Source organism: Lactobacillus sp. IBH004 (assembly GCF_026185255.2).
Taxonomy (GTDB): domain Bacteria; phylum Bacillota; class Bacilli; order Lactobacillales; family Lactobacillaceae; genus Lactobacillus; species Lactobacillus melliventris.
Genome location: NZ_CP110217.2, coordinates 1,150,241 through 1,207,911, shown reverse-complemented (window position 1 = coordinate 1,207,911; position 57,671 = coordinate 1,150,241). Strand labels below are relative to the sequence as shown.

At 36.8% G+C, this 57,671-nt stretch carries 55 protein-coding genes, 1 tRNA gene and 1 other annotated feature (2 of these 57 running past the window's edge); of the genes, 51 read left to right on the top strand and 5 right to left on the bottom strand.

Annotated features, from left to right (window positions below; genetic code table 11):
• Together LDX54_RS06040 and LDX54_RS06035 are read left to right on the top strand one after the other, a co-directional pair.
• Positions 1–633: the 3' portion of an MFS transporter gene (locus LDX54_RS06040; RefSeq protein ID WP_110446248.1), read on the top strand. Its footprint begins 558 nt before the window's first position; the window shows 633 of its 1,191 coding nt (coding positions 559–1,191); the start codon falls outside the window, past its left edge; the stop codon is at positions 631–633.
• 15 nt (positions 634–648) lie between these two features.
• Complete coding sequence (locus tag LDX54_RS06035) at positions 649–2,274, top strand: amidohydrolase (protein WP_046325079.1); 1,626 nt, start codon at positions 649–651, stop codon at positions 2,272–2,274.
• A 67-nt stretch (positions 2,275–2,341) separates the two neighbouring features.
• On the opposite strand, the gene LDX54_RS06030 is transcribed toward LDX54_RS06035, so the two are convergent.
• Positions 2,342–3,379 (bottom strand): PTS sugar transporter subunit IIC, encoded by a 1,038-nt coding sequence (locus LDX54_RS06030; protein WP_046325078.1) that lies wholly within the window; start codon positions 3,377–3,379, stop codon positions 2,342–2,344.
• A gap of 513 nt (positions 3,380–3,892) precedes the next feature.
• Between LDX54_RS06030 and LDX54_RS06025 the strand changes: the two genes are divergently transcribed.
• Positions 3,893–4,378, top strand: a complete 486-nt coding sequence (locus LDX54_RS06025; RefSeq protein ID WP_052724654.1) for a hypothetical protein — start codon at positions 3,893–3,895, stop codon at positions 4,376–4,378.
• Between the two features lie 80 nt (positions 4,379–4,458).
• On the opposite strand, the gene LDX54_RS06020 is transcribed toward LDX54_RS06025, so the two are convergent.
• Positions 4,459–4,532 (bottom strand) — tRNA-Arg (locus LDX54_RS06020).
• A 201-nt stretch (positions 4,533–4,733) separates the two neighbouring features.
• Between LDX54_RS06020 and LDX54_RS06015 the strand changes: the two genes are divergently transcribed.
• The 16 genes from LDX54_RS06015 (at position 4,734) to LDX54_RS05940 (ending at position 19,237) form a co-directional block, all read left to right on the top strand.
• The gene (locus tag LDX54_RS06015; RefSeq protein ID WP_046325077.1) at positions 4,734–6,497 is read left to right on the top strand and encodes a DUF2207 domain-containing protein; all 1,764 of its coding nucleotides are present in this window, start codon (positions 4,734–4,736) and stop codon (positions 6,495–6,497) included.
• An 86-nt stretch (positions 6,498–6,583) separates the two neighbouring features.
• Entirely contained in the window at positions 6,584–7,903 is a 1,320-nt protein-coding gene (locus LDX54_RS06010; protein ID WP_046325233.1) for a DUF2325 domain-containing protein, read from the top strand.
• 173 nt (positions 7,904–8,076) lie between these two features.
• Positions 8,077–8,916, top strand: a complete 840-nt coding sequence (locus LDX54_RS06005) for a YitT family protein (RefSeq protein ID WP_046325076.1) — start codon at positions 8,077–8,079, stop codon at positions 8,914–8,916.
• An 87-nt stretch (positions 8,917–9,003) separates the two neighbouring features.
• Positions 9,004–9,078 (top strand) — a sequence feature (ribosomal protein L21 leader region).
• A gap of 13 nt (positions 9,079–9,091) precedes the next feature.
• Entirely contained in the window at positions 9,092–9,406 is a 315-nt protein-coding gene (gene rplU / locus LDX54_RS06000; protein ID WP_046325075.1) for a 50S ribosomal protein L21, read from the top strand.
• Positions 9,407–9,419: 13 nt separating this feature from the next.
• Positions 9,420–9,713: a 50S ribosomal protein L27 gene (gene rpmA, locus LDX54_RS05995; protein WP_038523172.1), complete on the top strand. Its 294-nt coding sequence runs from the start codon at positions 9,420–9,422 to the stop codon at positions 9,711–9,713.
• 143 nt (positions 9,714–9,856) lie between these two features.
• Complete coding sequence (locus tag LDX54_RS05990) at positions 9,857–10,966, top strand: aminopeptidase P family protein (RefSeq protein ID WP_046325074.1); 1,110 nt, start codon at positions 9,857–9,859, stop codon at positions 10,964–10,966.
• A 72-nt stretch (positions 10,967–11,038) separates the two neighbouring features.
• Positions 11,039–11,608, top strand: a complete 570-nt coding sequence (gene efp / locus LDX54_RS05985) for an elongation factor P (RefSeq protein WP_046325073.1) — start codon at positions 11,039–11,041, stop codon at positions 11,606–11,608.
• Positions 11,609–11,625: 17 nt separating this feature from the next.
• The gene (locus LDX54_RS05980) at positions 11,626–12,084 is read left to right on the top strand and encodes an Asp23/Gls24 family envelope stress response protein (protein ID WP_046325072.1); all 459 of its coding nucleotides are present in this window, start codon (positions 11,626–11,628) and stop codon (positions 12,082–12,084) included.
• A complete protein-coding gene (gene nusB / locus LDX54_RS05975; protein WP_110446241.1) occupies positions 12,062–12,454 on the top strand; it encodes a transcription antitermination factor NusB in 393 nt (130 codons plus the stop codon). Before LDX54_RS05980 ends, nusB begins: the two co-directional genes overlap by 23 nt.
• 57 nt (positions 12,455–12,511) lie before the next feature.
• The gene (locus tag LDX54_RS05970) at positions 12,512–13,363 is read left to right on the top strand and encodes a tetrahydrofolate dehydrogenase/cyclohydrolase catalytic domain-containing protein (RefSeq protein WP_046325070.1); all 852 of its coding nucleotides are present in this window, start codon (positions 12,512–12,514) and stop codon (positions 13,361–13,363) included.
• A complete protein-coding gene (gene xseA, locus LDX54_RS05965) occupies positions 13,350–14,708 on the top strand; it encodes an exodeoxyribonuclease VII large subunit (RefSeq protein WP_046325069.1) in 1,359 nt (452 codons plus the stop codon). Before LDX54_RS05970 ends, xseA begins: the two co-directional genes overlap by 14 nt.
• Positions 14,698–14,940 (top strand): exodeoxyribonuclease VII small subunit, encoded by a 243-nt coding sequence (locus LDX54_RS05960; protein WP_046325068.1) that lies wholly within the window; start codon positions 14,698–14,700, stop codon positions 14,938–14,940. Before xseA ends, LDX54_RS05960 begins: the two co-directional genes overlap by 11 nt.
• 12 nt (positions 14,941–14,952) lie before the next feature.
• Complete coding sequence (locus tag LDX54_RS05955) at positions 14,953–15,819, top strand: polyprenyl synthetase family protein (protein ID WP_265666605.1); 867 nt, start codon at positions 14,953–14,955, stop codon at positions 15,817–15,819.
• Positions 15,819–16,631 (top strand): TlyA family RNA methyltransferase, encoded by an 813-nt coding sequence (locus tag LDX54_RS05950; protein WP_265666606.1) that lies wholly within the window; start codon positions 15,819–15,821, stop codon positions 16,629–16,631. Before LDX54_RS05955 ends, LDX54_RS05950 begins: the two co-directional genes overlap by 1 nt.
• Positions 16,632–16,640: 9 nt before the next feature.
• The gene (gene recN, locus LDX54_RS05945) at positions 16,641–18,329 is read left to right on the top strand and encodes a DNA repair protein RecN (protein ID WP_265666607.1); all 1,689 of its coding nucleotides are present in this window, start codon (positions 16,641–16,643) and stop codon (positions 18,327–18,329) included.
• Positions 18,330–18,349: 20 nt separating this feature from the next.
• Complete coding sequence (locus tag LDX54_RS05940) at positions 18,350–19,237, top strand: GNAT family N-acetyltransferase (protein ID WP_265666608.1); 888 nt, start codon at positions 18,350–18,352, stop codon at positions 19,235–19,237.
• A 32-nt stretch (positions 19,238–19,269) separates the two neighbouring features.
• Here LDX54_RS05940 and LDX54_RS05935 read toward each other — a convergent pair whose 3' ends face one another.
• Positions 19,270–19,545 (bottom strand): hypothetical protein, encoded by a 276-nt coding sequence (locus LDX54_RS05935; RefSeq protein ID WP_046325063.1) that lies wholly within the window; start codon positions 19,543–19,545, stop codon positions 19,270–19,272.
• A gap of 177 nt (positions 19,546–19,722) precedes the next feature.
• On the opposite strand from LDX54_RS05935, the gene gmk reads away from it, so the two are divergent.
• The 10 genes from gmk to LDX54_RS05885 all read left to right on the top strand — a co-directional run bounded on the left by gmk (position 19,723) and on the right by LDX54_RS05885 (position 30,246).
• Complete coding sequence (gene gmk / locus LDX54_RS05930; RefSeq protein ID WP_046325062.1) at positions 19,723–20,337, top strand: guanylate kinase; 615 nt, start codon at positions 19,723–19,725, stop codon at positions 20,335–20,337.
• A gap of 1 nt (position 20,338) precedes the next feature.
• Positions 20,339–20,557, top strand: coding sequence for a DNA-directed RNA polymerase subunit omega (gene rpoZ / locus LDX54_RS05925; protein WP_046325061.1), 219 nt, complete (start codon positions 20,339–20,341; stop codon positions 20,555–20,557).
• A 61-nt stretch (positions 20,558–20,618) separates the two neighbouring features.
• Entirely contained in the window at positions 20,619–23,018 is a 2,400-nt protein-coding gene (gene priA / locus LDX54_RS05920) for a primosomal protein N' (RefSeq protein WP_265666609.1), read from the top strand.
• Positions 23,019–23,031: 13 nt separating this feature from the next.
• Positions 23,032–23,976 (top strand): methionyl-tRNA formyltransferase, encoded by a 945-nt coding sequence (gene fmt, locus LDX54_RS05915; protein ID WP_265666610.1) that lies wholly within the window; start codon positions 23,032–23,034, stop codon positions 23,974–23,976.
• A complete protein-coding gene (gene rsmB / locus LDX54_RS05910) occupies positions 23,963–25,288 on the top strand; it encodes a 16S rRNA (cytosine(967)-C(5))-methyltransferase RsmB (protein ID WP_265666611.1) in 1,326 nt (441 codons plus the stop codon). The genes fmt and rsmB overlap by 14 nt, the downstream gene beginning before the upstream one ends.
• A 4-nt stretch (positions 25,289–25,292) precedes the next feature.
• Positions 25,293–26,042 (top strand): Stp1/IreP family PP2C-type Ser/Thr phosphatase, encoded by a 750-nt coding sequence (locus LDX54_RS05905; RefSeq protein WP_265666612.1) that lies wholly within the window; start codon positions 25,293–25,295, stop codon positions 26,040–26,042.
• Complete coding sequence (gene pknB / locus LDX54_RS05900; RefSeq protein WP_265666613.1) at positions 26,039–28,018, top strand: Stk1 family PASTA domain-containing Ser/Thr kinase; 1,980 nt, start codon at positions 26,039–26,041, stop codon at positions 28,016–28,018. Before LDX54_RS05905 ends, pknB begins: the two co-directional genes overlap by 4 nt.
• Positions 28,011–28,904: a ribosome small subunit-dependent GTPase A gene (gene rsgA, locus LDX54_RS05895; RefSeq protein ID WP_265666614.1), complete on the top strand. Its 894-nt coding sequence runs from the start codon at positions 28,011–28,013 to the stop codon at positions 28,902–28,904. The genes pknB and rsgA overlap by 8 nt, the downstream gene beginning before the upstream one ends.
• 8 nt (positions 28,905–28,912) lie before the next feature.
• Entirely contained in the window at positions 28,913–29,563 is a 651-nt protein-coding gene (gene rpe, locus LDX54_RS05890; RefSeq protein WP_265667651.1) for a ribulose-phosphate 3-epimerase, read from the top strand.
• Positions 29,560–30,246 carry a thiamine diphosphokinase gene (locus LDX54_RS05885; RefSeq protein WP_265666615.1) on the top strand — a complete coding sequence of 229 codons (687 nt, stop codon included), beginning with the start codon at positions 29,560–29,562 and terminating at the stop codon, positions 30,244–30,246. The genes rpe and LDX54_RS05885 overlap by 4 nt, the downstream gene beginning before the upstream one ends.
• 49 nt (positions 30,247–30,295) lie before the next feature.
• Here LDX54_RS05885 and rpmB read toward each other — a convergent pair whose 3' ends face one another.
• Positions 30,296–30,481 (bottom strand): 50S ribosomal protein L28, encoded by a 186-nt coding sequence (rpmB, locus tag LDX54_RS05880; RefSeq protein ID WP_046325054.1) that lies wholly within the window; start codon positions 30,479–30,481, stop codon positions 30,296–30,298.
• 164 nt (positions 30,482–30,645) lie between these two features.
• Between rpmB and LDX54_RS05875 the strand changes: the two genes are divergently transcribed.
• The 15 genes from LDX54_RS05875 to LDX54_RS05805 all read left to right on the top strand — a co-directional run bounded on the left by LDX54_RS05875 (position 30,646) and on the right by LDX54_RS05805 (position 51,304).
• Positions 30,646–31,008 carry an Asp23/Gls24 family envelope stress response protein gene (locus tag LDX54_RS05875; RefSeq protein ID WP_046325053.1) on the top strand — a complete coding sequence of 121 codons (363 nt, stop codon included), beginning with the start codon at positions 30,646–30,648 and terminating at the stop codon, positions 31,006–31,008.
• 21 nt (positions 31,009–31,029) lie between these two features.
• Positions 31,030–32,688 carry a DAK2 domain-containing protein gene (locus LDX54_RS05870; protein WP_046325052.1) on the top strand — a complete coding sequence of 553 codons (1,659 nt, stop codon included), beginning with the start codon at positions 31,030–31,032 and terminating at the stop codon, positions 32,686–32,688.
• Between the two features lie 2 nt (positions 32,689–32,690).
• Complete coding sequence (gene recG, locus LDX54_RS05865) at positions 32,691–34,727, top strand: ATP-dependent DNA helicase RecG (protein WP_265666616.1); 2,037 nt, start codon at positions 32,691–32,693, stop codon at positions 34,725–34,727.
• A gap of 17 nt (positions 34,728–34,744) precedes the next feature.
• Positions 34,745–35,746, top strand: a complete 1,002-nt coding sequence (gene plsX / locus LDX54_RS05860) for a phosphate acyltransferase PlsX (protein WP_265666617.1) — start codon at positions 34,745–34,747, stop codon at positions 35,744–35,746.
• 17 nt (positions 35,747–35,763) lie between these two features.
• Positions 35,764–36,006, top strand: a complete 243-nt coding sequence (gene acpP / locus LDX54_RS05855; protein ID WP_046325049.1) for an acyl carrier protein — start codon at positions 35,764–35,766, stop codon at positions 36,004–36,006.
• A gap of 118 nt (positions 36,007–36,124) precedes the next feature.
• A complete protein-coding gene (locus LDX54_RS05850) occupies positions 36,125–37,135 on the top strand; it encodes an ABC transporter ATP-binding protein (RefSeq protein ID WP_265666618.1) in 1,011 nt (336 codons plus the stop codon).
• A 3-nt stretch (positions 37,136–37,138) separates the two neighbouring features.
• Positions 37,139–38,116, top strand: a complete 978-nt coding sequence (locus LDX54_RS05845) for an ATP-binding cassette domain-containing protein (protein WP_187157488.1) — start codon at positions 37,139–37,141, stop codon at positions 38,114–38,116.
• Positions 38,117–38,118: 2 nt separating this feature from the next.
• Positions 38,119–39,078 (top strand): oligopeptide ABC transporter permease, encoded by a 960-nt coding sequence (gene opp4B, locus LDX54_RS05840; protein ID WP_046325046.1) that lies wholly within the window; start codon positions 38,119–38,121, stop codon positions 39,076–39,078.
• A gap of 14 nt (positions 39,079–39,092) precedes the next feature.
• Positions 39,093–40,013, top strand: a complete 921-nt coding sequence (locus LDX54_RS05835) for an ABC transporter permease (RefSeq protein WP_046325045.1) — start codon at positions 39,093–39,095, stop codon at positions 40,011–40,013.
• 343 nt (positions 40,014–40,356) lie between these two features.
• Entirely contained in the window at positions 40,357–42,132 is a 1,776-nt protein-coding gene (locus tag LDX54_RS05830; protein ID WP_265666619.1) for an oligopeptide ABC transporter substrate-binding protein, read from the top strand.
• 335 nt (positions 42,133–42,467) lie between these two features.
• The gene (locus LDX54_RS05825; RefSeq protein ID WP_187157513.1) at positions 42,468–44,240 is read left to right on the top strand and encodes an oligopeptide ABC transporter substrate-binding protein; all 1,773 of its coding nucleotides are present in this window, start codon (positions 42,468–42,470) and stop codon (positions 44,238–44,240) included.
• Positions 44,241–44,347: 107 nt separating this feature from the next.
• On the top strand, positions 44,348–45,034 hold the full coding sequence (rnc, locus tag LDX54_RS05820; protein ID WP_046325042.1) for a ribonuclease III: 687 nt from the start codon (positions 44,348–44,350) through the stop codon (positions 45,032–45,034).
• A 12-nt stretch (positions 45,035–45,046) separates the two neighbouring features.
• Positions 45,047–48,610 carry a chromosome segregation protein SMC gene (gene smc, locus LDX54_RS05815; RefSeq protein WP_265666620.1) on the top strand — a complete coding sequence of 1,188 codons (3,564 nt, stop codon included), beginning with the start codon at positions 45,047–45,049 and terminating at the stop codon, positions 48,608–48,610.
• Positions 48,611–48,612: 2 nt separating this feature from the next.
• Positions 48,613–49,848 (top strand): signal recognition particle-docking protein FtsY, encoded by a 1,236-nt coding sequence (gene ftsY, locus LDX54_RS05810; RefSeq protein ID WP_198202152.1) that lies wholly within the window; start codon positions 48,613–48,615, stop codon positions 49,846–49,848.
• A gap of 31 nt (positions 49,849–49,879) precedes the next feature.
• The gene (locus tag LDX54_RS05805; RefSeq protein ID WP_265666621.1) at positions 49,880–51,304 is read left to right on the top strand and encodes a C69 family dipeptidase; all 1,425 of its coding nucleotides are present in this window, start codon (positions 49,880–49,882) and stop codon (positions 51,302–51,304) included.
• Positions 51,305–51,382: 78 nt separating this feature from the next.
• Here LDX54_RS05805 and LDX54_RS05800 read toward each other — a convergent pair whose 3' ends face one another.
• Positions 51,383–52,816: an amino acid permease gene (locus LDX54_RS05800; protein WP_265666622.1), complete on the bottom strand. Its 1,434-nt coding sequence runs from the start codon at positions 52,814–52,816 to the stop codon at positions 51,383–51,385.
• A 364-nt stretch (positions 52,817–53,180) separates the two neighbouring features.
• Between LDX54_RS05800 and ylxM the strand changes: the two genes are divergently transcribed.
• From ylxM to LDX54_RS05765, 7 genes are all read left to right on the top strand, one after another.
• Positions 53,181–53,522 (top strand): YlxM family DNA-binding protein, encoded by a 342-nt coding sequence (gene ylxM, locus LDX54_RS05795; protein WP_122026180.1) that lies wholly within the window; start codon positions 53,181–53,183, stop codon positions 53,520–53,522.
• 4 nt (positions 53,523–53,526) lie between these two features.
• Positions 53,527–54,954 carry a signal recognition particle protein gene (gene ffh, locus LDX54_RS05790; RefSeq protein ID WP_265666623.1) on the top strand — a complete coding sequence of 476 codons (1,428 nt, stop codon included), beginning with the start codon at positions 53,527–53,529 and terminating at the stop codon, positions 54,952–54,954.
• 87 nt (positions 54,955–55,041) lie between these two features.
• On the top strand, positions 55,042–55,314 hold the full coding sequence (gene rpsP / locus LDX54_RS05785) for a 30S ribosomal protein S16 (protein ID WP_038523039.1): 273 nt from the start codon (positions 55,042–55,044) through the stop codon (positions 55,312–55,314).
• A 64-nt stretch (positions 55,315–55,378) separates the two neighbouring features.
• Positions 55,379–55,894: a ribosome maturation factor RimM gene (rimM, locus tag LDX54_RS05780; RefSeq protein ID WP_265666624.1), complete on the top strand. Its 516-nt coding sequence runs from the start codon at positions 55,379–55,381 to the stop codon at positions 55,892–55,894.
• The gene (gene trmD / locus LDX54_RS05775; protein WP_265666625.1) at positions 55,884–56,609 is read left to right on the top strand and encodes a tRNA (guanosine(37)-N1)-methyltransferase TrmD; all 726 of its coding nucleotides are present in this window, start codon (positions 55,884–55,886) and stop codon (positions 56,607–56,609) included. The genes rimM and trmD overlap by 11 nt, the downstream gene beginning before the upstream one ends.
• Positions 56,610–56,726: 117 nt before the next feature.
• Positions 56,727–57,074 (top strand): 50S ribosomal protein L19, encoded by a 348-nt coding sequence (rplS, locus tag LDX54_RS05770; protein ID WP_034981588.1) that lies wholly within the window; start codon positions 56,727–56,729, stop codon positions 57,072–57,074.
• A gap of 97 nt (positions 57,075–57,171) precedes the next feature.
• A protein-coding gene (locus LDX54_RS05765; RefSeq protein WP_265667652.1) for a nucleoside phosphorylase crosses the window boundary here: on the top strand, positions 57,172–57,671 show its 5' portion. 268 nt of this gene lie beyond the right edge of the window; the window shows 500 of its 768 coding nt (coding positions 1–500); its start codon is at positions 57,172–57,174; the stop codon falls past the right edge of the window.

The following is a 57,671-nucleotide window of genomic DNA, read 5'->3' as shown; positions in this document are numbered from 1 at the left end:
CCTAAAGGCGAATCATTGCCGCCAGCAGAACCGACAATGAAATATTTAAAAGTTGCTATTAAAAGTAAAAATACCTGGATTGTCTCAATTTGTGCTGGCTTAGGAATCGCCTCAACAACTGCTTATGCTGGTTTTTTACCGCAGGCGCTTAATTTAGGTCAACATATTAATAATGCGACAGCCGGAATTATGTCTTCTGTAGTTACTGTCGGTAGTTTCTTTGGCTCTTTAATTGGTCCAGCTTGGTGCAACAAGCTTGGTCGTTATAAGATGTTTTTGACCGTAACGACATTAATTGGTGCGATCGTAATGTACTTTACCTGGTATACACCAGCTGGTTTCTTTTTATGGGCCATGTTAGTAATTAATGGTTTCTTTACTGCAATTAGTGGACCAATAGTTCAAGCTATGCCAATACAATTTCCAGAAATAGGAGAGAAATATTCTGGTAGTGCTGGCGGAATAGTTGGTACAGTTTCAATGCTGATATCATATTTTATTCCAATCATTGTGTCCAAGATTGCTGGAAACGACTACGCTAAGAATCTAGGGATTGAGTCGTTAATTTTCGGATTATCGATACTATGTATATTGGCGTTGCCTGAAGTTGGTAGTAAAGCAAAAAATAAATAGGAAGGCAAGAAAAAAATGGAAAAAGCAGATTTCGTTTTAAAAGGATCAGCTATTTTTACTGGTGCTGGTGATAAGCCAATATCTGGTTGCGTTTTAATCAAGGGAAATCGCATCTTGAAGATCGTGCCGTTAGATAGAATGACTGGTTATATCGATGAAAAAACCACCGTGATTAATTGTGGTGATCATTTGATTATGCCCGGCTTTAACGATTCTCATATGCACATTTCGCTAGGTTCTGTTCAAAATGATCCGGACTTTTGCATTCAAATGATGAACTGTAAGAGTGAGGAAGAATGTGTACAAATGGTTAAATCATTTGCTGATTCGCATCCTGATAATCCTTGGATATATGGTACAGGTTGGTATGCAGAAGTTTGGGATAATCCTCATACTCCCTCAAAAGAATCACTAGATGCTTTAAATTTAGACCGCCCAGTATGTTTAAATTCATTTGACCTTCACTCCGTCTGGTGCAATTCTATAGCTCTAGAGAAGATTGGTATTAAAAAAGATACGCCCAATCCCCAAGGTGGAATATATGGTCATGACGAACAGGGCGAACTAAATGGTATTCTATACGAACCACCAGCAACAAAAGCCATGATGGACGAGGTTTTAAATGTGCCAACACTGAAACAATCTTTGCTGAAATGTCTAAAGCACTTTCGTGAATTAGGTATCACTTCAGTTGCTGATGTCTATCCGTCAGGTCTAACGAATGACAATATCCCGGAAATATTTGATGAATTAGAACAATCTGGAGAATTAACTACCAGAATTACATCATTTCCATCCTTGACAGATATTGCTGGTGCGAAAGAACTGAAGAGAAAGTACCATACTAATAAGCATAGGGTTGCAGGTTTGAAACAAGTTCTTGACGGCGTGGTTGAAGCTCATACTGCCTTTTTGAGTAAAGAGTATGATAATGATCCTGGAAAATTTGGTGATACTTCTTTAACTCAGGATGAGCTCAACAAATATGTTCTAGCGGCCCAAAAGGAAGGGTTCCCTGTCAAAATACATACTATTGGTGATCAGGCAAGTACGATGGCCCTAAATGCATATGAATATGCCAAAAGTAAAATTGGCAAGTTAACTTTGCACAATTCCTTAGAACATATTGATATGATTAGACAAGACGACATTGACAGACTGAAGAGTTTAAATGTAATGTGTGCAGTTCAACCGCAACATTGCATTGGAGACTATATGAGTGGAGGATATTTGCCTTGTATTGGTAAAGAGAGGTTGTCACACACTTGGCCATACCGTGAAATACTTGATGCGGGAAGCCATTTGGCTTTTGGTTCAGATTTTCCCGCTGTATACTCTGTAAATCCAATTTGGACAATTTATGCGGCTGTAACGCGTTGTGAACCAAATGAAGGTAAACCAGATGGAGGTTATTTCCGAGAACATGCAATTACTCTGACTGAAGCTTTGCAGGCTCATACCAAGTGGTCAGCCTATGCTGAATCCTTCGAAAATGAACTGGGAACTTTGGAACCTGGTAAATTGGCCGATGTCATCGTATTAGATAGAAATCTATTTGACATTGATCCGCAAAAAATTCGTTTTGCCAAAGTTAACTTAACCTTTTCTGATGGTAAGTTGGTTTATAAGCGCGGTAAGTAAATTAAAACTAAAAAACTGATAGTTAGCGATTATGATTGATAACTATCAGTTTTTGTTTGTTTTAAAATTAATTGAAATCTAGTTCAAAATCTTTACTTGTAAAAAGATGTACTTTGCTATTAAAGAGGTAGTTCATCAATATGCCCAACGCAATTGGCAAAAAGAAGAAAAGAATTGCGATTAAAAGAATATTGAACAAATTTGCGGGCCGATTAGCCATTGCCGCTATGGGTCCGATTAAGCCGGAAAAACCAAAGCCTGCACTCATTGGTGTTCCCTGAATTTGAAAGACTGCTCCCAAACCACCCATGATACCAGCATTGATTAAAAGCGGAATAAGTAGTTTTGGATTAGTCATTAAATTAGCCATTTGCATTTTGGGAGAGCCCAAGAAGTGAGCAATTGATGTCCCGAAACTATTGGATTTCCATCCAAAAACAGCTAACGCAAAGGAAACGGCTGTAATACCAAGATTTGCAGAACCAGAAGCAATACCAGAAATGCTGATTGCAGTGGCGATGCCCACTGAAGAAATCGGCGAAACAATGAGCAGGCCGAATACTATTCCCATTAGCATTCCCATGATAATGGGCTGCAAGTCTGTCAGTTTTTGGACTCCTAAACCGATCAAACTAGTGAGTTGACCAACAGGTATGCGCGTCAGACAGCCGATTCCACCTGCTATTAGTAAAACTAAAAGGGGAACCAGTAAAATCGTGTATGCCTTTAATTTTTTACCAAAAAACAATACTAGTCCGTAAGCAATCATAATCGTAATCGCGGTATTAATGACATCACCACTGCCTGTTACAGTGACTTTACCGTTATTCATCATGAAATTACCAGCGCCTGCTGTTGCCGCTAAGGCGATGGATGAAGTTTGAATAGGTGTCAATTTACCTGTCATGCCGACGCATACTGCACTAATTGCTGGTAACAACGCTGAAGCAAAGGTAGTTAAGGCTAAGATAAAACTTAGTTGTGGCATACTGGGTAAAAGAGCTTTTACCAGCTGGTTAATTAAGGCTCCGGGAATTAAAGCTACAACTATACCAGTTGACAAGCCGTTTAGGGTATCTAGCGTAATCTTTTTCAAAGTATTCATTTTTCTCTCCTAAATAAAAAACTCACACAGATGACGACAACTGTGTGAGTCTTCAGAGAAGAAAGTACTTAAGTCTTTGAACACACAATTGTCATGAAGATTGAACTGTGTGTCTAAGACAATGACAAACCAGGCACTCAGATCAAATTGCTGAAGTACCAGAAATAATATTTAACTTGCGGTTGATTAATTTTTTTAATTGCCGTCATAATCTTTACCTCTCATAAATATTTAAGCAATATCATAACTTAATAATAAATAAAAAGCAAGTCCTAATTTAATTTAATTTGAAAACAGCTGATACAGCAGTTAATTAAACAATTTGAAATCATCCTGCTTAAGTAATACAAGTAAGCAAAATATTAAAATGCTGAACTGACGTGATCTTATCTTTTTAATATTTTCCGCACTAAAAAGCCAAAAAATTAAAAATAAAAGTTTTGAATAACTCTTTAGTAACGACTAGAATATTCTCAAGTAAAATATAAATTTATTCTATTGTAAAAGAAAGAAGTGTTTATTATCACACTGTTTATTAACTGTATCAGTTTTTTGGGTGACTGGTTGCTATTCGCTTTTCCTCTATATCAGGGATTAATGGAGCTTTATGACTACGAATGGTTTTTAAAAGAATTTAATCAATCAAGCAAAGCACAGCCTAAGATTTCTCCTCTTTACTGGATTATACCTATTGTCAAAATATACCTAGAAAAGAGACGAGCAGTCAAAATTTTGGGCAGTATTATCAAAAATGAATCAGATTTACGTACAGCTATGAGTTTTATTGACAAAGCAACTGCCTGGTATTTTGTTTCTCTTGGTGGTTGGTTAAAGATGGTATCTTCTTTATATGAATTTATCGGAGAACTTCACGAAGACAGCATATTGCTGCTAGTTGGCGGAACTATAGTTTTAACATTTTTAGGTATTTTTTCAGGTTATTACCGCTTGAATCCGAAGAGACAAAGAGTGTTGATTTCAAAAATTAAGAAGAACTAGCAAACAAAAAGAACTATAACTGAATTGTTATAGTTCTTTTCTTTAAGAGTTCAAACAAGTGTTAACTATTTATAACAAAATGATCCGGGTGAGATTCGAACCCACGACCCACGGTTTAGAAGACCGTTGCTCTATCCAGCTGAGCTACCAGACCGTCAGTTTTGCGTATTCCTGCGCAAGAACAGTAACTATTATAGAAAAAAATTTAAGTAATTGCAACCAGAAATTGCGATTTTGTTTAAATAATTTTAAAGCAAAATTGATGTTGGCAAAGAAGAGATTATAAGATTAATATGTTAATTGTAGTTTGTAATCGGTATAATTAAAATAATTATTTTAAATGATTGGAAAAATTATGAAACATAAATTACTAAAATTTATCTGTCTCTTAGGCATGCTTCTAGTTAGCTTAAGCCCTGTACAAAAAGTAAAAGCCGATGTTGATTATGATATTGCTAAAAATATCACAAGTGCCAAAGTTAATCCTGATGGTTCTTTGTCAATGAAAAGGGCAATTACCTACCAATTCAATAGTCGAGCACATGGCGTTTATTACCGGCAAGCTTTAAATTCAAATCAAAAAATTGAAGACGTAAAAGTACAGGTAAAAAATGAAAATCAAAAGAGACAAACAGTTAATAACTATCTTCTTAAAAAAATGAAGCGCGGATATCGCTTTAAAGTGTTTTATCCTATAAAAAATCACAGCCATTTTACTGTGACGTATTTTTATCGCATAACCAACGCCATTATTAATTATCGCGACATTGCTGAACTTAATTTTAAGATTATTGGTAATGGCTGGGATACTGACTTAGACTATGTCAAGGCCAGCGTTATTTTCGCTAGACCAGTTAAAGGACTGAAAGCCTGGGCTCATGGGCCACTTGATGGCTACCTTAAAGTTAATCCGAAAAAAGGAAAAATTGTTATGATAGCTGAGAATCTTGCTGGCGACACCGGTATCGAAGTTCATAGTATTTTCCCTGTGAGTATCACTGCCAAAAATAAAAATGTTAAAAACAAGAATCACCGCCAAGCAGTTATCAAGCAAGAGAAAGAATTGGCTCAAGCAACCATTAGAAATAAGCAGAAAAAAGAAAGAAGAAGTATTTGGCTAATAGCATTAAGCTTGTTTGTCGGACTTCTAGGAATTATTAAAGGTTTCAGAACCAAAGCAGTTGGTTTTAAGCCGCGCAAGAGTCGCGAATTGGCTCATAATTATGAAATACCTGATGTGGATCCAGTGTTAGCGCAAATTTTGGATACTGCTAAAAAGCCCGATAATAAGGCCTTTACGGCATATTTAATTAGCTTAGCGGCTAAGAAAAAGATCAAGATCGCAGATTTTAAGGTCCATCGGAAAACCTTTTATCAAATAACCTTGTTAGACAAAAGCATTCTTGATAATAATCCTCTAATGAAAGCCCTTTTTAATACCATTGGTGATGGTAGCCAATTCACGACGCAAGAGTTGAAAAAGTACCATGGTAAAAAGCTTGGAAACTCTTTTGATACCTGGGCAACTAATTATTTTGACAGTAAAGAAAAACAAATATATTTACCTGATACGTTGACCAATAGTCGGGCTAAAGTTATCGGTATTATTATTTTGACGATGGCAGTGAGCTTTGCGTCTGCGGTAATTGCATTAACAAGTTCTTTAAAATATCTTTTGGTAATAGTTATAGGTGAAGTTTTAATTCTGCTTTTGAGTCTTCTTGCTTTAGTTTATAGTAATAAAAAGATTGGCATATACTCTGAAACAGGCAAAAATGAAACTGAAAAAATACGCGGTTTCAAGAAAATGCTGAGAGATATCGGCAAGTTTAAAATGAAAGATGTCGGTGATCTCATACTATGGGAAGATATTATGCCTTATGCCGTTTCTTTCGGTTTAGCAGACAAAGTCATGAAAGAAATGAAAATCGAATTCAGTGAGGAAGAGATTCAAAACAGTAATTACTTCTATTACGGTTTTATTTCAAACACGGGCAAAGACAGTTTTACTGCCAACTTTGATTCTTGTTTTAGTGACGGTATATCTTCTGGCTCTAGCAGTTTCTCCAGTGGTTCATCCGGCGGCTTTGGCGGAGGTTCTGGTGGAGGAGCTTTCTAGTTTGTCTTCTGACTAAAAGCCTGGCTTAAAGATTGGTTTTTGCATTTGCTATAATTAAGTAAAATTCTAAAAAGATAGGTAAAATGATGTTCGATTATCGCAATAATTTAAAAAGAATTCTTAATCAGACGGCGGGAGATGATAAGAGCTTAAAGAATGGGATAGCAGCAATTAAATTAATTTTGGGCATGACTGATGAGCAGACTGCAACAGTAACAGCTAAAAATAATATCGAAGTTGATCTAGAGCAACTTAATTTGCTCTTAACCAGCTTAGCCCGGTTAATTAAAAATCCTGGAGATATTGCCAGTAAGAACACAGCACTTTCGGCAATTCAAAAACTAACGCTTGCTCCAAATATTAATAAAAAATATCGCCAAAATTTAGTCAACCTAAAGCAAGCAATTAATCTGCTGCAAACGCCTAAAGATATGATTGATAAAAAAGTTTTCGAAGAAGCCCTTGAAATTCCCCAAAAGAGTAAGAGAGATTATCGGAAAGGAAAACGGTATACAGTAATTCGTTTGCTATCTGGCTGTGATTTGATTAATGATAGTAATAGAAGAGTGTATACGTTGAAAGAGTCTCAAATTCATTCTTTAAACTTAAAAAGTGGTGATATAGTAGAGGCCGTTCCTGAAGATAAGAATTCCCATTATGAAGCAACTATTTTACGCGTTGTTGGCTTTCGTGAATTGCCGTCTATGGAAGTTGATTCAATCTCAACGTTTAAATATGCGGTAGTGCAAGGACGCGCGGGTCATTTAGCTATTACTCGCAATGCTCAAGGAAAGAAATTACGTGTTAATGGTAAGGCGGTTCTTCTTCCTGTTGATTCGAGTAAGTATTGGGATGAAAACATTAGATTAGTTGATGGCTCAATTGTTGACTTAGCTTGGTATGATGGCGATGTTCGTTTGAAAAAAAATCCGGAAGAAGCAATTCAAATTCGCTGGATTTATGAGCTTGAGCAACCGCAGAAGCCTAATAGCGCTAAAAAGAAAAGAAGCACTACTGCAGAAAAAGATGAGAATTTAACTAAGCTGGCATTGGATTTACATTATCAACGAGTAGGCATTGCTATTGGCAATAACCAGAATGAGGCGATGTTGGAAGGAATAGTCAAAAGGTATAATGGCATACCTATCCCCATTGATGCTTTCCAGGGCAAGAAAAAAATCATGGAAAATCAGATCAAGGATCTGGATATTGTAATCCTGGTAACGGCATTTGCTGCCCATGACAGTACTTGGAATATCAGTGAATTTGCCAGTAAGTATCACATCAAATTTGCAGTTAGTTCAAGTAAAGGCTACCAAGCGTTTGAGCGAGCTTTATACCGTGCTGAAAAGGGTTTGCCAGCGTATGAAGGTAATCAAACAATCGATTATCAGGTTGCTGACTGATAGTCATAACGATTTTCTTTATAATTTCTTAATAATTTAAGAAATAAAGGTCAGCTTTGTGTTTTTGCTCATGCAATTTTACTGCAGGTTAAATAGGAAAGCCCATATTTCTTGCATGATTTGGCTTTTTTCCTGTACAATATTAAATAACAATTTTATGGAAGGAAGATGAGATGAAAACAAAAACGCAAAAGCATACCTGGCAATATTGGCTTTTTTTCTTAGCTGGTTTAGAAATAATTACAATATCAATAAATTTCTTTTATGCTCCTATTAATGTTGCTGCAGGTGGTTCTACAGGTATTTCAATATTGATTGATGCTGTTTGGGGAATTAACCGCTCTCTTTCGGTATTTGTGGTCAATGCTCTGATGCTTATTTTAGCTGCCGTTTTTTTAGGTAAAGAAACTTTAAAAAAGGTGGCTTTAGGCAGCCTTTTAGTACCTGTGTTAATGGCAATTACACCTAGTTTTAAATTAACTTCGAATAATATGCTCGCAGTTATCTACGGCGGAGTCTTAATGGGTGTTGGTGTTTCAATGCTATATCGCATTAACGCTTCGTCCGGTGGGACTACCATTCCGCCTTTGATTATAAAAAAGTATTTTTATATTGATCCCGCATTATCATTAATGGTTATTGATATGTCTGTCATTTTTTTGAATATCTTTGTTGATGGTACTGAAGCTTTTCTGCTGGCCGCTTTTTCTCAGGTAATTACTACAATGACTATGCGTTATACAGAAACTGGTTTTGATAAAAAATATCAGGTGCGCATTATGAGTAACAATAAGTTAGAAAAAATTCGTCAAATGCTGCAGCAGGATTATGATGGCTTGACCGTTTACAATGTCGTAGGTGGTTATAGTGATCAGGATAAGCAACAGCTAGTGATTGTTGTTGATACTAACGAATATGGTCAGCTAGTTGCTAAAGCTCGTAAAATTGATAGTGAAGCATTTATCGTCACCGAAAACATTGCTAAAGTGCATGGTGGTAAATGGCAAATTTAAACCTTATTTAGCAGATAAAGAAGACATTTTTTATTGCTAATTGAACCTGATAGTAGTATGATGTAATAGTTGTATTTGTGGGTTCCTCCACATCTGCAACCGCACATTTTGAGGTCATAAGTCTTGGTTAGAGCACCTCAATTGGCGAGTCTAAGTAATTTTTGGAGGGTAGTAAATGTACGCAATTATTAAAACCGGTGGAAAGCAATATAAAGTTGCTGAAGGCGATAGTGTTTTTGTTGAAAAGCTTGATGCTGTAGAAGGTAAAGAAGTTACTTTTGATGAAGTAGTTCTTACTTCAGACGGCAAGGACGTTAAAGTTGGTACACCGTTAGTTAAAGGTGCTAAAGTTGTTGCTAAGGTTGAAAAGCAAGGTAAGGAAAAAAAGGTTGTAACCTTTAAGTACAAGCCTAAGAAGCACTCACATTCAAAATATGGTCACCGTCAACCTTATACTAAGGTTACAGTTGAGAAAATTGAATTAAACTAGAGGTGAAATAATAATGAATATTTTAAATCTTAAATTATTTGCCCACCACAAGGGTGGAGGTTCTACTGCCAACGGACGTAATTCAGCAGGTCGTCGTTTAGGCGCTAAGGCTGCTGATGGCCAAACTATTCATGCTGGCTCAATCATTTATCGTCAACGTGGCACAAAGATTCACCCTGGTAAAAATGTTGGCCAAGGTGGAGATGACACTCTGTTTGCTTTGGTAAATGGTGTAGTTAAATTTGAGCGGAAAGACAAGTACAGAAAACAAGTTTCTGTTATTCCGGTTGAAGAAGAAGCTAAGTAATTTAGTTCTTAAACCAAAAGACGAAAAGCATATGCTTCTCGTCTTTTTTCTGTTTTATTTAAAAAAGTAATGATGTGATGGTATTGTATATCCCTTTGGGGTTAAAATTGAAGTAAAAGTTTGATATACAGGAGAATACAAGCATGACTGAACAAAATGATTTATTAACACTAATCAACAGGCGCATACAGAAAGTAACCGAACTAATTAAAGAGCGTGATGCCGATGGCTTGCTGATTTTTAATCAAGCTAATTACCGTTATCTTACTAATTTTACCGGTGAAGAAGCACAATTAATTTTAACTGCTAAAGGGGAGCGGATATTACTGTCGGACTCACGCTTTATTGACCAGATTAAGGCTGAAGCTCCAGGCGAAATTGACGTGGTAATGAAAACGAAAGATCAAGACGTTGAAATTACTAATCAATTGCAAAAAGCTAACTTGCAAAAAGTTTTAATTGAAGGGGAGTTCGTTTCAGCGGTTGAATTTACGAAATTGCAAAAACTAAACCCGCAAGTTGATTTTGAGATTTGTCAAGAATTAGTCGAACAAGTTCGCAATATCAAAGACTCCCTTGAATTAGAAACATTACGTACAGCCATTAACATTTCGATGGATAGTTTCAATGAAATTTTGCCTTTAATTAAACCGGGAGCTGTTGAAAGGAAAATAGGAGCTAAATTAGATTACTATTTCAAAGTCAATGGCGGTGATGGTCCTAGTTTTGATACGATTATTGCTTCAGGTGTACGTTCTGCCTGGGCTCACGGGGTTGCCAGTGACAAAATGATTGAAAATGGTGACATGGTTGTAATCGATTTTGGTGCATTTTATCACGGCTATGCGGCTGACATTACCAGGACTGTTGCGGTTGGCAAAGTTGACCAGGAAATGCATAAAATTTACAAAATCGTCCACGAAGCGCAAAGACGGGGCATTGAAGCTGCAGTTGCCGGCAACCACGGTTCTGATGTTGATCGAGCAGCCAGAAGCTATATTACTGAACAAGGATATGGCCAATATTTTGGCCACGGAATAGGTCATGGTATAGGACTTGAGATACATGAACTTTGTCAGCCGGCTCTGCCTTTTGGTAAACAAGAACTAATTAATAATATGGTTCATACAGTTGAACCAGGAATTTATTTGCCAAATAAGGGTGGTGTCAGGATCGAAGACGACATCTTAATCAACGATAACTGTCCTGAAACACTATCAACTTTACCTAAAGACGACTTAATTTCTTTGTAAAAGATAAATAATAATTATAGTAAAATCGCTTACTAATTGGTAAGATAATATTATGGAGATGAGGTACTCAATATGACAATGATTTCAGTTAATGAGTTTAAGAATGGTTTAACTATTAAGTATAATAATGACTTATGGCGAATTGTTGAATTTCAGCACGTTAAGCCAGGTAAAGGTAGCGCCTTTGTTCGTTCAAAGCTAAAGAGCTTGAACACTGGTGCAGTGCAGGAATACACTTTCCGCTCAACCGCTAAAGTTGAAACTGCAGAAATTGAGACCAAGGCTATGCAGTACTTGTATAATGATGGTTCAAGTTACGTCTTTATGGATACAACAACCTACGACCAGCTGGCAATTCCTAATGAACAAGTAACAGACGAAGCTAAATTCTTAAAGGAAAATATGAACGTCAGTGTAATTATGCATGATGGTAAAACATTAGGAATTCAATTACCGAACACTGTTGAATTGACGGTTACCAAAACAGAGCCTAATATTAAGGGTGATACCTCATCAGGTGGTGGTAAGCCCGCAACAATGGAAACGGGTCTTGTTGTTAACGTACCTTTCTTCATCAATGAAGGAGACGTTTTAGTAATTAATACGGTCGATGGTACATACGTATCTCGCGCAAATAAATAATTTTTCGAGGTAAAAAAATGGCAGATAGTTCAAAAATTGTCTTAGATGATAAAAATAACGGTGAAGAAATTGAAATTGATCCTAGTGTTCTTGAAGTTATTATGGGGATTGCTGCCGAAAAAGTGGATGGAGTTGCCGAAATGCACGGTAACGTCAAATCTGGAATCAATCGCGTTTTAGGTAGAGAAAACCATGGCAAAGGCGTCTCTGTTAACATTGATGACGAACACAATTTAACCGCCGATGTTTACGTTAGCATTGAGGCAGGAAAAAATGTACCTCAAATAGCAACGAACTTGCAGAAGTCTTTGAAACAGCAGGTTTTACAGATGACAGATTTAACTCTTAGCGAAATTAACGTGCATGTTACCGGTCTAGAATTCCCAGATGAGGAAGAAGAGGATGGTAGTGGTACTTCACAACTGTTTTCTGACATAGATGAAAAGGGTAAAAATGAATCAACACGAAAGTCGTAGAGTCGCAATGCAGGCCGTTTATTTAGCAAACCAAGATCTTAAATATACGGCCAGTGAAGTTGAAGCCAAAACTGTTGCAATGCTTGATTTGAAAGAACTTCCTGCTTATTCTAAAGAAATAATTGAAGGAGTAATTGAAAAGCGGGATGAGTTAAAAGGTGAATTAGCCGGTTTTTTAAAGAAAAACTGGCGGATTAACCGTATTAACCAAATTTCGCTGGCCATCTTGGAAGTTGCTCTGTATGAAATAAAATACAGTAAAGAAATTGAGCCAAAAGCTGCAGTTAATGAAGCTTTGAACTTGTGTGATGAGTTTGCTGATCCCAAAGATAAACCATTTATTAATGGTATGTTAGCAAACTTTATCTAAAAATATCTTATAGTCGGCTTTATGCCGACTATTTTTTTAGAAAAGGAAATGACAAAAATGGGGCAGCTTTTAGATGGCAAGCGCTTGGCTGATATTCGTGCTCGAAAATTGCAAAAGCAAGTTTGCGAATTAAAATCGCTGGGGGTGCAGCCACTATTTTGCGTAATTAATATTGGTGACGATCCTAGCAGTAAAATTTACCTTAAAACTAAAAAGAGCAGAGCAGATCAGATTGGCATAGAGCAAAAACTGTTTCAATTGCCAAAAACGGTACCGCAGCAAGAGCTATTAAAATTAATTAAACGTCTGAATAATGAAAAAGCGGTTAATGGCATCATGATTCAATTACCTGTACCAAAGCAGATTAATTTAAATGAAGTTTTAGCAGCTATTGATCCTGAAAAAGATGTTGATTGTCTGACACCTGCAAACATAGGACGTTTATGGCAAGGGGAACATTTTGTTGAACCCGCAACAGCACATGGCATTTTGGCTTTACTAGACTATTATCACATTACTTTAAAAGGTAAAAATGCCGTGATTATAGGTAGAAGTAGTATTGTAGGCAAACCCTTAGCTGCATTAATGCTTGAAAGGGATGCAACAGTTTCAATTTTACATTTAAAAACAAAGAATTTGGCAGAATATACCAAAAGAGCTGATATTCTGGTGACAGCAACTGGACAAGCTAACTTAGTTACTGCTGATATGGTCAAAAAAGGTGCAGTTATCATAGATGTGGGCATCAGTCGCGTAAAGGGTAAAACTGTCGGTGATGTCGCTTTTGCTCAGGTTGCACCGCTAACCAGCTTTATTACTCCGGTGCCAGGAGGAGTGGGGCCACTCACAGTTGAATCTCTTATGGAACAGGTTGTCCAGTTGACAAGGAGAAAATATGGAAAGTGCTAAATATCTCACAGTTTCGGACCTAAATTACTATATAACTCAAAAGTTTAAAAACGATCCCTACTTACATAAAGTATTTCTTCAGGGTGAATTGTCTAATTTCCGTTATCGCCGCAACTCTCACCAGTATTTTTCACTAAAAGATGAAAAATCTAAAATTAATGTAGTAATGTTTCGGTCATATTTTGATAAAGTAAAGTTTAAGCCTGAAGAGGGGATGAAAGTCTATGTAACGGGTTACGTTAGTGTTTATGGGCCACAGGGTTCTTACCAGTTTTATGCAGAATCGATGGAACCGGCAGGACTAGGAGCCTTATATGAACAACTGAAACAGTTGCAAAGAAAACTTGCAAATGAAGGATTATTCGACCAAAAATATAAAAAGCCCTTACCTCGTTTTCCTGATTATATTGCCGTTGTAACCAGTGCTTCTGGCGCTGTGATCCATGATATTTTAGTGACGGTTAACAGGAGATTTCCTCATGCAGAAGTTGATTTGTTCCCCGCTCAAGTCCAGGGAGATTCGGCTGCCGATTCATTAGTATCTGCGATGAAGCAAATAGCTCAGTTTAAAGATAAATATGATGTTATGATAATCGGTCGTGGCGGTGGTTCGCTTGAAGATTTATGGCCCTTTAATGAAGAAAGTGTAGTACGACAAGTGTTTGCTATGAAAATGCCGGTTATTTCTTCAGTAGGTCATGAAACGGACACTACATTATGTGATTTAGTTGCAGATGTGCGCGCTGCTACTCCCACAGCAGCTGCTGAATACGCTACTCCTAATTTGGCAGATGAATTAATTAATATTCGTCAAATGCAGAATAGTCTTGTTTCTAGTATGCAAAATACAATCAGAATTCGGCGTGATACTTTAAATCGTATTAATAATTCTGTTATCATGCGTGAACCTACACGACTGTATGATGAACAGGCACAAACATTAGACCTTTTGCGAGATAATTTACATAATAATATGGTGCGTCAATTAGAACGCAGAAGACAAAGTTACCAGTTGGAAAAGCAAAGACTGCTTGCAGTCAGTCCTGGTAAAAAAATTGCAGCGTTATTGCAGCAATCAGATTTTTATTATCAGAGGTTAATTGCTAATACGAAGCAGTGTTTACAAGTAAAACGCAATGCTTTGAGTCAGACAGGGCAGCAACTTAATGATTACAGTCCTCTCAAAACTTTGGACAGAGGCTATGCTTTTGTTACTGATAAACAAAATAAAACTGTTAGTTCTATTGCTCAAGTTAAAATAAAAGATGAAGTCAGACTGCATTTTAAAGACGGACAAGCGACAGCAATAATTGGTTCAACTAGGAGAGAAAAAAATGGCCACTAAGAAAAATAATTTTGAAGCAGAATTAAAAGAATTGCAGACAATTGTTAATAATTTGGAAAACGGTGATATTCCACTGGAGGATGCTCTTGAGCAGTTTCAAACAGGTGTCAAATTAAGCCGCAATTTGAATAAAAAATTAACTGAAGCTGAAGAAACAGTAGCAAAATTAATTGAGAGTGATGGTACTGAACGCAAGCTTGACCCCAATGATGCTGCTGCACCTGAAAAATAAAGAAGAGTAAAAATGACATTTAATGAATTCAAAGCAACATGGACTCCAGTAATAGATAACTTTTTAAGAGAACATCTTGAAAGTGAAGTTACAGATAAAAAAATAAGTCAAATCATGTCCTATTCAGTTATGGCTGGTGGCAAGAGGCTGCGGCCCTTACTATTTTTAGCAACTTTAGCTGCACTAAAAGCCAAAATTAGTGACAACGAGATAAGGATTGCGTGTGGAATTGAATTAATTCACACATATTCATTGATTCATGATGACTTACCAGCGATGGATAATGATGATTTCCGCAGAGGAAAATTAACAAGTCATAAAAAATGGGGTGAAGCTGAAGCAATTCTTGCTGGGGATGCACTATTACCAATGGGAATTCAGTGGATCGCTCAAGGAAGCAAGTCTGCCAATTTAGTGAATATTATTACTCAAGCAGTGGGTCCTAATGGTATGGTTGGCGGTCAATATTTAGATATCGACTCTACTAATAATGAAAGTGTTGCCCATAATTCTGAATTTATAAATAAAATGGAATGGTTAAAAACGGGCTGTTTACTCAGAGCATGTGTTGAAATGGGAGCATACTATGGTCATGCAAATATGGCCCAAAGAAAGCAACTTCTCCAATTTGCTCATGCTTTTGGTCGTTCATATCAAATTTATGATGATTTAGTTGATGTGGTCGAAACTAGTGAGCAAGCAGGTAAGAAAACGCATAAAGATTCCGAAAATGGTAAGAATAATACACTAACTTTACTTGGAATTGCTCAAAGCCGTGAAGAGTTATCTGCTCTAATTAATGAAGCTCAGCAATCTTTAAAAAATATTGACTCACATGTTTTAGTGGGATTTCTTGATTTATATAAAAAGGTATTGTAATGGTAAAAAAGAGAGCGGATATTTTATTAGTTCAGCAAGGATTATTTCATTCGCGGACTCAGGCTCAACGGGCTATTATGGCCGGATTAGTTTCTGATCATAATCACCAGAGAATAGATAAGAGCGGTACCAGTTTTCCCGTTGATGAAATATTTTATATCAAAAAAAATGATAAGAAGTATGTCTCTCGTGGAGGTTTTAAGCTTGCCAAAGCCTTAAAATCTTTTCAGATTGATTTATCAGATAAAATCTGCCTTGATATCGGTGCTTCTACTGGCGGTTTTACAGATGTGGCTTTACAGAATAAGGCTAAACTCGTTTACGCACTGGATGTTGGCTATAATCAACTTGCATGGCAGCTGCGAGATGATCCTCGTGTAATTGTGATGGAAAAACAAAATTTTCGTTATAGTCAGCTAAGTGATTTCACTCACGGACAGCCCGAATTTGCGATGACAGATGTTTCTTTTATTTCGCTTGATTTAATTATGCCGCCGATGTTTCAGATCTTAAAAGATGGCTGTGATGCAGTTTGTTTAATAAAACCGCAGTTTGAAGCAGGTCCACAGCATGTCGGCAAACATGGAGTAGTCCACGACCATGCTGTTCATTGCGCTGTCATTAAGCATACAATTGAAAAAGCCAGAGCAATTGGATTTAATGTTCTTAATATTGACTATTCACCGATAAAAGGTGGCAAAGGTAATATTGAATTTTTAATACATTTACAAAAAGAAGAAAAAGATGGCGGAAAATTGTTATGGTCTGGGACCCCGGAAGAAGTGGTTGCTCGGGCTGTTGCCGATCTTTAGGAGAAAGAAATGTTAGTTGAACTGGATATTAAAAATTTTGCCATTATAAAAGCATTGAAGGTTCGCTTTCAAGAAAATATGACTGTCTTAATTGGTGAAACTGGTGCTGGGAAATCTATTATTATCGATGCAGTTTCTTTATTAATGGGCAGCCGTGGTCAAAAAGAAATGATTCGCAGTGGTGAGAAAAAGGCTGTTGTTACAGGCTTGTTTGAAGTTGACCATGTGACTAAAAAAATTGCCGAAATTTGTGAAAAATATGGTGTTCCCGATTCAGACAACCAATTGATTATCAGCAGGGAATTAGCTGTTAAAGGACGCAATATTGTTCGAATAAACGGTCAATTAACCACAATTAATGTTTTACGAGAGCTGGGTAATTATCTGGTTGATATTCATGGCCAAAATGACCAGCAGATTTTAATGGATCAGGATAGACAAATCGATTTAGTGGATAATTACGCGTCAAATGATTTTAAACAAGAACTCTCACTTTACCAATCAAATTTTAAAAAGTGGCAAAAATTAACAGCGCAAATTAGTCATTTGCATAAAAATGCACAGGAAATGGCACAAAAACAAGATATTTTGTCCTTTCAAAATGACGAACTGTCTAAGGCTGACTTGAAAGATCCTCATGAAGATGATCAACTTGAAGAAGAATATAATGAATTAAATAATTATCAAAAAATCGTTGATACAGCTAATTATTTAATGCAATTATATGATGACGAGGATCACGGTATTGAAACTTTAATAGGTAACGCTCAAAGTGCCGCAAATGAACTCACAGAGTATGGTGCAAAATTTAAAGATATTGCCAAGACAATTGATGATGGGGTTTTTGCTTTAAGTGATGCGCGCAGTGAATTATCAAATGTTCTTGACGAAATGGACTTTGATGAGGAAAGATTTCAATATGTTTCCAGCAGGTTAGATTTGCTTAATTCACTCAAGAAAAAATATGGTCCTACATTAGAAGATGTTTTTGCTTTTTATGACAAAATCCAGACTGAATTGGGTCAATATGAAGCTGGCGGACTTGATGAGGAAAAACTGCAAAAGCAGCTCAAAACTCTGGAACAAGAGCTTCAGGCTGAAGCAAAAAGTCTGCATGAAATGAGAAAAAAAGTGGCTGCAAGTTTGGAAAGCAAAATCAAGCAGGAATTAGCAGATTTATACATGGCTAAGGCCCGCTTTAGTATAGATTTTGCAACGACCAAAACTTTTACTGAGAATGGTACAGATAATATTGTCTTCTTAATAGCACCAAACCCGGGTGAAGAATTAATGCCTTTGGTCAAGATTGTATCAGGAGGAGAACAATCCCGTTTGATTTTGGCTTTGAAGGCAATTTTCAGTAAAGTTGAACCAGTAGGAACAATGATTTTTGATGAAATTGATACTGGCGTCTCCGGTCGCGTTTCCGCGGCAATTGGTCAAAAATTGCATTCAATTGGTGAAAATAAACAAGTTATTGCGATTACACATTCACCGCAAGTAGCAGCTGCGGGAGATCAGAAATATTTGGTAGCCAAGAAAGTCAAAGATGGTGCTACTTATACTCAAATTGGGCCTTTAACTCAGGAAGAAACAATAACTGCAATTGCAGAAATGATGGCTGGTAGTGACGTGACGCAAGCAGCTAAACAAAATGCCAAGGATTTGATGAGGAGCTTTAAAAGAAAAAAGAAATAATAATATTGAAAGGTAAAAGAATGAAAGTTATTGAAAGAATTACTTTAAATAACGAGGAGACTAAACAGGCTGCTGGCTTAAATAAAAGAATAAATAAAGCTGATAACACCTATTCAAATATTTATTTAAGCAACAAGTACAACTATTTCAGTGATATGCCAACATTTGTCTTGGCTTATGAAAGGCAAAAGTTAATCGGTTTAACAATGCTTTATGCTGATGACGGTCCTGCTGAAGAAGTCGAAGTCAACTTAGTAGTTGATCCTGAATTTCGCAGACACCACATTGCTAGCAAAATGTGGAAACGTTCCAAACATATTTTGTTGCAATATGATTATCATAAATGGGAATTTGTGTCAGAAAAAGTTTTTTTAGCAAAAAATCCAGACTTTTTAGCGAATTGCAACTTAACTGTGGTCAAAGAAGATTCTGATTATTATATGCGGACTGAACAACCTTTGTCACTTGATAAAGCAGATAGATTAAACCAAATTTTAGCAGTTAAGCCGTTAACAAAGAACTATATTGCTCAAGTTGCTAAGGCTCACAGTCATGCTTTTGGAGTTGAGATTGCGACATCTACAAAATATGTTAAAAATGCATTGGCAGATAAAGATACTACAAGCTTTTTGTTGTTAAGAGGTAATGAAGTTGCTGGCTATTGTGCTGTTGATCATGGCGATAACGAAGATTACTTTTTTGGCTTGTTTATTGATAAGCCATTTCGGGGACAAGGCTTTGGGACATTTTTTATCAAAAAGATGATTGCAATTTTGCAAAAGGAAGGCAGCAGAGTTTTTGCTTTAAATGCTGACATCACCAATAAAACGGCAATTCACATTTATGAAAAAGCTGGTTTTAAAATACTAAGTGAAACACTGTATTTAAAAAGCCAAGAATCACATTGATTCCTGGCAATAAATTATTTTAGTAAAATTGACTATTCAAGATCAATTCTGAAAATATTATCAATATCAATAATCTTTATAATCTTTTTATTTACTGAACGCAAAATAAAGCGCCCTGCAGAAATACGGTTGATAATTTGGCCGATTTCACTTGTTCCGTCCTGATAACTGATTAGCACATATGAGCGGCCAAGTAGAGCTCTATTGAGTTCAGCTAAAATTTCATAATTATATTGGCTGTAAATACTTAATTTTTCATCATCATAATCGAAAAAATAGTGACAAAGTTTTTTTAGTGAGTTTTTCATCAAACCATCCCTTGTATTTAACCGAACATTTGTTTGACAACTTATATTATAAGAACATCTGTTCTAAAAAACAAGTATTAAATTTAAATTTTTTTGTTGGTTAAAAATACCATGACTTGAAAATATTATCATTTTAGTGCAAACTAGATACAATAGCTTTTCATAAGGGAGTTTGGCATGACAGAAAAAGGTTTGTTACTTGTCCTTTCGGGTCCCTCGGGAGTAGGTAAGGGTACCGTTAAAAGTGCAATTGTGAAGAATAAAGTTTTTCCATTTGAATATTCCGTGTCCATGACCACCAGACAGCCACGGCCTGGAGAGATCAATGGTAAAGATTATTTTTTTGTTACTGAAGAACGATTTAAGCAGGCAATCAGTCAAAATGAACTTTTGGAGTATAATCAATATGTGAACCATTATTATGGCACTCCTAAGGCACCAGTTGAAAAAATGCTTGATGAAGGTAAAGATGTTCTGCTGGAAATTGACGTTAATGGTGCCCAAAAAGTTAGACAAGAAATGCCTGATGGAGTGTTTATTTTTCTCACGCCACCTGATTTGCATACATTACATACCAGGTTGGAAAATCGTGGTACTGAATCAGAAGATGTGATTATGGGCCGGATAAAGCAGGCTCGTCAAGAAATTCTGGTGATGCAGGATTATGATTATGCTGTTGTTAATGATACAGTTGCCAATGCAGTTGATCATATCAAGGCGATTGTCGAAGCAGAACATGTTAGTGTAAAACGTGTCATTGATACTTATCGCAAAATGGTTAAGGAGGACTAAAATGAGAGTTACATATCCATCTATTGATAAATTGTTGGCACAGGTTGATTCAAGATATTCTTTATCAGTTCTTGCGGCCAAAAGAGCACATGAATTGGAAGACGGTGATCCTGAAGCTTTAAAAAGCTACAAATCACAAAAACCAGTTGGTAAGGCTTTAGAAGAAATAGAAGCTGGTAAAGTTACCGTTGATCCCAATCATCGCGAGGTTAATCAGTAATTAATAAAATTTATGACCTCCATCCTAAAAGAGATGGAGGTCATTTTTTGAAGGTGATTAAATGATTGCACAAGTAATCGTTGATGTTGCGGCTAAGCAAACGGATCGAGTCTTTGAATATCATGTGCCAAAGGAACTTGGTAAAGTTGAAATAGGCTCAAGGGTCTTTGTCCCATTCGGTCCACGCAAATTACAAGGCTTCGTGGTAGGACTAAATACGACAAGTCAATATCAAGGTAAATTAAAAGATTTACTTTTAGTGGTTGATGAAATGCCGCCGCTAACTTCGGAATTAGTAAAGCTGTCAAAGGATTTAGCTGATAATATTTATTCTTATCGCATATCAATTTTAAAAACGATGCTTCCAAGAATTATGCGGGCCAACTATTGTAAAATTTTGGTTCCTAATTCTGCAAAGGCGCAAAAAATGGGTCTTTTCCAGGGAGACCCATTGGATTTAACTAAAATAACCGACAATAAGCAAATTGCCGCCATACGTCAATTATTGCATTCAAATGATGCCAAAGTTGAATACCTTGTTGAAAATAAAGCCCGGGTTAAAACTGAAAACGAATATTCTTTATGCAAAACTAAGAAAGAATATGTCAGTATCTACGAGTCATTAAGGAAAAATGCTGTCAAACAAAAGCAGCTCATTATGTATTTAATCGAAAATTTTAATAATTTTCCTTTAATGCAAAGTCAAATTGAAAATAATACACACCTCAATACAGTTTCATTAACCAATGCTGTCAAAAAGGGCTGGCTTAATAAAAAGCAGATTGAAAAATATCGTGATCCATTGACAGACTATAATCGCTCCAAAGATGAGTCTAAAAAAATTAAGCTAAACAAGGATCAAAAAGAGGCACTTAACCATATAGTACCAGCAATTAAAGTAAAAAGGTCACGTATCTTCTTGTTGGAAGGTGTGACTGGCAGCGGTAAAACTGAAGTCTATTTAAATGCTATCAGCGCTACGCTAAAAGAGGGCAGAAATGCTTTAATGATGGTTCCGGAAATATCTTTAACTCCACAAATGGTTGAGCAAGTTAAGAGCCGATTTGGTCAACAAGTTGCTGTTTTGCATAGCGGCTTGTCTGAAGGCGAAATGTATGATGAGTGGCGCCGCATACGACGTAATGAGGTCCGTGTTGTGGTGGGAGCCAGAAGTGCAGTTTTTGCGCCCTTAGAAAATATTGGCTTGATCGTGATTGACGAAGAGCATGAATCATCGTACAAGCAGGAGGACAATCCGCGCTATCATGCTCGGGAGGTTGCAATTTGGCGCAGTAAGTATCATTCTTGTCCCCTGATATTAGGCAGTGCAACTCCGTCTCTTGGAAGCAGAGCACGCGCGCAAAAGGGCGTTTATCAATTGTTGAGGTTACCACATCGTGCTAATAAACAAAGTTTACCCCAAGTTAACATTGTGGATTTAAAAAAGGCAAATTATACTGGTGGACAGTTCGACCTTTCTACTGAGATGGTTAACGCAATAAAACAAAGAATTGCCAAAAATGAGCAGGTAATTTTAATGTTAAATCGACGGGGCTTTGCTAACTTCATGCTTTGTCGTGAATGTGGCTATGTCATGAAGTGTCCTAATTGCGATCTTTCATTGACTATGCATAAAGATACAAATAAAATGCAGTGCCATTATTGTGGTTATGCGACGGCAATTCCTGAAAAATGCCCAAATTGTCAAAGTAAAAAAATACGTTTTTTGGGAACTGGTACCCAAAAAGTAATGACAGAACTAAATCAATTATTACCAGGTACTCGCGTCTTACGGATGGATGTAGATACTACAAGAAGAAAGGGTGCATTTAAAAAAATTCTGGATGCATTTGGCAACCATGAAGCTGATATATTACTGGGCACGCAAATGATTGCTAAGGGACTTGATTTTCCTAATGTGACATTGGTAGGAGTTGTTAATGCTGACACAGGTCTTTGGCTGCCAGATTATAATGCTTCTGAACGTACTTTTGAATTACTCACTCAAGTGGCAGGCCGAGCCGGTCGAGCTCAAAAAAAGGGAGAGGTAATCATCCAAACATTTAATCCAGGTCATTATGCGGTTAAACTAGCTAAGACACAGAATTATGAACGTTTTTATCAATACGAAATGCGTGTTAGACATGCTGGTAATTATCCGCCATATTTTTATACTGTTTTGGTTTCAGTAGCTGCGAAAAAAGAACAAAATGCTGCTAGAGAGGCTTTTAAGATAAAAAAATGGTTACAGCCAAAATTACACCAAGCAACAATAGTTTTAGGTCCAACACCTAGTGCAATTTCTCGTCTAAAAAACAAATATTATTATCAAATACTGGTAAAATATAAAAAAGAAGATAATCTTAACCAGTTATTACATCAAATCCAAGATTCGGCACAAAAAATGAAAAAGTATGGCTTATCTGTCTATATTGATAATGAGCCTGAACGCATAATGTAAAGGGGAATGTTTAATGACATCAATAATTTTTTTAGGAACACCTAAATTTGCCGTGCCTATTTTAAAGGCGCTTGCAGATGAAAAATATGAAATCAAGGCAGTGGTTACTCAACCTGACAAAAAAGTTGGTCGCAAGCAGGAAGTTACTGAGTCTCCAGTTAAGGTTTTAGCTCAAAAATTAAATTTACCAGTTTTTCAACCTGCTCATTTGGCAAAATCAGAAGAAGTAGCTGCACTAACAGCGATGCAGGCAGACTTGATTATCACTGCTGCTTATGGTCAATTTTTACCTAGTAAATTTTTGCAATCAGCTAAAATAGCTGCAGTTAATGTTCATGGTTCATTATTGCCGAAGTATCGTGGTGGGGCGCCCATCCAATACGCTCTGATCAACGGAGATAAGCAAACTGGGGTAACAATTATGGAAATGGTTAAGCAAATGGATGCTGGTGCCATATATGCTCAAAAAGCAATTACCATTCAAAAAGATGATACAGCAGGAACCGTGTTTGAAAAATTGTCTTTTTTGGGACGTGACTTATTGCTTCAAACTTTGCCTCAAATTATTGCAGATCCTCAGAAAAAAACGGCTCAAGATGAAACTAAAGTAATATTTTCTCCAAATATTAGCAAAGAGCAGGAACAAATAAAAATAAGTATGACTGCAACGAAAGCCAACAACTTGATTCGCGGTCTTAATCCCGCTCCCGGAGCTTATTTGCTGGTTGATAATAAAAGGTTTAAAGTATGGCGGGCCGAAGTGGCTCCAGAAACTACCACTCTACCAGCTGGAACAGTAGTTGCTAATAAAAAACGTTTTGCTATCAGTTTTGCCAATCATACGGTTTTAAATTTACTTGAGGTTCAACCAGCAGGAAAGAAAAAAATGACTGTAAAAAGCTTTTTAAACGGACAAGGAAAAAGCTTTGCTATAGGTGATAAAATTGTCGGCTCCTAAAAGTGCCCGGTCAGTGGCCCTGTCTACTTTAATTCGTGTATTGTGTTCAGGTTCCTATTCAAATATTAGTTTTAATAATAGTCTGCGTGAAGCTAAGCTTAGTCAAGCTGATCAGAATTTAGCAACTAGAATTGTTTACGGCACTATACAAGAAAAAATTTATTTGGAGTATCAACTCCATGATTTATTGAAGACAGAACTCAAGGAAGATTACCTCTGGCCATTATTATTGCTGTCTGCTTACCAAATCTTGTTTATGGACAGCATTCCCGCTAGAGCGGTCCTAAATGAGGCTAATAAATTGGCAAAAGAATACGGTAAGAGGCATTCTGCTGGATTTAAAATTGTCAACGGTATCTTACGTGCTTTGTTAAGAAGAGGCTCAATTTTGCCAGATAAAAAAGACAAGACGCTTTATCTTAGTGTCAAAGAAAGCACGCCTAAGTGGTTAGTTCAGTACTTGATTAGTCATTGGGGTGAAGATAGAACCGCTGCCATATTAGCTAGTATTAATAAGCCGTCTAAAAATACAGTGAGAGTTTCAAAATTGGCTGATTATATTTCGGTCAAAAAAGAGTTATCAAATTTAGGATTTCTTCCTGCTGATTCTCAAATTGCTTCAGATGAACTGATTTTAGCACATGGGGGAATCTTTAAAACTGACTTATTTAAGCAAGGAAAATTGACAATTCAAGATGAAGCTGCTAGTTTGGCGGTAAGTGCTTTTGTTTTTAAGGGTAATGAAGAAGTTCTTGATGCCTGTAGTGCACCAGGAGGTAAAACTGTTCAGATCGCTGAAAAGTTGAAGCAGGGTCATGTTACCGCCCTTGATATACATGAAAATAAGCTGCGTTTAGTTAAAGAGAATGCCAGCAGGATGCATGTGGCATCAAAAGTAATTGTCAAGCCACTTGATGCTAGAAAAGCAGATCAAGAATTTAAAAAAGAGCAATTTAATAAAATTTTAGTGGACGCTCCTTGTTCTGGATTAGGTCTTATTAGGCGGAAACCGGAAATCCGTTATACTAAAACATTAAATGACTTAACTAAATTGCAACAAATTCAATTAAATATTTTAGATCATATAAGTTCCTTATTAAGTCAAGATGGAGAATTAGTGTATGCGACATGCACTATTTCCCAAGAAGAGGACGAAGACGTAGTTAAAGCTTTTTTAAAAAGGCATGATGAGTATGAATTACAGCCTTTTACAGCGGGTAAGCTAAAAGCCCCAAAGGGGATGCTTAAAATCTTACCGGATAGTTATGGTAGCGATGGCTTCTTTATTGCTAAGTTTAAATTGCGAGGTTAGGATTTTGATAAAAACAGCATTTGCTTCTAGTATTGGACGAATACGCAAGAGCAACCAGGATTCTGTACAGGTTTTTAAAAATAAAAGAAATGCTTTATTGGCTATTGTTTGTGACGGCATGGGCGGACATCAAGGTGGAGATGTGGCTTCGACTATGGCTGTAAGTCATTTGGGTCACAATTTCGGTGTCACCGACTTTTACGATTCAAACAGTGCACGTAAATGGCTGAATGTTCAACTAAGTAATGAGAATGAAACAATTTTGAGAACGGCTGACCGTTTTCCAGATTTAAATGGCATGGGGACAACAATAGTATTGGCTGTGGTTTTCAACAATGAAGCTTTAATCGCTCATTTAGGAGATTCAAGGGCCTATGGCTATTCAGATGGCCAATTCGTCCAACTTGTAGAAGATCATTCTCTAGTCAATGAATTGGTTAAACTAGGTCAAATTACTAAGCAGCAAGCTAGAAATCATCCTCAAAAAAATATCATTACTCAGTCACTTGGAGTTTCCAGCACAATTGATCCGGAATATAAGCAGATTGCTTTAAATGATAATGATATTATTTTGCTTTGCACTGATGGCTTAACTAATTCATTAAGTGATCCCCAGATTCAACAGATACTTGCGACAAAAGATTTGTCTTTAAAAAGTCGTTGCCAAAAGCTGATTGACGAAGCTAATCGTTTGGGTGGTGAGGACAATATCACTGCTTGTTTAATTCTAAATGAGGGTGGTGACAAGCAATGATCAATAAGGGCTATTTGTTAGGCGACCGCTATCGTATAATTGATACTTTAGGTGAAGGCGGCATGGCAAATGTTTATCTAGCTGAAGATATTATTCTGCAGCGAAAAGTCGCCGTTAAAATTTTGCGGCTCGATTTACAAAAAGAACCTCAGACCTTGGCCCGTTTTCAAAGAGAAGCACTTGCTACCAGTGAATTAAGTCATCCAAACATAGTGATGGTCCTGGATGTTGGCACTGACCATGGTCTGCCGTACATGGTTATGGAATATGTAGATGGTCCTGATTTAAAAGAATATATTAGAGCAAATTCACCCTTGAATTTAGGTAATATCATTAAAATCATGGACCAAATACTGAGTGCAATGTCATTGGCTCATAAGCATAATGTTATTCACCGGGATCTAAAACCGCAAAATATTTTAATGGACAAGCATGGCAATATCAAAATTGCCGATTTTGGTATTGCTGTAGCCTTAAATCAAAATTCTGTCACCCAAACCAATTCCGCAATCGGATCTGTCCATTATATGTCTCCCGAGCAAACTAGAGGTGGACTGGTAACCAAACAATCTGATATTTATTCTTTGGGGATTATTTTATATGAATTGATTACAGGAAATGTGCCTTTTAATGGCGATTCCGCCGTTTCAATTGCTTTAAAACATGCTCAAGAGCCAATTCCTTCAATCAGAAAACAAGATCCTAATATTCCGCAACCATTAGAGAATGTAGTTTTAAAAGCAACAGCTAAAGATCCGCGCGACCGGTATAATTCTGCTAAGGAAATGAAAGATGACCTTGATACCAGTTTGGAACCGGGCCGGGCTAATGAGCCAGTTTTTAAACCCACTCATGGCAATAATGATGATGAAACCATTATTTTGCCGAATTTCAAACCCAATCGAGTAGTCGAAAAGACTGATGCGGAAAACAGAACTCAAGACAAGACTGCTGACTATCACAAGAATCGTTCCAGCTTTACGCAAGCTTTGCGTAAATATAAATGGTGGTGGCTTTTTGTAGGCTTTGCAGCAATCTTAATAATTGGCTTGATGTTTTTTGTGCTCAATAATAACAAAAATAGTGATATCCGCATTCCCGATGTGACAAATCTGAGTGAGAAGAAAGCTAGAAATAAACTTGAAAGTGTTGGCTTAAAGGTTGGCAAAATAAAGCATAGAAATTCTGATAGTATTGATCGTGGCAAAGTAATTGAAACTGCACCTGTTGCTGGCTCGGAAATAAAACGAGGTCGCTATATAGACCTGTATATTTCTGATGGAGCAGGTATGGTTCAAGTACCTGATGTCACTGGTGATGAATATGGTATTGCTGTCCAAAAACTTGAAAAATTAGGTTTTGAAGTGATTCGTGAGAATCAATTTTCATCAAGTGTTCCACCTGATCACGTCATTTCTCAGAGTGTTGCTGCCGACGTTGAAGTGAAGCCGGAACAAACAACAATTACGTTAGTAATATCTAAAGGAAAAAATCCGCGTTCGAAGCATCATATGATTAAATTACCTGATTTAAAAGATTATTCTTTAAAGCAGGCACAAGAATTTGCACATAAACACGGCTTAACACTGCAAGTTAGCTCTGCATATTCCAGCAAAGTAAAGAAGGGAATGATTATTTCCATGAGTCCGGCTGCAGGTACACAAGTTCCTCGTGGAAGTACAATTTCTGTTAATGTTTCAGAAGGAGCAAAAAAGGAACGCGATTTAACGGCAATTAAAAACTTTACGGTTAGCTACGAAGATAATGATGAAGATGATTCTGATAATAAGCGCGGTAATCATGTTCAAATATATATTGCGGATGATAATCACTCAATTGATAATATTTACCGGGATTTATATATCAAAAAAGATATGAATTTCTCAATCCCATTTGAACTTAGGGACGGCCCTGGTCAACTGAAAGTAGTACGCGATGGCCAGGTAATTTTAAATGAGAAGGTCAAAAATGATTAGAAAGGATCAGGGAATTGTTATTGGTCTGATTGCAGGCTTTTATGACGTTCAAACTGCTAATGATATTGTAAGAACTCGTGCCAGGGGAGTTTTTCGCAAGAATAAATTAAAACCAACTGTTGGTGATCACGTTAAAATCCAAATTGATGACCAAGGCACAAATTACCTGGTGGAAGTTTTACCTCGCAAAAACCTGATTGGTCGACCTGCTTTAGCAAACGTGAATCATGTTTTACTAGTAATGTCAGCAGTTCAACCCGATTTTTCTTTGCAGTTATTGGATCGCTTTTTAACTTTCTTTTCATGGCAAGGCGTTGCTGTAAGTATTTACCTGTCAAAGAGCGATTTACTAAGTAGTTCAAAGCTAAACAAGATTCACGAAGACTTGCTTTACTATAACGCTATAGGATATCGAATTTATTATAGCCAAGAAGAGGTCGCCAATAACCTGATTCATGAGATTGCTGCTGAAAACATCTGGACTCTTGCAGGACAATCAGGAGCAGGTAAATCCACTCTAATTAATTCACTTCAAAGTGACTTCAAGCAGGAAACAGGCGCCATTTCTAATTCCTTGAATCGGGGTAAGCATACCACCAGAACAGTTAACCTTTTTCCTTTAGGAAAAGGCTTTCTTGCAGATACTCCAGGCTTTTCAGCAATTGACCTTACGCCAATTAAAGTAAAAGAGTTATGTGATTATTTTATTGAATTTAGAAAAGCCAGTAGCAATTGTAAGTTTCGTGGTTGTCAGCATTTAAACGAACCCAGTTGTGAAGTAAAAAGATTAGTTGAAGCGGGAAAAATTAAAAAAAGCCGCTATGATGATTATTTGTTAATACGCAAAGAAATAGAAAACGGCAGGCTGCCCGAGTATTTAAAGTGAGGAGAAAAATAGTGATTGCACCGTCAATTTTAAATATCAATAATCTAAATTTGGAAAAAGATATTCAAATGGCGATTGATTGCGGCATCAGCCGCTTTCATATCGATATTATGGATGGACATTTTGTGCCAAATTTATCATTTGGTCCGCAGCTCGTATCTGATTTTAAAAAGACTTTTCCGACAACTGAAGTTGAAGTTCACCTAATGAGTAATAACCCTGATGTATTGGTACCTGCTTTTGTCAAAGCCGGTGCACAGATAGTGTTACTTCACTATGAGGCAATGAATGAGAATAAACTCAATTACTGGCTGGATTATTTAAAAGAAAACAATGTTAAAGCGGGTCTAGTTCTTAATCCAGATACTGCAATTTCTGTTTTACAGAAATTTCTTGGTAAAGTTGATCAAATTTTACTAATGACTGTCTATCCCGGTTTTGGCGGCCAAAAATTCATTCCGGAATCTTCTTCAAGGATTAAGCAGGCCGTAAGTTTAAGCGCTGGAAAAGTACCAATTGAAGTTGATGGGGGAATTAACAAACAAACTGCTAAAATTGCTAAGGATGCAGGAGCAAAAATCTTCGTTGCTGGCTCTTATTTATTTTGTCAGAATAGTATTAAGAAGCAAATTACAGAGTTAGAAGGCATACTGCAATGAAATCCTTTGCACTGTTAGGAGCGCCTAAACAGTTATGGCCTGACGATCTCAAAGAGCAATTTCTAAAAGCTAATAGAACCGGTGATTTAGTAATAGGTGTCGATCGCGGGTCGCTTCTTTTACAAAAAATGGGCATTAAGGTAGATGTGGCCGAGGGAGATTTTGATTCACTAAAAAGAAATGAATTAGCAGAAATCGAAAAAAATGTTGCTGATATTAGATATTCGAATCCAGAAAAAGATTGGACTGATGCAGAGCTGGCTATTCGCTGCGCCTTTTTAGATTACCGTGTTTCTCATTTGACTATTTTTGGTGCCACGGGTGGACGCTTGGATCACTTTTTGTCTAATTTATTTATGGTTCTTAAGCCCGAATTTAACCAGTTTGCAGAAAAAATAACACTTATTGACCAGCAAAATTCAATTAAATTTTATAATGCTGGAAAACATTTAGTTAAAAGGCAGCTAGGTTATCAATATTTTGGAGTAGCAACCTTAAATAAGGTACTGAATTTAAATATAAATGGAGCTAAATATAATTTGGCCAATTTTAGGAGTGCAAATCCCGTCTCGTTTAGCTCGAATGAATTTTTACCAGAAAAAGATACATTTGAACTTTCATTTTCAAGAGGAGTAGTAGCGGTCATCCAGTCTAAAGATATTAATCGTTTTCAAAATATTTAAGCAATAAAAAAAGCAGAAGATTTCTTCTGCTTTTTTTTAAACTTTTTATTTAGGCACGGGTAACTTTACCAGATTTTAAAGTCTTAGTTGAAACCCATACACGCTTTGGTTTGCCATCAACAAGAATACGAACTTTTTGAAGGTTTGGCTTCCACGCACGACGGTTTGAATTCAACGCGTGTGAACGTGTGTTACCAAAAGTGGTCTTTTTGCCAGTGATATAGTCTTTTGCCATTTGCTAAACCCCCTTTATTGTGTTTTCATACTAAGTTAAGATAGCATAAGTTTAAGATCATTGCAACTCCAAAAGTATTTTTTATGAAGGGAATTTTGTATTTAAACTTGATTACTATGATAAAATAGATTCATAATATTGAGAACTATGATACGGAGGTAAACATGGCTGTAAAAATCAAAACAAAGAACGGTTTGATTGATATATCAAACGGAGTGATTGCAACTGTTGTCGGAAGTGCGGCTACATCCAATTACGGCGTTGTTGGCATGGCTTCAAAAAATGCTATCCGTGACGGTTTCGACGGAATTTTAAATCGAGCAAATTATAAACGTGGTGTCGTTGTCAGATCTGAAGATAATCGGATTACAGTTGATGTCTATATAATTGTCGGCTATGGTCTAAAAATATCTGAAGTAAGCCGCAATGTCCAGGATAGTGTTAAATTCAATTTGAAAAATCAACTTGGAATTGAAACTAAAGCTGTCAATGTCATCGTTCAAAGTGTTAAAGTGCTTGACGAATAACTCAAGCGGAGGTTAAAAATATTGGTTTTAAAGGAAATAGACAGTAAAAAATTTAGAGATATGGTTCGCGTTGCCACACACAGACTTGGACGCAATGCAGAGTTTATCAACTCTTTGAACGTTTTCCCGGTTCCTGATGGAGACACTGGAACAAATATGAATTTAACTATTGAAAGTGGTGCAAAGGCTGTTGCTCAAAATAATAGTGACAGCGTGGGAGACTTGACAGAAAGCCTCGCAAAAGGAATGCTAATGGGAGCTCGAGGTAATAGTGGAGTTATTTCTTCTCAGCTATTTAGAGGGGTCTATAAAGCCACTCAGGGCATGAAAACACTTAATGCACAAGAATTAGCCAACGCTTTTTCAAATGGAGTTGCCACTGCATACAAAGGCGTCATGAAACCCGTTGAAGGAACAATTTTGACTGTTGCCCGAATTGGTGCTCAGGAAGGTGCTAATAAAGCCAATGAAACCGATGATGTTGCAGAAGTCATGAAAGCGATTGTTGAAGGCGCCAAAAGAGCGTTAAAATCAACTCCTGACTTACTACCGGTTTTGAAGCAAGTTGGAGTAGTTGACTCTGGAGGACAAGGACTTTTATTTATTTATGAAGGATTTCTTGAAGGACTTCTAGGCGAAGAATTTGCTGATCGTTACCAGCCAGACGAAGGTGAAATGGATGAAATGATTAATGCAATGCATCATCAATCTGTCCAATCTCAGCTTTCCACTAAAGATATTGCTAATGGTTACTGTACTGAAATTATGGTTGATTTAACTGCTGACGTTCCGGCAAAGAAAACCTTTAATTTAGATGAATTTAGAGAGCATTTGTCTAAACTTGGTGATTCTCTTTTAGCTGTTTCAGATGAAGAAGTAGCAAAGGTTCATATTCATACAGAGCAACCTGGAGCTGTTTTTGCATATGGCAGTCAGTTTGGTCAGTTAGGAAAAATAAAGATTGATAATATGCGAATTCAACATGAAACTATTGTCAATAACAATGAAGAGAATCAAGAAAGCGTTGATTTTGCTGTTATTGCCGTGGCTTCAGGTAATGGTATTCGTAAGCTGTTTGAAAGTGAAGGAGTTAACCGGATAATTTCTGGTGGACAAACTATGAACCCTTCAACTCAAGATATTATCGATTCAATCAAAAAATCGGGTGCCAAAAAAGCAATTGTAATGCCAAATAACGGTAATATTATTATGGCGGCTAAACAAGCTGCAGAAGTTAGTGATATTCCTGTTGGTATAGTTCCTACTAAAACTATTTCACAGGGTTTGACGGCGATGCTTTCGTTTGATCCGGATGATTCTCTTGATGACAATGTTGCTAACATGACTGATGCACTTGATACAGTTGTTTCGGGAGAAGTTACTAAAGCTAACCGTGATACAACGATTAATGATATAGCAATTCATCAAGGTGACTTTTTAGGAATAGTTGATGGAGATATTAAAGTAGCGGCTTCTGATCTAATTGTTGCTGCCTCCTCTATGATAGAAAAAATGCTGGATGAAGATTCAGAAATTATCACAGTAATGTATGGGCGTGATTCTAATAAAAACGAAGCACAAAGGCTCGTTGATGAATTAAAGAAAAAGCATGATGACCTTGAATTTGAGCTTCATGATGGTGGCCAACCAGTATATAATTTCCTGATTTCTGTTGAGTAATTATGATAGCAAAAGAACTTTTTGCTCCAGTAACCGATTTGAAAGGTGTGGGAACAAAGACTGCTGCTGCTCTTGGAAGTTTGGGAATTTATAGCGTTTATGATTTGTTGTATTATTTTCCATTTCGTTATGATGAGCTTCAAACGATTCCTCTTGATCAGATCATGGATGGTCAAAAGGTAATGCTTAAGGGAATTGTTGCAACAGATGCTTTTGTAACCAGGTTTGGTTATAAAAAAAGCCGCCTTAGTTTTAAGTTAAGAATTGACCATGATGTCATCATGGTCAATTTTTTTAATCAACCATGGTTAAAAGAAAAAATTGCAGTTGGCAAAGAAGTAGCAATTTATGGTAAGTATAATGCTGCTAGACAAAGCCTGGCTGCCTTTAAGTTCGTTGCAGCAAAAGAAAATGACAGTGGTATGGCACCCATTTATTCAGTAAACCGGCAGATTAAGCAAAAAAAACTAATAGATTTAATCAATCTTGCCTTAGATGATTATTTAGCTGAAGTTGATAATGTAGTCCCTACTAAGATAAGGCAAAAATACCGCTTGCTACCTGAAAGTAGTATTGTACAAGAAATGCATCATCCACAAAATGCTACAGAATCTCAGGTTGCTAAAAGAAGTGCCATTTTTAGAGAGTTTTTTATATTTCAAACTGAACTAGCCCAGTTGACTGAATACAATCCGCGTAATAAGGGGATTGCTAAAAAGTATAACTTAGATGAAATTGCCAAGCTTACTAAGTCACTACCATTTGAACTATCTGCAGATCAAAAACATGTAATTAACGAAATTTTTAAGGATTTGCTTTCTTCAGTTCAAATGCAGCGACTGTTGCAAGGGGATGTGGGTTCTGGAAAGACAATAGTCGCTGTTTATGCACTTTTTGCGGCAGTGACAGCCGGCTTTCAAGCTGCACTGATGGTTCCAACAGAAATATTAGCAACCCAACATTTTAAAAAGATTGATGAGTTGCTGAAACCTATGGGAGTTCGCTGTGCTCTTTTGACGGGTTCTACTAAAACATTGGAGCGTAGAGAAATTTATAATGAACTAACTGATGGTACTATTAATGTTGTGATAGGTACTCACGCTTTAATTCAATCTAGTGTGATTTTTAAAAAATTGGGATTAGTTATTATTGATGAGCAGCATCGTTTTGGTGTTAATCAAAGACAAGCCTTAGTCAATAAGGGAAATTTGCCTGACGTTTTAGCAATGACAGCCACACCAATTCCGCGAACTTTAGCTTTAACAGTGTATGGCAACATGACTATTTCCGAAATACACCACCTGCCGGCGGGACGAAAAAAGATAGTTTCCTGGTGGAAAACGAGCACGCAAATGGATCAAGTATATCAACTAATGCATGAGCAATTAGAGCAGGGATTCCAAATATATGCTGTCACACCTTTAATTTCAGAATCGGAAGCCTTAGATTTAAAAAATGCTGAACAGCTTTACTACAAGCTAAGTCGTGACTTTCCTAATGAAAAGGTTGCTTTACTTCATGGGCAAATGCCAGGAAATAAAAAAGACGACATTATGGCTGCTTTTGCCGCAGGTGATATTAATATCTTGGTTACTACTAGCGTAATTGAAGTAGGAGTAGACGTTGCTAATGCTAATATGATGGTCATTTATAATGCTGATCGCTTTGGTATTAGTCAACTGCACCAGTTGCGTGGACGAATTGGTCGGGGAAAAACTCAGAGTTACTGTATTTTTTTAGCTGATCCCAACACCCAGGCCGGTAAATCCCGCATGAAAATAGTGGCATCAACAACAGACGGATTTAAGTTAGCAGAAGAAGATTTAAAGATGCGCGGTGAAGGTGATCTGTTTGGTAAGGCACAATCTGGTTTACCTGAATTTCAGGTAGGAGACGTTGTTAACAATTACAATACCATGGTAGTGGCACAAAAAGAGGCCAAAAAATTGATTAAAAATGATCCTCTCTTGCAAAAATCTGAAAATAAAACTTTAAAACAAGTGTTAGAATATAAGCAATTACAACAAAAAAGAACTTAGTAAAGGTTGAGGATAAGATGAGAACTATTGCCATTGATGCAATGGGCGGAGAAAATGCTCCTGAAGCAATTATTCAAGCAGTATTGCAGGCAAAAAAAGAACTGCCGCAAACGAAATTTATACTTTTTGGCGATCAAGCGAAAATAACGCAACTATTAGGCGAGGATAAAAGTCAGACAGAGGTTATTAATACCACTCAGATAATTAATGATGAAGATGAACCAGTTAAGGCAATTAGGTCTAAAAAGGATTCATCACTTGTCGTGGCGGCGCAATTTGTGAAGCAGGGCAAGGCAGATGCACTTTTTTCACTAGGAAATACGGGTGCCATTTTAGCTTGTGGTATATTTATAATAGGACGAATTAAAGGAGTAACTCGTCCGGGTTTTATGCCGACCCTGCCAGTAAAGAATTCTGATGATGGTTTCAATATGATCGATGTTGGTGCAAATGCCAAAAGCAGACCGGAATATTTGCTGGCCTGGGCTAAAATGGCCTCATATTATGCTGAAAAAGTCAGAGGAATAAAAAACCCCCGGGTTGGTCTGCTTAATAACGGGGCTGAAAATGATAAAGGTGATGATGTTCATCAGCAAGCCTTTCAATTATTGCTGAATAGCAAGCTTAATTTTATAGGTAACATTGAGGGCAACGAATTATTGGACGGTAAAGCTGATGTAATTGCGACAGACGGTTTTACAGGCAATGCAGTTTTAAAAAATATTGAAGGCACTTCTGGTGTTTTAATCCATCTGTTAAAAGATAGTTTGCTCAATAATGGACCTTTTGTTAAATTAGGTGCATTGATGATTAAAAAGGCACTAAAAAGTTTAATTTCAAAATTTGATGTAGCTAAATATGGTGGTGCTGTTTTACTCGGAGTTAATGCTCCTGTAGTTAAAACACACGGTCGTTCAGATCAGCGTGCTGTATATTTTACAATTAAGCAAATTGATAAAATTTTACAGGAAAAAATAATTGATAATTTTAAAGCAGAATTTGCTAACGAAAGCAAGTAACAACAAGGAGTAGCAACATGAGTAAAGAAGAAATTTTTAATAAAATCAGGGATATTTTAGCAGATAATTTTGAAGTTGATAAAGACAAAATAACTGATGAAACTAATTTCACTAGTGATTTGGACGCTGATTCCATTGACTTAGTGGAATTCATTTTACAATTAGAAGATGAATTCGGCGCCGAGATTTCTGATGAAGATGCAGAAAAAATTAAAACTGTTGGTGATGCTGTTAATTACGTTGCAAATCATCAAAACTAATTAAAAAAATTAATTATTAGTTTGCATACAATTTGTTTCACGGTTATAATTAGAAATTAAATAAATTTATTAAATATCTTTAATAAATTCATTGAAGATTTGAGAGGGGAAATGACCTTTGGAAAAACAAAGTGATCTCTTGCTAGATATCCAGCATTTACATACAGCATATCGTTTAAATGGGAAATTTTATGATGCTGCAGATGATATTAATTTAACTTTGAAAAGGAATGAAATTTTATCAATTGTAGGTGAATCTGGGTGTGGTAAGAGTACAATCGCATCTAGTATTATCGGTTTGTACGACCATAAAAATACAAAAGTAACAGGTGATATTCTTTATAATGAATTGAACTTGGTAGGCCTGAATGAATCACTGTTCGATAAAATTCGTGGGAATAAAATCGGAATGATTTTTCAGGATCCTTTAGCCAGTTTAAATCCACTAATGAGAGTTGGTGATCAAGTAGCAGAAACTTTGTATTACCATACAGATATGGATGAGAAACAACGTCATGCACGTGTAATTGAGCTTTTTAATCAGGTGGGTATGCCGAAACCTGAAGAAACATACGCCATGTATCCATTTGAATTATCTGGTGGATTAAGGCAACGTGTGGTTATTGCCATGGCTGTTGCATGTAAACCTGAAATTATCATTGCTGATGAGCCGACAACTGCCCTTGATGTAACTATTCAAGCACAAATTTTGGACTTGCTTGAAGATATCCAAAAGCAGTCTCAATCTGGTATTATTTTAATAACTCATGACTTGGGAGTAGTTGCTGAAACAGCTGATGAGGTTGCTGTTATGTATGGTGGTCAAATAGTAGAAAAAGCTGATGTCAAAACAATTTTTGAACATCCACTTCACCCTTATACCCGATCTTTGTTAAATTCAATGCCTCAATCTGAAGATGAAGAAGAAGATTTACATGTTATTCAAGGAACAGTTCCATCATTGCAAAATATGCCTAGAAAAGGTGACAGGTTTGCTGCTAGAATACCGTGGATACCTGCAAGTGCCCATGAGGAAAATCCAGTAATGCATGAAGTTGAATCAGGGCATTGGGTTAGATGTACTTGCTGGAAGACGTTCCACTTTCAAGATGAAGTGAGTGGGGAGTAGTTTATGGCTAAAGAAATTATTGAAGTAAAAAACTTAAAAGTTCATTATCCTATCAGATCTGGTTTTTGGAATCGTATTACCGATTATGTTCGTGCCGTTGATGATATTAGTATTACTATCAATGAAGGAGAAACATACGGACTTATAGGTGAATCAGGTTCAGGCAAGTCGACTACAGGCAAGGCTATTGTTGGGGTTGAACCTGTTACCAGCGGCAGTATTATGTATAAGGGTGTCGATATTACCAAATCCAAAAATCGCCGCAGACTCAATTACAATAAAGATGTCCAAATGATTTTTCAGGACTCTCTGTCAAGTTTAAATCCGAGAAAACGAATTGAGGATATTATTGCAGAGCCAATACGCAATTTTGAAAATTTAACAACTGATCAAGAGCGTGATCGTGTGCAAGAATTACTTGATATCGTTGGAATGCCTAGTGACTCAATATATAAATATCCGCACGAATTTTCAGGCGGTCAAAGACAAAGAATTGGCGTAGCCAGAGCGGTTGCTACTAATCCACGTCTGGTTGTCGCTGATGAGCCAACCAGTGCCTTAGATTTATCAGTTCAAGCACAGGTGCTGAACTTTATGAAGCATATTCAGCAGCAGTACAATATTGCTTACCTCTTTATTTCTCATGACTTAGGTGTCGTTAAGCATATGTCTGAGAATTTGGCTATTATGCATCGTGGTCGTTTGGTTGAAATTGGTTCAAGAGAAGATATTTATCAGCATCCAATGCACATCTATACGAAAAGGCTGCTTTCCGCTATTCCGCAAGTAGATGTTGAACATCGAGATGAACATAAGAAACACCGTCAAGAAGTTGAACAAGAATTTCAGAATGATCAAAGTAAGTGGTACGACAAAGATGGACGAGTTTTTCCACTTAAACACGTATCAGATAAACATTTAGTCGCTTTACCTGAAAAAGAAATAGTCGAAGAAGAAACAAATGATAAGGAGGGAGCATAATCATGTGGAAAACTGTTTTAAGACGTGTTTTAATTATGATCCCACAATTGATCATTTTAAGCATTTTAGTCTTTTTCTTGGCAAAAATGATGCCGGGAGACCCATTTACGGGACAAATTAATCCTAATACTGACCCTAAGCAACTAGAGGCTCTTAAAAGAGCTGCGGGACTATATGATCCAGTCCCAGTACAATATGCTCGTTGGGTAGGTAATATTTTTAAAGGTGATTTAGGTACCAGTTACATTCAGCACGTTCCGGTGACATCTTTAATTGCTGATAGAGCTGTAAACACTTTTTGGCTTTCGCTGTTAACAACAATAATCAGTTATAGTATTTCAATTCCTTTAGGTGTGATTGCTGGTAAACATCAAGATGAATGGCAAGATCAAGCTGTACAAATTTTTAATTATGTTACTTTTGCTATTCCTCCTTTTGTATTTTACATTTTAGGTATCTGGCTGTTTGGCTTTCTCTTAGGCTGGTTCCCTATTTCAGGTTCGGTTTCTCCTAATGCTTCTGGTTTCTGGGGTACATTAGGCAGTCAGCTTTACCATATCATTTTCCCAGCTATCCTGAGTGCGTTGATAACGACTACTGGAATCGTGCAATATTTAAGAACAGGAATTGTCGATAATAAAGTTGAAGATTATGTTAGAACAGCCCACAGTAAAGGAGTTCCTGAAAAAGTTGTGTTTAATAAACATATTTTACGTAATTCCTTGTTACCTATAGCTTCTTCATTTGGTACAGTTATAACTGGTCTGTTAAGTGGTTCAATGATTATTGAAACTGTTTTTAGCTATCCTGGTATGGGAAAATTGTTCTTAGACTCAATACAACAGCGTGACTATACTACGCTAACTGCATTAATTTTAATCTTTGGTTTTCTTACTCTACTCGGTAATTTATTATCAGATATTATAATGAGCATTGTAGATCCAAGAATTAGGATAAAGTAAAGAAGGGGAGACAAATGTTGAAAAAAAATAAAACCACTTCAACTGATAAAGCCAAGAAAGTGCGAGTTTCTTCTCCTGCTTCAAGTTTTAGAGTAGTTGTACGAGAAGTTGTTAAGGACAGGAAAGCTTTAACTGCATTCATAGTGGTAGTCTTAGTTTTACTATTAACTTTTGGCGGATCACTATTCTTAAACTCTGATAAAGTTACTGAAGCAAATATAATCGATGCTTATACAGGCTGGTTCACTGATGGTCATATTCTGGGAACTGATGATGGTGGACGAGATATTCTTAATTTATTAATTATGGGTGGTCGTAATTCTATCCTTATCGGACTTGGGGTTACTGCTGTTTGTGAGACCGTTGGTTTAGTTGTTGGCCTTGTTTCAGGATATTATGGTGGCTATGTTGACGCTGTCATTATGAGAATAGTGGACTTTGTGCAGGTTTTGCCAACAATGCCTATAGAAATTGTCTTGGTAACTGTTATACCACATTACAGCCCTATTACTTTAGTTTGGATAATCTCGATGTTTGGCTGGACAGGTACGGCAAGATACTTTAGGGCATTTGTTCTTTCTCAAAGAGGAAGAGACTATGTGCTGGCATCAAAAACTTCTGGTTCATCAGACTTGAAAATAATGTTTAGAGAAGTCCTACCAAACATTGGCTCTATGCTAATTATTGATGTGGTACTGACAGTTGCCGGAAACATCGGTATTGAAGCAACTTTATCCTTTATTGGCTACGGGTTACCGCCTACAGTTCCTTCCTTAGGTACTTTAATTGGATTTGCCAATGATCCGGTTAACGTTGTCAACAGGCCTTGGTTATGGCTGCCGGCTACAATACTGCTACTAGCTATTTCTTTAAGTATCAATTATGTTGGTCGTGCTTTACAAAGGGCTGGAGATGCGCGGCAAAGAGAAAATTAAAACTTAGTTTTATCATTAATATTTTAAAATCTCTGCTAATGGATAATTTTGAAAAATTACTAAATTATTCATTAGCAGTTTTTTCTTTAATTTCTCTATCACTAACTTTTATGACAAGAAATTCAAAAATTAAACTGTTTAATTTCTACCCCATAAAGACTGATAAAGTTGGTATTAGGTATTTACGGCAACATTTAACATCAGAAATTGCTCTTTTTGAAATAAATATCTATTAAACAAAAATGAATAAACCGTTGCTTTTTTAATTTTATGTGGTAATATTTAATTATTAACTTGTTTTGAAAATTAAATTTTCCTGATAATAAAAAGGAGTTATGTAGAGATGAAAAAATCTAATTTATATAAATCATTGGGGGTAGTAACAGCAGCTGCTTTAACGCTGGTAGCTTGCGGTAAATCTAATAATAAGGCCAATGACAATTCTAATGCTAAAACAGCTAGTAAGTTTCCGGTAGCAGTACCCAAGAAGGAAGCTAAACAGGGTGGAACTGTTAAAGTTGCCTTAGAAACAGATACACCATTCACAGGAATTTTTTCTGATGAGTTAGCTATGAGTGCTATTGACAGTGAAGTTGCATCTCCTGGTGAAGAAGAACTTTTTGATACTGATGACAACTACAAGATTAACGATAAGGGTCCAGCTACAATGAAGTTGGACAATAAAAATAAGACTGTCACAATTACTGTCAAAAAGGGTGTTAAGTGGTCAGACGGCAAGCAAGTTAATGCTAAAGATATGGAATATTCCTATGAAATATTCGCTAATAAGGCCACACAATCAGAAAGATATACTAGTCAGTTAGCCACTATTAAAGGTTTACAAGCATATCATGATGGTAAGGCCAAGACGATTTCAGGTATTGAAATGCCTGATGGTCCTAACGGGAGAACAGTTGTGCTTCATTACCCTGAATTGAAACCAGGTATGAGCAACAGTGGTAACGGTTATTTCTGGGAATCAGCTGCACCATATCACTACTTAAAGAATGTTCCTTTTAGTAAGCTAAAAGAGTCTGATCAAATTAGGAAAAAGCCGTTATACTTTGGCCCATATGCTGTCAGCAAGATCGTTCGTGGGCAATCAGTAACTTGGACACCAAACAAATATTATTGGCGTGGTAAACCAAAATTAGATAAGGTCATTTACCAGGTTATTAATCCTAATTCCGCTAGTCAAGCAATTAAGAGTCACAAATTTGATATTATTCAGGTTATTAATTCACAATGGGATCAAGTTAAAAAGACTAAGAATGTAAATTTTGTCGCTCAAATTCCTTTGTCATATAGTTACATGGCATTTAAAGTTGGTAAGTGGGATGCCAAAAAGGGCAAAAATGTCATGAATCCTAATGCCAAAATGAATCATAAGCCACTACGTCAGGCAATGGCTTATGCGATGAATATTGACCAAGTTTATAAACACTATACCAAAGGGCTTTCTTTCCATGTCCCAACTTTGATTCCGGCACAGTTTGGTGATTACTATGATAAGAGCATTAAGGGTTATACTTACGACCTGAAAAAAGCAAACCAAATTTTGGATAAAGCTGGCTATAAAAAGAAGGGTAAATGGCGTGCTAAACCAAATGGTAAGCCGTTGAAAATTAATCTGTTGGCAATGTCAGGGAGTGCTGTACAAGAGCCACTTATTCAGAATTATTTGCAACAATGGCATAAAATTGGCTTGAATGTGTCCTTAGTCGGTGGTCGTTTGACAGAATTCAACTCATTTTATGATAAGGTTCAACACGATGATCCTTCAGTAGACTTGTTCTTAGCAGGTTGGAACCTTTCAAGTGAACCATCTCCAGCAGACCTTTACAAAGAAGCAACACCATCTAATTACTCACGTTTTGTAACTCCAGAGAACAGTAAACTACTTGATGAAATTGATTCTCAAAAGGCTTTAGACCATAAATATCGTGTTCAAAAGTTCCACGAATGGCAAAAATACATGTTTGACCAGGCTTATGTTGTTCCAACAGTAAATGCTTATAAAATTTATTCTGTAAATGACAAGATTACTGGATACTCCTTGAAGCCATCACAAAATAACAGTGGTCACCAGCTATGGTACCAAGTTGGTTTTGTTAAATAATAGAATTTAAGTAAAAATACCAGGCTAGCAAAATAGTTTGGTATTTTTTATTTTTGCTTTTTAAAGTTTTTCCTTAATACTTGTAGTGTCATACTGATATATATGAATCATTTATATCTTTTAAAATATAAATTTAATTCTTTATGATATTTATTACTCAAAACATTTGAAAGAATTTTTATTATTTGAATAATATTTATTTTTTAATTACTTTACTATTTATAGACAGTATAATTTCTGGATTTGCCTTGCTTTTTTAATGATTAATGTTAACATTTATCTGTTAGCTTGTTTCCAAAATACTATTAACTTTGCATATAAAGGAGACATGTATGATGAGAACAAGAAAAATTATAGGCACAGTCGGAATTGTAACAACAGCTGCGTTAACTTTAGTAGCTTGTGGTAAAAGCAATAAGAGCACTAGCAATGAGGGAGCTAAGACTGCCAGCAAGTTCCCAATTGAGACACCGGTTAAGACTGCCAAGAAGGGTGGAACAATTAAAGTTGCTGAAGTAACTGATACACCATTCACCGGAGTCTTTAATGAAGAACTGCAAATGGATCAACCAAGTGCTGATGTCGCAAGTCCAGGTCAAGAATCATTATTTGAAACAGATGATAATTACAAGATAAATGATAAGGGTCCAGCTACTCTCAAACTTGATCGTAAAGCAAAAACTGCAACTATTACAGTTAAAAAGGGCGTTAAATGGTCTGACGGTAAGCAGGTTACTGCCAAGGATATAGAATTCGCGTATGAGATAATTGCAAATAAAGCAACTAAATCTCAAAGATACGCCAATCAACTCAATATTATTAATGGGTTGAAAGAATATCATGAAGGCAAGGCCAAAACAATTTCAGGAATAGAAATGCCTGATGGTCCAGATGGACGAGTAGTAGTGTTACACTGCAAAGAATTAAAACCTGGTATGTATTATAGTGGTAACGGCTATATTTGGGAGGCAGCCGCACCATATCACTATTTAAAAGATGTTCCTTTCGCAAAACTGGAATCATCAGATAAGTTGAGAAAGAATCCTTTGTTCTTTGGTCCCTATAAGCTTGATAAAATTGTACGTGGTCAATCTGTTACCTGGGTTCCAAATAAATATTATTGGCGTGGTCAGCCGAAATTAGATAAAATTGTTTATCAAGTTGTTTCCCCGAACTCTGCTTCACAATCAATTAAAAATCATAAATTTGATATTATCAGGGTTACTAACAGCCAGTGGAAACAAGTTAAGGATACCAAGGATGTCACATTTGTTGCTAAAATTCCTCTATATTACAGTTATTTAGCTTTCAAGGTTGGTAAATGGGATAGTAAAAAATCAAAGAACGTGATGAATCCGAAAGCCAAAATGAATAACAAGGCATTACGTCAAGCTATAGCTTATGCAATGAATACTGATGCTGTTTATAGACACTATACTGATGGCTTAAGCTTCCAAGTTCCAACTTTAATTCCAGCAGAATTCGGTGATTATTTTGATAAAAGTGTTAAAGGGTATACCTATAACATTAAGAAAGCCAATCAAATCTTAGATAAAGCTGGCTACAAGAAAAAAGGCAAGTGGCGTGTACAACCTAATGGCAAGCCATTAACTATTCATTTCATGGCTATGTCTGGTAATTCAATTCAACAACCAATCATGCAAAACTTTATTCAACAATGGAATAAAATTGGTTTAAATGTTAAACTGGTCGGTGGCCGCTTGACAGAATTTAATTCATTTTATGATAAAGTTCAACATGATTCACCTGACGTTGACATGTTTATGGCTGCATGGGGTCTTTCGTCTGAACCTTCTCAAGAACAAATGTACAGTGAAGGGACAATGTCCAACTATTCACGTTTTGTCACTCCAGAAAATACGAAACTAATCAAAGAGATGGATTCTCAAAAAGCGTTTAACCATAAGTATCGTGTAGAAAAATTCCATGAATGGCAAAAATACATGTTTGATCAGGCTTATGTTGTTCCGCTTTACAATGCATATCAAATTGATGCCGTTAACAGCAAACTTACCGGTTATTCACAAAAGCCATCTAAGCAAAATAACGGACATCCACTTTGGTACAAGGTTGCTTATACAAAATAAAAGTTAATATAGAATAAAAATTAGAAGGCTATTGTTTTTTTGAAACAATAGTTTTCTTTTTTACACTCAAAAACTGGTATAATTTAGGTTATTAAGGAGATGATAGAATGGTTAGTACCAAGTTTATTAATCGATTAGATAAGAAATATAAAATTAAATTTAACGATCAGAAGTTATTAGAAGAAGCCTTTACCCACTCTTCATATGCCAACGAGCATCCTGGAGACGGCATTCGTGATTATGAAAAGTTGGAATTTTTGGGGGATGCAGTTTTAGAATTAGCAATATCTGATTACCTTTATCGTAATTTTTCGAGTCTTAATGAGGGTGAATTAACCAGGATGCGTTCTAATATTGTTGATACTGAAGGCTTTGCGGAATTTGCCCAAAAATTTGGCTTTCCGGCTGAAATTAATCTAGGTCATGGTGAGGAAAAAGCTGGTGCGCGTTCTCGTAAGACACTGCTAGAGGATGTTTTTGAAGCATTTAATGGAGCGCTTTTTCTTGATCAGGGCATGGAAGCAGTCGAACATTTTTTGAGTTTAACAGTGTATCCGTTAATTGATGCCGGGAAATTTGATGCTTCACGTGATTATAAGACAGATTTACAAGAATTGCTGCAGCAAAACGGACCAGTAAAGATTGAATACGAAGTCTTAAAAGAAGAACAGCTGCCGTCTAGTTTTACTGTACAGTTAGTTGTCAATGGCAAAGTATTGTCTCAAGGGCAAGGCCATAATAAAAAAGCTGCAGAGCAAGAGGCTGCAAAAACCGCTTTAAATAAGCTTAATTAGGGAGATGAGTGTGTGCCACTAACTGAACTAATAATTGACGGCTTTAAATCTTTTGCCGAAAAAACAAAAATAGAATTCGATACTGGTATTACTGGCATAGTGGGTCCTAATGGTAGTGGTAAAAGCAATATTACCGAAGCAATAAGATGGGTCATGGGAGAGTCAAGCGCCAAGTCTTTGCGGGGCTCAAACATGAAAGACGTGATATTTGCGGGCAGTGAATTTCGTAAGCCGGCCAACCACGCTGAAGTTTCCCTTATTTTTGACAACAAAAAAGGTGAACTTAATTTTAAGGATGACCAGGTAATTGTAACTCGGCGAATTTTACGGTCGGGAGATAACGAATATTTAATAAATAAAAAAAATGTTAGACAACGAGATGTCCGAGCCTTGTTTCTGGATTCTGGCATTTCACAAGAAAGCTTAGCCATTATTTCACAGGGACGGGTTGATCAAGTATTAAATTCCCGTCCTGAAGAGCGGCGCTCACTGTTTGAGGAAGCAGCTGGAGTATTACATTTTAAAAAGCAAAAAGAAGAAGCAAAAGTTCAATTACAACAGACCACCGATAACCTGGTACGCATCAATGATTTAGTAAAAGAACTGGAGCAAAGAATTGAACCTCTTCATGAACAAAGTTCTCTGGCAAAGGAATATCAATTTCAGAAAAAAGGTCTGGATCATGAACTAAAAACTTTGTTAGCATTTGAGATTCAAGATTTAGATAAACAAAAACAAACAGTGCAAGAAAAAGCTGACCAAAATCAAAATCTGTTAACAAAATTAGATCAAGAAGTTAAGACATCTCAGGGTGCGGTAGCTGACAAAAGAAAAGAGTTTCAGACTTTAAATGCTCAAAAAGATCAAATTCAAAATGACTTATTTTCGTTGACAAAAAAGCTTTCCGAAATAAATACGCATTTGCAAGTTTCCGAGCAGAGCAAACAGTATAATGAAGCTACTAAAAAAGAATATCAGTCCGAATTAAGCGACTTAAAAGAGCAGGTAGTGAGTAGCAGAAAGGAAACAACTAATCTGCTTGAAGAAGAAAGCCATCTAAAAAAAGAACAAGAGGAGCTAAATAATAAGAGAGTAGGGCTAACGACACAGCTTAAAGAAAACCCGGAACAACTGAACCAAAATTTAGAGCGGCTGCGGTCAAATTATATTCAGTTGTTACAAGATCAAACTTCTAATAACAATGAAATCGTTTATCTTAATTCTGAACTGAAAAAGCTTAGTGATAATACCCAACTGCAAACAAAAAATGTTTCTGATGAACTGAAAAAGGAAAAAGCTGAACTTAATAGACTTCAGGTGCAAGGCAAAAGTCTTAAAGAAAATTATCAAAATGTGAAACAACAGATAGAGGTTCTATCTGAAGAACAAAGGTTAACGCAAAATAATTTATTGACTTTGCAAACATCGCTTACTACAGAAAATCAGAAGTTCAGCCAATTAAAAGCACGCCATGATGCACTGGAAAATATCCGTAAACGCCATGAGGGGTATTTTTATGGTGTTAAAAACGTGCTAAATAATCTAGCAGATTACCATGGCGTTATAGGTGCAGTGGGTGAATTAATTACCTTTCCTGCAAAATATGAAGTTGCCATGGCTACGGCTCTGGGTAATGGAGTTCAAGATTTAGTAACTGCAACAAAGTTGGATGCTCGGGATGCCATTAACCAGTTAAAAGAAAATCGTGCTGGACGAGCTACTTTTTTACCCCTTGATGGCTTGCGGGAGTATTCGATCCCTTCCTCGACGATTAATACGATTTCTTCTTTCTCTGGCTTTCAAGGTATTGCAAGTGAAATAGTTAAAAGTTTGCCTGGTCAAAATATTACGCCCGCGATTAACTATTTGCTTGGAAATACTATAATAGTTGATACCATAAATAATGCGCTAAAAATTAGGCAACGCGTTTCTCGCTATCGTATTGTTACGCTTGATGGCGATGTTATTTCACCTGGTGGTTCAATGACAGGAGGAGTGCGCAATCAAAAAAGTAATTCTCCGCTTCAAACTACAGCAGAACTTGGTGAACTAAAGCAAAAAATTGGCAAATTACAGCTGAAAATAAAAAATAGCGAAGCAGATTTAGCTGTTGTCAATAAGAAAAATAATGTTCTGCTCAAAAAAGTGAAAGATACTCAAGCAAAGCTTCAAAATCTGAAACAAAATTTAGGTGAGACAGCACTTTCGTATCAAAATCAGGAAAAAGAAGTCAATAGGTTAAAAGCTGCTAATAGTTTATTTGAGCAGCAAAAAGAAGAACGCGATCAGGAAATTGATTCCACTAAGAAAAAGATTAGTTTCGCTGAAAAGGAAAAAAAGAGGTTTCAAACAGATATTTCTCAGCAAAAGCAAAAAATTAGTGATCTGCAACTGCGGATTAAAAACTTTACTGAACTAAATCATGATATTCAGTCCAAATTGAACGAGCTTGATCCGCAGATTGCTGTTTATGCCAACAAGTTGGAAAATATTACAAAACAAATATCTGAAAAAAGGCGGGATGCAAACCAGCAGCAAAAACAAATTTCTACTTTAGAGCAAAAATTAAATGAACTTAAACAGAATGATCTTCTTGATCATAAAAAACAGACAGCTTTTGAGCAGGAAAAAAATGATGGCGCCGTTAAGAAGCAGAAATTACAAAAGCAGCTTAATAGTTTGAGTTCTAAACTAGGCCAGTATGATGCACAAATTAACCAGCTTGATCAGGTGGCAAGCCGAAATTATGATCTGCGTAAAGATGCGGCTGCCGAGCAAAAAGAATATTCTGTCAAAATAGCGCAATTAAATAGCCAGATAGACCAGCGTTTAGATACCCTGAGTTCTGATTACTCGTTAACATATGAAGCAGCTTTGCATCAAGCAGAAAAGGAAAATACCGAAGTAAATCGTGCCCAACTGCAAAAAGATGTGAAATTGCATCGTATGTCTATTGCTGATATCGGGCCAGTTAATCTAAAAGCAATTGAAGAGTATGACAACGTTAAAAAAAGATATGATTTTCTTAATGCTCAACAAAATGACTTGCTAAAAGGGCGAGATAATTTAGAAGAATCAATGTCAGAACTTGATCAAGAGGTTTGTAATCGGTTTAAATCAACTTTCACTGCTGTAGCTAAAAGCTTCAGTGAACTATTCCCAGTTGTTTTTGGTGGTGGTAGTGCAAAACTAGTCTTAACCGACCCGGATCATTTGTTAGCTACTGGCATCGAAATTATAGCTCAACCACCAGGAAAGAAACTGCAAAGACTCAGTTTACTTTCTGGTGGGGAACGGGCATTGACCGCAATCACTCTTCTTTTTGCCATGCTGAAGGTTAAGCCAGTGCCATTTTGCGTGTTAGATGAAGTCGAGGCTGCGTTGGACGACTCTAATGTCACTCGCTTTGCCAACTTTTTAGAAGAATATGACATGCATACCCAGTTTATTGTAATCACACATAGAAGGGGCACAATGGAAAGAGCAGACCAGCTTTATGGTGTTGTAATGCAAGAATCAGGAGTTTCACAAGTATTATCCGTTTCTTTAAAAGAATTAAAAAATGAGGTGAAATAAAATTGGGTTTATTTGATAAAATTAAAAAATCATTGTTTGGTGAAAATGACGAAACCAAAAATAACGAAAATAATGATCAACCTAAAAACGAAAGTCCTAAAGAGGATCAAGACGTTTCCGCTGACCAAGCAGAAGATGAAAAAACAAAAATTACTAAAGACGGTAGTAACGAGTCAGCTGCAATAGAAAAAGATTCTGCTGAGACAGATGAATCTGAAAAGCAAAATGAAGATTTTACTACTTCATCGCTGGAGCAGACTCCAAATGAAGAAGCTGAGGACGAAACAGCTAGCGAAGATCAGGAGGATGAAACTGAGTTATATGAAAAAGGCTTGGAGAAAACGAATCAAGGTTTTGGTGCTAGATTAAATCGCTTTTTCGCACAGTTTAGAACAGTTGACGAAGACTTTTTTGACGATTTGGAGGAGCTATTAATTGAGTCTGATGTTGGCTATGAAACAGCTGAAGAACTGACAGACGAACTGCGTGATGAAGCTAAATTGCAAAAAGCCAAATCTCGAGACGATTTAAAAAAGGTGATAGTAGAAAAATTAGTTGACCTTTATGATGAAAGTGGTAATTCAGAAAATGAAAAGCTAACTGTTCATAATGACGGTAAACCAAATATCTATCTCTTTGTCGGAGTCAATGGCGCCGGTAAAACCACTACAATTGGCAAATTAGCAAAACGCTTTAAGGACCAAGGTAAGTCTGTTCTTTTAGCTGCAGCTGATACATTTAGAGCTGGTGCAGTTGAACAACTGTCTGAATGGGGAGAAAGAGTTGGTGTTTCTGTTGTAACTGGCAAGGAACAAGCCGATCCGGCTTCTGTTGTTTATGACGCCACGACAAAGGCTCTGCAAGAAAATTATGATTTTTTACTTGTTGATACAGCTGGTAGATTGCAAAATAAAAAGAATTTAATGAACGAGCTGGAAAAGATTGAGAGAACAATAAAAAAGCAAGCTCCAGAGGAACCTACTGAAACTCTTTTAGTACTTGATGGTTCAACGGGGCAAAATGCATTATTGCAGGCCAAAGACTTTGATAAAACTACCAAACTGACAGGTTTGGTGCTCACTAAGCTAGATGGTTCCTCAAAAGGTGGGGTAGTCTTAGCAATTAGAAATGAAATGAAATTGCCGGTAAAATTAGTTGGTCTAGGTGAAAAGGCAAGTGATTTGGCAGATTTTGATGCTGCAAATTATGCAGTCGGACTATTTCATGATTTAATTTAAGAATAAAATTTGTGCAAAAGGAAGATACTTAATGAAAGAATACAGTGCGTGTACAACAATTTTAGTAGGTAAAAATGCGTCGGTTGATGGTTCAACTATGATTGCTCGTAATGATGATACTTTTCGTCCTATTACGCCGCAAAAGTTCATTATCAGACCTGCAGCTAAAAATGAAAGTGGCCGTCAAATTAAATCTTGGTTAAACAATTTTAAGTTAGACTTACCGGAAAACGCTCAGGCGGTTCCAGCTGTACCTAACGTTGACTATAAAAATCGCGGCTATTACGATGAGAGCGGCATTAATCAAAAAAATGTTGCTATGTCTTGTACTGAATCGACATATGGCAATGAACGTGCACTGGCTTTCGATCCCCTGGTAAAGGACGGGCTTGACGAAGATTGCATGCAATCTGTTGTGCTGCCATATATTGATTCTGCTAGAAACGGAGTTGAATATTTAGGAAAACTGATTGCCAAATTCGGTTCGCCAGCTGGTAACTCAGTTCTCTTTAGTGATAAAGATGAAATATGGTACATGGAAATAGTTACGGGCCATCATTGGGTTGCTCAGCGTATTCCAGATGATGCCTATGCGATAGCAGCCAATCGGGTTTCAATTGAACAAGTGGATTTTGATGATTCGGACAGCTTTATGTGGAGCGAAGGCATTCAAGAGTTTGTGGCGCAACATCATTTAAATGTTGATCATCAAGGTTGGAATTTCCGCCACATTTTTGGCACTTATAGTGAACAAGATCGTTACTATAACACTAATAGAGTTTGGTACGGTCAAAAATATTTTAACCCTGAAATTGAACAAGAGCCGACTGACGGTAATTTACCATTCATTCGGCGTGCGGCGAAGAAAATAACCAGAGAGGATATTGAATTTGTCCTCGGCAGTCATTACCAAAACACACCTTATGATCCATTTGGTAAAGGAACAGAGGAGCAAAAACACCGTTTTCGGCCAATTGGATTAAACAGAACCCAAAATTCTCATATCTTGCAAATTAGAAATGATGTTGATCATGATAAAGCTGCTATTATGTGGTTGTGCATTGGTGGTCCAACTTTCACACCATTTGTACCATTTTTTGCTAATATGAAGGACACTGATCCTTCATACAATAATACTTCAATGGAATATAATCTCACTGATGCTTGGTGGTACTATAAATCACTGGCGGCTTTGGTAGAAACCCACTATCCACAATTTGTGCAATTGGATACAGATTATTTAAATGAATTGAACCAATATTATCGTCGCCGGGTTTATGATGTTATTAAAGCAGCAGGAGCTAAAAAAGGCAGTGAGCTGACTTCGTTTTTGACGAAAGCAAACCAAGAGACAGTTGCTTATACCAGAAAACGGTCTGAGAAATTATGGGCGCAAATGATGATTGACTCAATTAATATGTCAAAATTAACTTTTAATATGGATGAAAACCTATAAATTCAATTCTGGTTTAAAAATATTTAAAAAAGCCTGGAAAATTTTTCCAGACTTTTTTGTTAACTATAGCTAAATGATTCAATTTTTGTTGATTTTGTTCATGGCTGAGTGACGAATACCATAAACAAAATAGATGACAATCCCTATTAGTGACCAGATTAACATGTATTTCTTTGCTTGCAGATCTAATCCCCAAAAAACAGCAAAAGAGCCAAGGAAAGCTAAGAAAGGCAGAACTGGGTACCAGGGCATTTTAAATGCCGGGTCGGCGATATCTTTCCCTTCACGTGGTCTCAAACGGTAAATGCCAATTGAAACAAACATGAAAGCTATCAAAGTACCGGCAGAAACTAATTGTGTTAAAAATGAAAAGGGAATAAAAGCTGAAATAATAATCGCAATTATTGCCACAGTCCATAATGAGTTTGCGGGACGGTGATTATTATTTAATTTACCCAGTTTATTAGGAATCATACCATCACGGCCAAATGAATATACCAAGCGGGAACTTGCCATACATAAGCCGATCAAAGCTGTAAACATCCCTAAAATAGCAACCGATTGTACTATGGTGGCTATGTGAGTAAAACCGGCTGTTCTCAAAGCGTATCCGACTGGTTCAGCAGAATTTAAATATTGCTGGTAAGGAACCATACCCACTAAAACCAAGCTCACAGCCACAAAAAGCACCACCGCAATTAACAATGAGCCGATAATTCCACGTGGCATAGTCTTTTGGGGATTAACAGCTTCAGCTGAGTTTGAAGCAATTGTATCAAAGCCTAAAAAGGAGATATAAATCATTGAAACTCCGGCATAGATTCCTTGCCAACCTCCAAAAGGGCCGTGACTTGTGGCGCGATAATGAGGTATGAAAGGAATAAAATTAGCTTTTTTGATAACTGTTAAGCCAACAACGACAAAAAGTAAAATAGCGAGCACTTTGACAACTACTAGAATATTTTCAACTCTAGAGGCTTTAGAAACGCCAAAACTAACTAGAAAGGCTGCTAATAAAATGGCTAATAGAGCGACCAAATCTAATAAACCGCTATTGACACCTAATGGATTAGCTAAACTAGCAGGTAGTTTCCAGCCGAGTGGAGCAATTAGTGCACGCAAATTGGCTGACAAACCGGAGCTGATAAAAGCCATTCCTATCAAATACTCTGCTAGTAAAGCCCAGCCTGAAAACCAGCCCCAAAATTCACCGAAAATAACATTAATCCATGAGTAAACAGAGCCTGCAAAAGGCATAGCAGCAGCCATTTCTGCATAAGCAAACGCTACCAGACCAGCGACAACAGATGCTATCACACATGATATGGCGACGGCTGGACCGGTGTGTAAAGCCGCAACCTCTCCAGGCAAAGTAAAAATTGAAGTAGAAACAATTGTGCCCACACCAAGTGCCAGGAAGTCACGCACCTTGAGCGTTCTAACTAAGTGACCGTCTTTTTCTTGATAAATGCCTGGATCTTCTTTGCGATTCATTAATTGCCATAAATTCACATTAAACTACCCCTTAACTTTAGTTTATAATTTGTTTGAAAATACACTGCGTTTTTAAAAGCACTTGCTAATATTTAAATGCGAACGGGTTAAACAGTTGTTACTAACTTACCTCATTCAGATATTTTGGCAGAGATTCCAAATAAAAAACGGTACGAAATTATATAATAATATGTACCGTTTTTAGAATTTTAAGGGATAATTTATTCAAAAATTGACATACGTATCCCCAAAACCAAATTAAAAATAATGATACAGATTTACATTTCAGAAAGCAAGAATTTATATTTTTCATTTACTTAAATTTGGCTTTCAAGATCGTCAACTTCTGACATTTTTGCTATACTGGTTCAAGGTGAGAGTAATGGACGAACTTGAAAAAAATGAAATGCTAGGCGATCTATACGCATACTATGGTAGTCTTTTAACCAAGAGTCAACAAGATTATTTTGAAGATTATTATTATAATGACCTATCTTTAGGAGAAATAGCTCTTAACCATCAAGTTTCTCGTCAAGCTGTATACGACAATTTGCGTCGTTGCCGGCGCCTGCTTAAAAAATACGAAGATAAATTGCACATGCAAAGAGATTACAACATGATAGAAGACAAATTGCTTAAAGTTACGACTGCACTTCAGAAAGGGAAGTCAGACCTAGCTTTGCAAATAACTACCGATTTAATAAACCAACTGAGGGGAGAATAATTCTATGGCATTTGAAAATTTAAGTGAGAGAATTCAAAAAGCTTTAAAAAATTTAACCGGTAAAGGGAAAATATCTGAAGAAGATATCAACAGCGCTAGTCGAGAAATCAGACTGGCCTTACTTGAGGCTGACGTTAACTTTAAGGTTGTTAAAGATTTTATCAAAAAGATTAAACAAGAAGCCTTGGGTAAAGAGGTTCAGGAAAGCCTTAATCCCGGTCAGCAGGTTATTAAAATCGTTAATGACGAATTAACCAAGATGATGGGGGAAAGTGCCGTAACCTTAAACAAGTCTAAGCACATTCCCACTATTATCATGATGGTAGGATTGCAAGGTACTGGTAAAACTACCACAGTGGGCAAGTTGGCTAACAGATTAATGCAAAAAGAAAAAGCGCGGCCGCTGTTAATTGCAGGCGACGTTTATCGTCCAGCCGCCATTGACCAGCTTGAGCAAATTGGTGACCAGTTAAAAGTCCCTGTTTATAGTGAAAGAGACGAAAAAGACGTCGCTCAAATTGTCCAAAATGGGTTAAACAAAGCTGATAAAAATAAAAATGACTATGTCATCATTGATACGGCTGGTCGTTTGGAAATTGATGAACCATTAATGGCAGAACTTGAACGAGTCAAAAACGTTGCTCAGCCAGACAACATCTTGCTGGTAGTGGATGCAATGACAGGTCAAGCAGCAACAGATGTTGCCAAAGGCTTTGATAGCCGCTTAGATATTACGGGAGTGATTTTAACCAAACTTGACGGCGATACTCGTGGTGGTGCTGCACTGTCAATCAGAGCGGTTACTGGGAAACCGATTATCTATACCGGACAGGGTGAAAAATTAACTGACTTAGAGCCGTTTTATCCTGACCGGATGGCATCAAGAATCTTGGGCATGGGCGACATGCTGACTTTAATTGAAAAAGCCCAGCAGGATTATGATGCTAAAAAGGCTGAAGAAGTTGCTGAAAAGATGAAGGAAAATACCTTCGATTTCAACGATTTTGTCGATCAGATTGAACAAGTTGAAAAAATGGGTCCTCTTGATCAATTGATGAAGATGATTCCAGGAATGGCTAACAATCCCCAGCTTAAAAATGTTAATTTTGATAAAAAACAAATTGTCTACATAAAAGCGATCATCTCATCTATGACTAAAGAAGAACGAGAAAATCCCGAATTGCTCAATCCAAGTCGCAGAAGGAGAATCGCCGCTGGTTCTGGTCGGCCAATTGTTGAAGTCAACAGAATGATTAAGCAATTTAAACAAGCCCGAGATATGATGAGTAAAATTACCAAGGGTAATTTTAAGGGAATGGATAATTTGCCCGGAATGAATTCACCAATGGGACGAATGGCTATGCGTCACATGGGGAAGAAATTTAAGAAGAATAAGAAAAAACGGATGAAGGTCAAGAGGTATCATTCATAAAAAAAGCACCTGTTAAGTAAAAACACTTTACACCTTTAAAAATACGTGCTATATTATTTAACGTAACTTTTAGGAGGAAATAATTTTATGTCAGTAAAAATTCGTATGCGCCGTATGGGTGCCAAGAGAAAACCATTTTACAGAATTGTTGTAGCTGATTCCAGAATGCCACGTGATGGTCGTTTTATTGAAGAAGTTGGCTATTATAATCCAGTTTCCGTTCCTAAGGAATTGAAATTAGATGAAGATAAAATTTTTGAATGGCTAAAGAAGGGTGCACAACCTTCAGATACTGTACGTTCACTACTTTCAGGTGCAGGCTTAATGAAGAAGCTGCATGATTCAAAGTTCAATAAATAGTGAATCGTTTATTAAAAGTTTGAAGTCAACTGCTTCAAGCTTTTTTCTTTGAGTAGGAGAAACTATGCAATTTTATGATGTTGCGCATATATTGTCTACCCATGGACTAAAAGGAGAGGTAAAAGTTGCTCTGATTACTGATTTTCCTGAAGAACGCTTTGCCTCAAACCAAGAACTAGCTTTAAAGGATAATCCGCAAACCAAATTAACTGTTAAATGCGGTAGACCTTTTAAGCAATTTTGGCTAGTGCAATTTAATGAAATAACTGATATTGATAGCGCTGAAAAATTGCTAGGAAAAACGCTAGTTGTCAGCAAGCAAAATCAACATGACCTGCCTGATGGCGCATATTATTACCGCGATATTTTGGGTTGTGCAGTCATAGATAATCAGTCAGGCAATGATTTAGGTAAAATAACTGGTATTGAGACTCCCGGTGCAAACGATGTCTGGGAAGTTACCGAACAAAATGGTAATGAATATTTAATCCCCTATATTGATGAAGTAGTTAAGAAAATAGATATTGCACATAAAAAGATATTTGTAGAACTTTTGGAAGGATTACGCAATGAAGATTAATGTATTGACTCTTTTTCCTGACATGTTTACCCCGCTCACGACTTCGATGCTTGGGCGTGGGCTAGATGATGGCAAATGGCAGCTCAATTTAGTCAATTTTCGTGATTTTACCTCTGATATTCACCATCACGTTGATGACAGTCCTTATGGTGGGGGTGCTGGTATGGTTTTGCAAATTATGCCGATCAAAAAAGCACTTGATGCACTTAAAAATAAGGGCAAAGTAATCATTACCGCGCCGCAGGGTAAAACTTTTAATCAAAAAATGGCGCAGGATTGGTCTCAAGCAGAAAATCTCACATTTATTTGCGGACATTATGAGGGCTTTGATCAACGCGTTTATGATTTGGCTGATGAAATTGTTTCAATCGGTGATTATGTTTTGACAGGTGGTGAACTGCCAACAATGAGTATGATAGACGCTACAGTCAGGTTAATTCCCGGAATTTTAGGTAATGATGCTTCACCAGTAGAGGAAAGCTTTGCTCATGGGTTACTGGAATATCCCCAATACACTAGACCGGAGAATTTTCAAGGAATGAAAGTTCCTGCGGTTTTAACCTCAGGCAATCACCAAAAAATTGCGCAGTGGCGTCATAAAGAAGCATTGCGTGCAACTTATTTACGCAGACCAGATTTACTTGAGCAACATGCTTTAAGTGCAGAAGAAGAAAAAATGATGGCAGAAATAAAACAAGAAGAAGATCAAACTTGATTTTACCTAGTATTTTTGCTAGTATGATTGAGGTGTAAATTTATTTTGCACTAATAGTTAGGGGTATTCCGCTGACGTAGAAAACGCTAATGAATGCCGCAGAAGGAGAAAATAAAAATGGATCCATTAATTCAAGAATTAACTAAAGAACAATTACGTGATGATATACCTGACTTCCGTGCAGGGGACACAGTTCGTGTTCATGTGCGTGTTGTCGAAGGTTCACATGAACGTATTCAGATGTTTGAAGGCGTAGTTATCAAGCGTAAGGGCACTGGCATTGGTGCCAGTTACACAGTGCGTAAAATGGCATCTGGTGTCGGCGTAGAACGTACTTTTCCTGTAAACGATCCCCGTGTTGCTAAAGTTGAAGTATTGCGTCATGGTCGTGTACGTCGTGCTAAACTTTACTACTTACGTGATCGTCACGGCAAGTCTGCTAGAATTGCAGAAAAGCGTCGTTAATTTACGCTTAAGTGAAAGAGAATCATTTCCAAAAGGGATGATTCTCTTTTTTGTTTATGTTAAAATCTTTAGCAATATATTTTTATTGAGGAGGAGAATTATGAAAGAACCATTTATGTTAAATTTTGATACTGATCCGAGGGCTGTTTTAGAACCAGATCACGAACAAGAAATTAATAACTTTCATTTTCAGCCCAAGTTGCTGTTTGCATTTTTAACTCCTGCTGTGATCAGTGCTTTTTTGGCTCGTTATCCTCATAAAAAGTTGGGTTGCTTTGACTGCTTTGAAGGAGAAACTCCAATTTATGAGGTTGATTTAGACGGACAAAAAATTACTTTTTGTCAGGCAAAGATAGGTGCTGCAGCTGCTGTAGAGCTATTAGATTGGTTAATAAGCTATGGTGTTAAACAAATTTTAGCAATAGGATCAGCAGGCTGCTTAGTTGATTTACCAGAAAACTATTTTCTAGTGCCTACAAAAGCTATTAGAGATGAGGGCACTTCTTTCCACTATATGAAACCAGGAACATATATTGACTTAAAGTCAGAGTTTTTAACTAAGACCAAAAAATTGCTGAAAGAAGAAGGTCTTAAGGT

Coding starts and splice junctions, on each gene's coding strand:
- LDX54_RS06035 (WP_046325079.1), top strand. CDS start 649: ATGGAAAAAGCAGATTTCGTTTTAAAAGGATCAGCTATTTTTACTGGT.
- LDX54_RS06030 (WP_046325078.1), bottom strand. CDS start 3,379: ATGAATACTTTGAAAAAGATTACGCTAGATACCCTAAACGGCTTGTCA.
- LDX54_RS06015 (WP_046325077.1), top strand. CDS start 4,734: ATGAAACATAAATTACTAAAATTTATCTGTCTCTTAGGCATGCTTCTA.
- LDX54_RS06010 (WP_046325233.1), top strand. CDS start 6,584: ATGTTCGATTATCGCAATAATTTAAAAAGAATTCTTAATCAGACGGCG.
- LDX54_RS06005 (WP_046325076.1), top strand. CDS start 8,077: ATGAAAACAAAAACGCAAAAGCATACCTGGCAATATTGGCTTTTTTTC.
- rplU (WP_046325075.1), top strand. CDS start 9,092: ATGTACGCAATTATTAAAACCGGTGGAAAGCAATATAAAGTTGCTGAA.
- rpmA (WP_038523172.1), top strand. CDS start 9,420: ATGAATATTTTAAATCTTAAATTATTTGCCCACCACAAGGGTGGAGGT.
- LDX54_RS05990 (WP_046325074.1), top strand. CDS start 9,857: ATGACTGAACAAAATGATTTATTAACACTAATCAACAGGCGCATACAG.
- efp (WP_046325073.1), top strand. CDS start 11,039: ATGACAATGATTTCAGTTAATGAGTTTAAGAATGGTTTAACTATTAAG.
- LDX54_RS05980 (WP_046325072.1), top strand. CDS start 11,626: ATGGCAGATAGTTCAAAAATTGTCTTAGATGATAAAAATAACGGTGAA.
- nusB (WP_110446241.1), top strand. CDS start 12,062: ATGAATCAACACGAAAGTCGTAGAGTCGCAATGCAGGCCGTTTATTTA.
- LDX54_RS05970 (WP_046325070.1), top strand. CDS start 12,512: ATGGGGCAGCTTTTAGATGGCAAGCGCTTGGCTGATATTCGTGCTCGA.
- xseA (WP_046325069.1), top strand. CDS start 13,350: ATGGAAAGTGCTAAATATCTCACAGTTTCGGACCTAAATTACTATATA.
- LDX54_RS05960 (WP_046325068.1), top strand. CDS start 14,698: ATGGCCACTAAGAAAAATAATTTTGAAGCAGAATTAAAAGAATTGCAG.
- LDX54_RS05955 (WP_265666605.1), top strand. CDS start 14,953: ATGACATTTAATGAATTCAAAGCAACATGGACTCCAGTAATAGATAAC.
- LDX54_RS05950 (WP_265666606.1), top strand. CDS start 15,819: ATGGTAAAAAAGAGAGCGGATATTTTATTAGTTCAGCAAGGATTATTT.
- recN (WP_265666607.1), top strand. CDS start 16,641: ATGTTAGTTGAACTGGATATTAAAAATTTTGCCATTATAAAAGCATTG.
- LDX54_RS05940 (WP_265666608.1), top strand. CDS start 18,350: ATGAAAGTTATTGAAAGAATTACTTTAAATAACGAGGAGACTAAACAG.
- LDX54_RS05935 (WP_046325063.1), bottom strand. CDS start 19,545: ATGAAAAACTCACTAAAAAAACTTTGTCACTATTTTTTCGATTATGAT.
- gmk (WP_046325062.1), top strand. CDS start 19,723: ATGACAGAAAAAGGTTTGTTACTTGTCCTTTCGGGTCCCTCGGGAGTA.
- rpoZ (WP_046325061.1), top strand. CDS start 20,339: ATGAGAGTTACATATCCATCTATTGATAAATTGTTGGCACAGGTTGAT.
- priA (WP_265666609.1), top strand. CDS start 20,619: ATGATTGCACAAGTAATCGTTGATGTTGCGGCTAAGCAAACGGATCGA.
- fmt (WP_265666610.1), top strand. CDS start 23,032: ATGACATCAATAATTTTTTTAGGAACACCTAAATTTGCCGTGCCTATT.
- pknB (WP_265666613.1), top strand. CDS start 26,039: ATGATCAATAAGGGCTATTTGTTAGGCGACCGCTATCGTATAATTGAT.
- rsgA (WP_265666614.1), top strand. CDS start 28,011: ATGATTAGAAAGGATCAGGGAATTGTTATTGGTCTGATTGCAGGCTTT.
- LDX54_RS05885 (WP_265666615.1), top strand. CDS start 29,560: ATGAAATCCTTTGCACTGTTAGGAGCGCCTAAACAGTTATGGCCTGAC.
- rpmB (WP_046325054.1), bottom strand. CDS start 30,481: ATGGCAAAAGACTATATCACTGGCAAAAAGACCACTTTTGGTAACACA.
- LDX54_RS05875 (WP_046325053.1), top strand. CDS start 30,646: ATGGCTGTAAAAATCAAAACAAAGAACGGTTTGATTGATATATCAAAC.
- recG (WP_265666616.1), top strand. CDS start 32,691: ATGATAGCAAAAGAACTTTTTGCTCCAGTAACCGATTTGAAAGGTGTG.
- plsX (WP_265666617.1), top strand. CDS start 34,745: ATGAGAACTATTGCCATTGATGCAATGGGCGGAGAAAATGCTCCTGAA.
- acpP (WP_046325049.1), top strand. CDS start 35,764: ATGAGTAAAGAAGAAATTTTTAATAAAATCAGGGATATTTTAGCAGAT.
- LDX54_RS05845 (WP_187157488.1), top strand. CDS start 37,139: ATGGCTAAAGAAATTATTGAAGTAAAAAACTTAAAAGTTCATTATCCT.
- opp4B (WP_046325046.1), top strand. CDS start 38,119: ATGTGGAAAACTGTTTTAAGACGTGTTTTAATTATGATCCCACAATTG.
- LDX54_RS05835 (WP_046325045.1), top strand. CDS start 39,093: ATGTTGAAAAAAAATAAAACCACTTCAACTGATAAAGCCAAGAAAGTG.
- LDX54_RS05830 (WP_265666619.1), top strand. CDS start 40,357: ATGAAAAAATCTAATTTATATAAATCATTGGGGGTAGTAACAGCAGCT.
- LDX54_RS05825 (WP_187157513.1), top strand. CDS start 42,468: ATGAGAACAAGAAAAATTATAGGCACAGTCGGAATTGTAACAACAGCT.
- rnc (WP_046325042.1), top strand. CDS start 44,348: ATGGTTAGTACCAAGTTTATTAATCGATTAGATAAGAAATATAAAATT.
- LDX54_RS05805 (WP_265666621.1), top strand. CDS start 49,880: ATGAAAGAATACAGTGCGTGTACAACAATTTTAGTAGGTAAAAATGCG.
- ylxM (WP_122026180.1), top strand. CDS start 53,181: ATGGACGAACTTGAAAAAAATGAAATGCTAGGCGATCTATACGCATAC.
- ffh (WP_265666623.1), top strand. CDS start 53,527: ATGGCATTTGAAAATTTAAGTGAGAGAATTCAAAAAGCTTTAAAAAAT.
- rpsP (WP_038523039.1), top strand. CDS start 55,042: ATGTCAGTAAAAATTCGTATGCGCCGTATGGGTGCCAAGAGAAAACCA.
- rimM (WP_265666624.1), top strand. CDS start 55,379: ATGCAATTTTATGATGTTGCGCATATATTGTCTACCCATGGACTAAAA.
- trmD (WP_265666625.1), top strand. CDS start 55,884: ATGAAGATTAATGTATTGACTCTTTTTCCTGACATGTTTACCCCGCTC.
- rplS (WP_034981588.1), top strand. CDS start 56,727: ATGGATCCATTAATTCAAGAATTAACTAAAGAACAATTACGTGATGAT.